58 protein-coding genes (2 of these 58 only partly in view) are annotated in these 54,201 nt (G+C 69.4%); 27 read left to right on the forward strand and 31 right to left on the reverse strand.

The features are described 5' to 3' along the window. Nucleotides 1–108, reverse strand: the beginning of a protein-coding gene (locus WBA97_RS37865) for an enoyl-CoA hydratase (RefSeq protein ID WP_424235851.1). It extends 732 nt beyond the left edge of the window; 108 of the gene's 840 nt are visible here — the first part of the coding sequence; it begins with the start codon at nucleotides 106–108; the stop codon falls past the left edge of the window. A 41-nt stretch (nucleotides 109–149) separates the two neighbouring features. Here WBA97_RS37865 and WBA97_RS37870 point away from each other — a divergent pair, with 41 nt between their 5' ends. The 3 genes from WBA97_RS37870 to WBA97_RS37880 all read left to right on the forward strand — a co-directional run bounded on the left by WBA97_RS37870 (nucleotide 150) and on the right by WBA97_RS37880 (nucleotide 3,900). Further along, complete coding sequence (locus WBA97_RS37870) at nucleotides 150–1,286, forward strand: acyl-CoA dehydrogenase family protein (protein ID WP_424235852.1); 1,137 nt, start codon at nucleotides 150–152, stop codon at nucleotides 1,284–1,286. Between the two features lie 183 nt (nucleotides 1,287–1,469). Further along, nucleotides 1,470–2,270 carry an SDR family oxidoreductase gene (locus WBA97_RS37875; protein ID WP_424235853.1) on the forward strand — a complete coding sequence of 267 codons (801 nt, stop codon included), beginning with the start codon at nucleotides 1,470–1,472 and terminating at the stop codon, nucleotides 2,268–2,270. Between the two features lie 256 nt (nucleotides 2,271–2,526). Next, nucleotides 2,527–3,900, forward strand: coding sequence for a WS/DGAT/MGAT family O-acyltransferase (locus WBA97_RS37880; RefSeq protein WP_424235854.1), 1,374 nt, complete (start codon nucleotides 2,527–2,529; stop codon nucleotides 3,898–3,900). A gap of 197 nt (nucleotides 3,901–4,097) precedes the next feature. On the opposite strand, the gene WBA97_RS37885 is transcribed toward WBA97_RS37880, so the two are convergent. The 6 genes from WBA97_RS37885 to WBA97_RS37910 are packed head-to-tail and all read right to left on the reverse strand — an operon-like array spanning nucleotide 4,098 to nucleotide 8,685. Further along, entirely contained in the window at nucleotides 4,098–4,238 is a 141-nt protein-coding gene (locus WBA97_RS37885; protein WP_424235855.1) for a hypothetical protein, read from the reverse strand. A 58-nt stretch (nucleotides 4,239–4,296) separates the two neighbouring features. Beyond that, nucleotides 4,297–5,340, reverse strand: a complete 1,044-nt coding sequence (locus WBA97_RS37890; RefSeq protein WP_424235856.1) for an NAD(P)H-dependent flavin oxidoreductase — start codon at nucleotides 5,338–5,340, stop codon at nucleotides 4,297–4,299. Beyond that, a complete protein-coding gene (locus WBA97_RS37895) occupies nucleotides 5,340–6,017 on the reverse strand; it encodes a CoA-transferase subunit beta (RefSeq protein WP_424235857.1) in 678 nt (225 codons plus the stop codon). Before WBA97_RS37895 ends, WBA97_RS37890 begins: the two co-directional genes overlap by 1 nt. Further along, nucleotides 6,014–6,820, reverse strand: a complete 807-nt coding sequence (locus WBA97_RS37900) for a CoA transferase subunit A (RefSeq protein ID WP_424235858.1) — start codon at nucleotides 6,818–6,820, stop codon at nucleotides 6,014–6,016. The genes WBA97_RS37895 and WBA97_RS37900 overlap by 4 nt, the downstream gene beginning before the upstream one ends. Then, entirely contained in the window at nucleotides 6,810–7,565 is a 756-nt protein-coding gene (locus WBA97_RS37905; protein WP_424235859.1) for an enoyl-CoA hydratase family protein, read from the reverse strand. Before WBA97_RS37905 ends, WBA97_RS37900 begins: the two co-directional genes overlap by 11 nt. 1 nt (nucleotide 7,566) lies before the next feature. Further along, a complete protein-coding gene (locus WBA97_RS37910) occupies nucleotides 7,567–8,685 on the reverse strand; it encodes a steroid 3-ketoacyl-CoA thiolase (RefSeq protein ID WP_424235860.1) in 1,119 nt (372 codons plus the stop codon). Between the two features lie 106 nt (nucleotides 8,686–8,791). Here WBA97_RS37910 and WBA97_RS37915 point away from each other — a divergent pair, with 106 nt between their 5' ends. Together WBA97_RS37915 and WBA97_RS37920 are read left to right on the forward strand one after the other, a co-directional pair. Next, complete coding sequence (locus tag WBA97_RS37915; RefSeq protein ID WP_424235861.1) at nucleotides 8,792–10,009, forward strand: cytochrome P450; 1,218 nt, start codon at nucleotides 8,792–8,794, stop codon at nucleotides 10,007–10,009. Between the two features lie 220 nt (nucleotides 10,010–10,229). Next, nucleotides 10,230–11,129: an endonuclease domain-containing protein gene (locus WBA97_RS37920; protein ID WP_424235862.1), complete on the forward strand. Its 900-nt coding sequence runs from the start codon at nucleotides 10,230–10,232 to the stop codon at nucleotides 11,127–11,129. 151 nt (nucleotides 11,130–11,280) lie between these two features. Here the strand turns inward: WBA97_RS37920 and WBA97_RS37925 are convergent, their stop codons facing one another. Then, the gene (locus WBA97_RS37925) at nucleotides 11,281–11,691 is read right to left on the reverse strand and encodes a MarR family transcriptional regulator (RefSeq protein ID WP_424235863.1); all 411 of its coding nucleotides are present in this window, start codon (nucleotides 11,689–11,691) and stop codon (nucleotides 11,281–11,283) included. Between the two features lie 126 nt (nucleotides 11,692–11,817). On the opposite strand from WBA97_RS37925, the gene WBA97_RS37930 reads away from it, so the two are divergent. Beyond that, nucleotides 11,818–12,441: an NAD(P)-dependent oxidoreductase gene (locus WBA97_RS37930; RefSeq protein ID WP_424235864.1), complete on the forward strand. Its 624-nt coding sequence runs from the start codon at nucleotides 11,818–11,820 to the stop codon at nucleotides 12,439–12,441. Nucleotides 12,442–12,526: 85 nt separating this feature from the next. Continuing rightward, a complete protein-coding gene (locus tag WBA97_RS37935) occupies nucleotides 12,527–12,907 on the forward strand; it encodes a hypothetical protein (RefSeq protein ID WP_424235865.1) in 381 nt (126 codons plus the stop codon). Here the strand turns inward: WBA97_RS37935 and WBA97_RS37940 are convergent. The 7 genes from WBA97_RS37940 to WBA97_RS37970 all read right to left on the reverse strand — a co-directional run bounded on the left by WBA97_RS37940 (nucleotide 12,888) and on the right by WBA97_RS37970 (nucleotide 18,019). Next, the gene (locus WBA97_RS37940) at nucleotides 12,888–13,325 is read right to left on the reverse strand and encodes a nuclear transport factor 2 family protein (RefSeq protein WP_424235866.1); all 438 of its coding nucleotides are present in this window, start codon (nucleotides 13,323–13,325) and stop codon (nucleotides 12,888–12,890) included. The two genes, WBA97_RS37935 and WBA97_RS37940, sit on opposite strands and share 20 nt — an antisense overlap. Beyond that, complete coding sequence (locus WBA97_RS37945; RefSeq protein ID WP_424235921.1) at nucleotides 13,322–14,188, reverse strand: TIGR03619 family F420-dependent LLM class oxidoreductase; 867 nt, start codon at nucleotides 14,186–14,188, stop codon at nucleotides 13,322–13,324. Before WBA97_RS37945 ends, WBA97_RS37940 begins: the two co-directional genes overlap by 4 nt. 8 nt (nucleotides 14,189–14,196) lie before the next feature. Next, on the reverse strand, nucleotides 14,197–15,351 hold the full coding sequence (locus WBA97_RS37950) for a thiolase domain-containing protein (protein ID WP_424235867.1): 1,155 nt from the start codon (nucleotides 15,349–15,351) through the stop codon (nucleotides 14,197–14,199). Further along, on the reverse strand, nucleotides 15,351–16,376 hold the full coding sequence (locus WBA97_RS37955; protein WP_424235868.1) for a thiolase domain-containing protein: 1,026 nt from the start codon (nucleotides 16,374–16,376) through the stop codon (nucleotides 15,351–15,353). Before WBA97_RS37955 ends, WBA97_RS37950 begins: the two co-directional genes overlap by 1 nt. Then, nucleotides 16,373–17,314 carry a Zn-ribbon domain-containing OB-fold protein gene (locus tag WBA97_RS37960; protein WP_424235869.1) on the reverse strand — a complete coding sequence of 314 codons (942 nt, stop codon included), beginning with the start codon at nucleotides 17,312–17,314 and terminating at the stop codon, nucleotides 16,373–16,375. Before WBA97_RS37960 ends, WBA97_RS37955 begins: the two co-directional genes overlap by 4 nt. A 45-nt stretch (nucleotides 17,315–17,359) precedes the next feature. Next, nucleotides 17,360–17,533, reverse strand: coding sequence for a hypothetical protein (locus WBA97_RS37965; protein WP_424235870.1), 174 nt, complete (start codon nucleotides 17,531–17,533; stop codon nucleotides 17,360–17,362). Nucleotides 17,534–17,656: 123 nt separating this feature from the next. Beyond that, the gene (locus tag WBA97_RS37970; protein WP_424235922.1) at nucleotides 17,657–18,019 is read right to left on the reverse strand and encodes a DUF6247 family protein; all 363 of its coding nucleotides are present in this window, start codon (nucleotides 18,017–18,019) and stop codon (nucleotides 17,657–17,659) included. A 33-nt stretch (nucleotides 18,020–18,052) separates the two neighbouring features. Between WBA97_RS37970 and WBA97_RS37975 the strand changes: the two genes are divergently transcribed. Both WBA97_RS37975 and WBA97_RS37980 read left to right on the forward strand, forming a co-directional pair. Further along, entirely contained in the window at nucleotides 18,053–19,093 is a 1,041-nt protein-coding gene (locus WBA97_RS37975; protein WP_424235871.1) for an LLM class F420-dependent oxidoreductase, read from the forward strand. A 21-nt stretch (nucleotides 19,094–19,114) separates the two neighbouring features. Then, the gene (locus WBA97_RS37980; RefSeq protein WP_424235872.1) at nucleotides 19,115–20,653 is read left to right on the forward strand and encodes an acyl-CoA synthetase; all 1,539 of its coding nucleotides are present in this window, start codon (nucleotides 19,115–19,117) and stop codon (nucleotides 20,651–20,653) included. Nucleotides 20,654–20,803: 150 nt separating this feature from the next. Here the strand turns inward: WBA97_RS37980 and WBA97_RS37985 are convergent, their stop codons facing one another. Further along, a complete protein-coding gene (locus tag WBA97_RS37985) occupies nucleotides 20,804–21,574 on the reverse strand; it encodes a crotonase/enoyl-CoA hydratase family protein (RefSeq protein WP_424235873.1) in 771 nt (256 codons plus the stop codon). A 58-nt stretch (nucleotides 21,575–21,632) separates the two neighbouring features. Here WBA97_RS37985 and WBA97_RS37990 point away from each other — a divergent pair, with 58 nt between their 5' ends. Genes WBA97_RS37990 through WBA97_RS38005 form a run of 4 tightly spaced genes read left to right on the forward strand, consistent with a single transcriptional unit; the run spans nucleotide 21,633 to nucleotide 25,381 of the window. Then, a complete protein-coding gene (locus WBA97_RS37990; protein WP_424235874.1) occupies nucleotides 21,633–23,249 on the forward strand; it encodes an acyl-CoA synthetase in 1,617 nt (538 codons plus the stop codon). Next, nucleotides 23,236–24,333: an NAD(P)H-dependent flavin oxidoreductase gene (locus WBA97_RS37995; protein ID WP_424235875.1), complete on the forward strand. Its 1,098-nt coding sequence runs from the start codon at nucleotides 23,236–23,238 to the stop codon at nucleotides 24,331–24,333. Before WBA97_RS37990 ends, WBA97_RS37995 begins: the two co-directional genes overlap by 14 nt. Continuing rightward, nucleotides 24,330–24,860, forward strand: a complete 531-nt coding sequence (locus WBA97_RS38000) for an NUDIX domain-containing protein (RefSeq protein ID WP_424235876.1) — start codon at nucleotides 24,330–24,332, stop codon at nucleotides 24,858–24,860. Before WBA97_RS37995 ends, WBA97_RS38000 begins: the two co-directional genes overlap by 4 nt. Further along, nucleotides 24,857–25,381 (forward strand): NUDIX domain-containing protein, encoded by a 525-nt coding sequence (locus WBA97_RS38005; RefSeq protein WP_424235877.1) that lies wholly within the window; start codon nucleotides 24,857–24,859, stop codon nucleotides 25,379–25,381. The genes WBA97_RS38000 and WBA97_RS38005 overlap by 4 nt, the downstream gene beginning before the upstream one ends. Nucleotides 25,382–25,444: 63 nt before the next feature. Here the strand turns inward: WBA97_RS38005 and WBA97_RS38010 are convergent, their stop codons facing one another. Genes WBA97_RS38010 through WBA97_RS38025 form a run of 4 tightly spaced genes read right to left on the reverse strand, consistent with a single transcriptional unit; the run spans nucleotide 25,445 to nucleotide 29,590 of the window. Continuing rightward, complete coding sequence (locus WBA97_RS38010) at nucleotides 25,445–25,654, reverse strand: DUF5302 domain-containing protein (RefSeq protein WP_424235878.1); 210 nt, start codon at nucleotides 25,652–25,654, stop codon at nucleotides 25,445–25,447. A 4-nt stretch (nucleotides 25,655–25,658) separates the two neighbouring features. Then, on the reverse strand, nucleotides 25,659–27,254 hold the full coding sequence (locus WBA97_RS38015; protein ID WP_424235879.1) for a long-chain-fatty-acid--CoA ligase: 1,596 nt from the start codon (nucleotides 27,252–27,254) through the stop codon (nucleotides 25,659–25,661). 11 nt (nucleotides 27,255–27,265) lie between these two features. Beyond that, nucleotides 27,266–28,393, reverse strand: coding sequence for an acyl-CoA dehydrogenase family protein (locus tag WBA97_RS38020; RefSeq protein ID WP_424235880.1), 1,128 nt, complete (start codon nucleotides 28,391–28,393; stop codon nucleotides 27,266–27,268). Nucleotides 28,394–28,399: 6 nt separating this feature from the next. Continuing rightward, on the reverse strand, nucleotides 28,400–29,590 hold the full coding sequence (locus WBA97_RS38025) for an acyl-CoA dehydrogenase family protein (protein WP_424235881.1): 1,191 nt from the start codon (nucleotides 29,588–29,590) through the stop codon (nucleotides 28,400–28,402). A gap of 125 nt (nucleotides 29,591–29,715) precedes the next feature. On the opposite strand from WBA97_RS38025, the gene WBA97_RS38030 reads away from it, so the two are divergent. The 10 genes from WBA97_RS38030 (at nucleotide 29,716) to WBA97_RS38075 (ending at nucleotide 40,135) form a co-directional block, all read left to right on the forward strand. Then, nucleotides 29,716–30,609, forward strand: a complete 894-nt coding sequence (locus WBA97_RS38030) for a 3-oxoacyl-ACP reductase (protein ID WP_424235882.1) — start codon at nucleotides 29,716–29,718, stop codon at nucleotides 30,607–30,609. 14 nt (nucleotides 30,610–30,623) lie between these two features. Further along, nucleotides 30,624–31,385, forward strand: coding sequence for a glucose 1-dehydrogenase (locus WBA97_RS38035; protein WP_424235883.1), 762 nt, complete (start codon nucleotides 30,624–30,626; stop codon nucleotides 31,383–31,385). A 178-nt stretch (nucleotides 31,386–31,563) separates the two neighbouring features. Continuing rightward, complete coding sequence (locus tag WBA97_RS38040; protein WP_424235923.1) at nucleotides 31,564–32,295, forward strand: MlaE family ABC transporter permease; 732 nt, start codon at nucleotides 31,564–31,566, stop codon at nucleotides 32,293–32,295. After that, nucleotides 32,295–33,152: an MlaE family ABC transporter permease gene (locus tag WBA97_RS38045; RefSeq protein ID WP_424235884.1), complete on the forward strand. Its 858-nt coding sequence runs from the start codon at nucleotides 32,295–32,297 to the stop codon at nucleotides 33,150–33,152. The genes WBA97_RS38040 and WBA97_RS38045 overlap by 1 nt, the downstream gene beginning before the upstream one ends. 25 nt (nucleotides 33,153–33,177) lie before the next feature. Then, complete coding sequence (locus WBA97_RS38050) at nucleotides 33,178–34,494, forward strand: MCE family protein (RefSeq protein ID WP_424235924.1); 1,317 nt, start codon at nucleotides 33,178–33,180, stop codon at nucleotides 34,492–34,494. Further along, on the forward strand, nucleotides 34,491–35,528 hold the full coding sequence (locus tag WBA97_RS38055) for an MCE family protein (protein ID WP_424235885.1): 1,038 nt from the start codon (nucleotides 34,491–34,493) through the stop codon (nucleotides 35,526–35,528). Before WBA97_RS38050 ends, WBA97_RS38055 begins: the two co-directional genes overlap by 4 nt. Then, nucleotides 35,525–36,550, forward strand: coding sequence for an MCE family protein (locus WBA97_RS38060; RefSeq protein ID WP_424235886.1), 1,026 nt, complete (start codon nucleotides 35,525–35,527; stop codon nucleotides 36,548–36,550). The genes WBA97_RS38055 and WBA97_RS38060 overlap by 4 nt, the downstream gene beginning before the upstream one ends. An 11-nt stretch (nucleotides 36,551–36,561) precedes the next feature. Further along, complete coding sequence (locus WBA97_RS38065; protein ID WP_424235925.1) at nucleotides 36,562–37,758, forward strand: MCE family protein; 1,197 nt, start codon at nucleotides 36,562–36,564, stop codon at nucleotides 37,756–37,758. Next, on the forward strand, nucleotides 37,755–38,906 hold the full coding sequence (locus WBA97_RS38070) for an MCE family protein (protein ID WP_424235887.1): 1,152 nt from the start codon (nucleotides 37,755–37,757) through the stop codon (nucleotides 38,904–38,906). The genes WBA97_RS38065 and WBA97_RS38070 overlap by 4 nt, the downstream gene beginning before the upstream one ends. Beyond that, complete coding sequence (locus WBA97_RS38075; protein ID WP_424235888.1) at nucleotides 38,906–40,135, forward strand: MCE family protein; 1,230 nt, start codon at nucleotides 38,906–38,908, stop codon at nucleotides 40,133–40,135. Before WBA97_RS38070 ends, WBA97_RS38075 begins: the two co-directional genes overlap by 1 nt. A 23-nt stretch (nucleotides 40,136–40,158) precedes the next feature. On the opposite strand, the gene WBA97_RS38080 is transcribed toward WBA97_RS38075, so the two are convergent. From WBA97_RS38080 to WBA97_RS38090, 3 genes are read right to left on the reverse strand one after another with little or no spacing between them, the layout of a single operon-like run. Beyond that, on the reverse strand, nucleotides 40,159–40,803 hold the full coding sequence (locus tag WBA97_RS38080; RefSeq protein WP_424235889.1) for a TetR/AcrR family transcriptional regulator: 645 nt from the start codon (nucleotides 40,801–40,803) through the stop codon (nucleotides 40,159–40,161). Nucleotides 40,804–40,849: 46 nt separating this feature from the next. Continuing rightward, nucleotides 40,850–41,641 (reverse strand): DUF1700 domain-containing protein, encoded by a 792-nt coding sequence (locus tag WBA97_RS38085; protein ID WP_424235890.1) that lies wholly within the window; start codon nucleotides 41,639–41,641, stop codon nucleotides 40,850–40,852. After that, nucleotides 41,638–41,964 (reverse strand): PadR family transcriptional regulator, encoded by a 327-nt coding sequence (locus tag WBA97_RS38090; protein ID WP_424235891.1) that lies wholly within the window; start codon nucleotides 41,962–41,964, stop codon nucleotides 41,638–41,640. Before WBA97_RS38090 ends, WBA97_RS38085 begins: the two co-directional genes overlap by 4 nt. A 257-nt stretch (nucleotides 41,965–42,221) precedes the next feature. Between WBA97_RS38090 and WBA97_RS38095 the strand changes: the two genes are divergently transcribed. Continuing rightward, a complete protein-coding gene (locus WBA97_RS38095; protein ID WP_424235892.1) occupies nucleotides 42,222–43,463 on the forward strand; it encodes a hypothetical protein in 1,242 nt (413 codons plus the stop codon). Between the two features lie 24 nt (nucleotides 43,464–43,487). Here WBA97_RS38095 and WBA97_RS38100 read toward each other — a convergent pair whose 3' ends face one another. Further along, complete coding sequence (locus WBA97_RS38100; protein ID WP_424235893.1) at nucleotides 43,488–44,549, reverse strand: dihydrofolate reductase family protein; 1,062 nt, start codon at nucleotides 44,547–44,549, stop codon at nucleotides 43,488–43,490. Here WBA97_RS38100 and WBA97_RS38105 point away from each other — a divergent pair. Further along, the gene (locus WBA97_RS38105; protein ID WP_424235894.1) at nucleotides 44,548–45,012 is read left to right on the forward strand and encodes a cupin domain-containing protein; all 465 of its coding nucleotides are present in this window, start codon (nucleotides 44,548–44,550) and stop codon (nucleotides 45,010–45,012) included. The two genes, WBA97_RS38100 and WBA97_RS38105, sit on opposite strands and share 2 nt — an antisense overlap. Before the next feature lie 16 nt (nucleotides 45,013–45,028). Here the strand turns inward: WBA97_RS38105 and WBA97_RS38110 are convergent, their stop codons facing one another. The 3 genes from WBA97_RS38110 to WBA97_RS38120 all read right to left on the reverse strand — a co-directional run bounded on the left by WBA97_RS38110 (nucleotide 45,029) and on the right by WBA97_RS38120 (nucleotide 46,973). Further along, the gene (locus WBA97_RS38110; RefSeq protein WP_424235895.1) at nucleotides 45,029–45,775 is read right to left on the reverse strand and encodes a sugar isomerase domain-containing protein; all 747 of its coding nucleotides are present in this window, start codon (nucleotides 45,773–45,775) and stop codon (nucleotides 45,029–45,031) included. Then, a complete protein-coding gene (locus WBA97_RS38115; protein WP_424235896.1) occupies nucleotides 45,772–46,407 on the reverse strand; it encodes a TetR/AcrR family transcriptional regulator in 636 nt (211 codons plus the stop codon). Before WBA97_RS38115 ends, WBA97_RS38110 begins: the two co-directional genes overlap by 4 nt. A gap of 131 nt (nucleotides 46,408–46,538) precedes the next feature. After that, entirely contained in the window at nucleotides 46,539–46,973 is a 435-nt protein-coding gene (locus WBA97_RS38120; protein WP_424235897.1) for a MarR family winged helix-turn-helix transcriptional regulator, read from the reverse strand. 79 nt (nucleotides 46,974–47,052) lie between these two features. On the opposite strand from WBA97_RS38120, the gene WBA97_RS38125 reads away from it, so the two are divergent. Then, entirely contained in the window at nucleotides 47,053–48,444 is a 1,392-nt protein-coding gene (locus tag WBA97_RS38125) for an MFS transporter (protein ID WP_424235898.1), read from the forward strand. Nucleotides 48,445–48,525: 81 nt separating this feature from the next. Next, a complete protein-coding gene (locus WBA97_RS38130) occupies nucleotides 48,526–49,149 on the forward strand; it encodes a nucleotidyltransferase domain-containing protein (RefSeq protein WP_424235899.1) in 624 nt (207 codons plus the stop codon). 227 nt (nucleotides 49,150–49,376) lie between these two features. Here WBA97_RS38130 and WBA97_RS38135 read toward each other — a convergent pair whose 3' ends face one another. From WBA97_RS38135 to WBA97_RS38150, 4 genes are all read right to left on the reverse strand, one after another. Further along, nucleotides 49,377–51,098 carry a glycosyltransferase family 39 protein gene (locus tag WBA97_RS38135; protein ID WP_424235926.1) on the reverse strand — a complete coding sequence of 574 codons (1,722 nt, stop codon included), beginning with the start codon at nucleotides 51,096–51,098 and terminating at the stop codon, nucleotides 49,377–49,379. 65 nt (nucleotides 51,099–51,163) lie between these two features. Then, nucleotides 51,164–52,417, reverse strand: coding sequence for a glycosyltransferase (locus tag WBA97_RS38140; RefSeq protein WP_424235900.1), 1,254 nt, complete (start codon nucleotides 52,415–52,417; stop codon nucleotides 51,164–51,166). Nucleotides 52,418–52,456: 39 nt separating this feature from the next. Next, the gene (locus WBA97_RS38145) at nucleotides 52,457–53,926 is read right to left on the reverse strand and encodes a sensor histidine kinase (protein WP_424235901.1); all 1,470 of its coding nucleotides are present in this window, start codon (nucleotides 53,924–53,926) and stop codon (nucleotides 52,457–52,459) included. Then, nucleotides 53,904–54,201 carry the 3' portion of a response regulator transcription factor gene (locus tag WBA97_RS38150; protein WP_424235902.1) on the reverse strand. 419 nt of this gene lie beyond the right edge of the window, so only the last 298 of its 717 coding nucleotides appear in the window; its start codon lies beyond the right edge, outside the window; the stop codon is at nucleotides 53,904–53,906. The genes WBA97_RS38145 and WBA97_RS38150 overlap by 23 nt, the downstream gene beginning before the upstream one ends.

Below are 54,201 nucleotides of genomic sequence, written 5' to 3' on the forward strand. Positions count from 1 at the left end.
GTCGAGCGCGTAGGTCATCGCGGAGTTCTGCGCGTTGCGGTACTCGGGTCGGTTCATGGTCACGATCGCCACGGGCCCGGCGACCTCGTAACGAACAACCTCGGTCACGTTGCCTCCTACCAAAGCAATTGCTTGGTAGGCTAACACCCGTGACGCCGCTGGAGGAGTTCCGCGCGACGGTGCGCGAATGGCTGGCCGACAACCTGTCCGGCGACTTCGCCGCGCTGCGCGGGCTTGGCGGGCCCGGCCGCGAACACGAGGCGCACGACGAGCGCATCGAGTGGGACCGGCACCTGGCGGCGGCGGGCTGGACCTGCCTCGGCTGGCCGGTCGAGCACGGCGGCCGCGGCGCGTCGATCGACGAGCGGGTCGTCTTCCACGAGGAGTACGCCAGGACCGCCGCGCCCGCGCGGGTGAGCCACTTCGGTGAGGAACTGCTCGGCCCGACGCTGATCGCGCTCGGCACCGCTGAGCAGCGGAAACGCTTCCTGCCGCCGATCAAGCAGGTCACGGAGCTGTGGTGCCAGGGCTACTCGGAGCCCGGCGCCGGGTCGGACCTCGCGTCCGTGTCGACCTCGGCGGTGCGCGACGGTGACGAGTGGGTGATCACCGGGCAGAAGGTGTGGACCTCGCTCGCGCACCTGGCCCAGTGGTGCTTCGCGGTGGTCCGGACCGAACCCGGCTCGACGCGGCACGCCGGCCTGTCGTACCTGCTCGTGCCGATGGACCAGCCCGGCGTCGAGGTGCGGCCCATCGAGCAGCTGACCGGCGGGTCGGAGTTCAACGAGGTGTTCTTCACGGGTGCGCGCACGGCCGAGGACCTGGTGGTCGGCGAGGTCGGCGACGGCTGGCGGGTCGCGATGACGACCCTCGGCTTCGAACGCGGCGCCGCCACCCTCGGCCAGCAGGTCGGGTTCCGGCGTGAGCTGGACGCTCTCGTCGCGCTCGCCCGCGACACGGGCGTCCTCGACGATCCGGTCATGCGCGAGAAGCTGACCAGGGCCCGCATCGGCCTCGACGTCATGCGCTGGCACGCGCTGCGCACGATTGACGGACAAGGTGCGTCGGTCACCAAGCTCGTGTGGGCGACCTGGCACCGCGGCCTGGGGGAGCTGGCGATGGAGGTGCTCGGCGCGGCGGGCATGGCCACCGACGGCGAGCTTTCCGAGTGGCAGCGACTGTTCCTGTTCACCCGCGCGGACACGATCTACGGCGGCGCCAACGAGATCCAGCGCAACATCATCGCCGAGCGGGTGCTCGGCCTACCGAGAGAGGCACGCGGGTGACCGACCACGACCTGCCGACGGAGGCACGCGGGTGACCGGCCACGACCCTTTTGCGGGAGAAACGCGGGTGACCGACCATGACCCTTTTGCGGGAGGCACGCGGTGACTGGCCATGACCTGCCGAGGGAGGCACGCGGGTGACCGACCATGACCCTTTTGCGGGAGAAACGCGGGTGACTGACCATGACCTGCCGAGGGAGGCAGGCGGGTGACTGGCCACGACCTGCCGAGGGAGGCACGCGGGTGACCGGCCACGATCTGTTGCGGGACAAGGTCGTGGTGGTCACGGCCGCCGCGGGCACCGGCATCGGCTCCGCCGTCGCGCGCCGGTGCGTCGAGGAGGGCGCGCGGGTCGTGGTGAGCGACTGGCACAAGCGCAGGCTGGAGAAGACCGCGGCGGAGCTGGGCACGCACGCGATCCCGTGCGACGTGACCGACGAGGAGCAGGTCCAGGCCCTGATCAACGGCACGGTGGCGGAGTTCGGCCGCCTGGACGTGATGATCAACAACGCGGGCCTCGGCGGCACCAGCTCGATCCTGGACATGACCGACGACGAGTGGTCCCGGGTGCTGGACGTGACGCTGAACGGCACGTTCCGGTGCACCCGCGCGGCACTGAAGCAGATGGTGGCGCAGGGCAGCGGCGCGGTGGTGAACAACGCGTCGGTGGTGGGCTGGCGCGCACAGGAGGGCCAGGCGCACTACGCGGCGGCGAAGGCGGGCGTCATGGCCCTCACCCGCTGCGCGGCGATGGACGTCGCGGCACACGGCATCCGCGTGAACGCGGTCGCCCCAAGCCTGGCCACACACCCATTCCTCGCAAAGGTGACAAGCGAGGACCTACTGGCCGAACTGACCTCAAAGGAAGCCTTCGGCCGAGCAGCAGAACCACAGGAGGTAGCCAACGTAATGATCTTCCTAGCCAGCGACTACGCCTCCTACCTAACCGGCGAAGTAATCTCAGTAAGCAGCCAACACCCCTAACCCCCAAACCCCCAAACCCCGCGAGTCCACGGTTCGGAACCCGCGAGTCTTCGGTTCAGGACCGCCGAGTTGGCCGTTCGTGGCGTGGCCTCGCAATCGTGAAACGCCAACTCGCGGGTCCTGAACCCGAGACTCGCGGGTCCTGAACCCGAGACTCGCGGGTTCTGAACCGTGGACTCGCGGGTTTTGGGCTGGGGGCTTGTGGGTTCTGAGTGGGGGGTTGGGAGAGGCTAGGGTTTCGGCAGGAGGTGTCTCGATGGCCATCATGCCGGTGACGGATTCGATGTTCCTGCTCGCCGAGTCACGTGAGCACCCGATGCACGTCGGCGGGCTGCAGTTGTTCGAGTTGCCGGACGGTGCGGGGCCCGACTACGTCAGCGAGTTCCACCGGCAACTGTTGTCGCTTGTGGACGTCAGCCCGTTGTTCCGCCGTCGCCCTCGCGGCCCGGTCGGCAGCGTCGGCCAGTTCGCGTGGATGGGCGACGACCAGCTCGACCTCGAGTACCACGTGCGGTTGTCCGGGCTGCCCAAGCCGGGCCGGGTGCGTGAGCTGCTGGAGTTGACGTCGCGACTGCATGGCTACCTGCTCGACCGTCACCGTCCCATGTGGGAGTTCACGGTGATGGAAGGCTTGCAGGGCAACCGTTTCGCCACCTACACCAAGGCACACCACGCGCTGCTCGACGGGGTGTCGGCGCTGCGGCTGCTGCAGAGCTCCCTGTCCGAGGACCCGTCGGACATGACGGTCCGCCCACCGTGGTCACCGCGCGTACGCACCGACGTGTTCGGCTCGTCGTCCCGCGACCGCGACCGCGACTCGGCGTTCGACCCGATCCGCGCGATCACCGAGTTCGGCAGGGAGGTCCGCGGCTTCGGCTCGGCGACGGCGAAGCTCGTCAACGAGGCGTTCCGCGAACAGTCGGCGACACTGTCGTTCCAGGCGCCGAGGTCGATGTTCAACGTGCCCATCACCGGCGCGCGCCGCTTCGCCGCACAGGGCTGGCCACTGGACCGCATCAAGGCGGTCGGCAAGGCCGCTGGCGCGACGATGAACGACGTCATGCTGGCCATGTGCTCCGGCGCGCTGCGCCGGTACATGCTGGACCTGGGCACACTGCCGGAGAAGCCACTGGTCGCGGCGATCCCGATGTCACTGCGCACGGACCGGTCCGTCGGCGGCAACGCCATCGGGCTCATCCTGTGCGACCTGGCCACGAACCAGGCGGAGCCCATGGACCGCCTCGTCACCATCCACGAGTCGATGCTCAAGGGCAAGGCCGTGTACCACGGGATGAGCCGCCTGCAGATCACCGCGCTGTCGGCGCTCCCGCTGATCCCGCTGGCCGTGGGCACGATCCCGGGCATGACCAGGATTACGCCCCCGGCGTTCAACGTGCTGATCTCGAACGTCCCCGGCCCGAGGAAGCCGCTGTACTGGAACGGCGCTCGCATGCAGGGCGTCTACCCGCTGTCGATCCCGTACGAGGGCCAGGCCCTGAACATCACGGTGACCAGCTACGCGGGCAGCCTGGAGTTCGGCCTGACCGGCTGCCGCCGCACCGTCCCCCACCTGCAGCGCCTGCTTGGCCTGCTGGAGGAGTCCCTCGAGGAACTGGAGAAGACGGCCTAGTCGCTCGCCAGCGTCGGGACCGAGCCGCCGTCGGTCCACGCCACGGTCACGCCCGGCAGGCCGGTGCGCCACGGAGCGACGAGCGCGGCCAACTCCGCCGCGGTCGGCGGGTTCGTGCCAAGGCCGACCGCGTACCGACCGGCGCGACGGCGAACGGCGTCGGCCGGGTGGGATCGATACGAGGCTCTGCAACGACTTCACCCACGCACGCGACGGGTGGTGGGCCGAGTCGAGCGTGCGTGCAGCCCGTCGTGGTACAGGGTGGTGTTCTCGTCGTCGAGCTTCTCGGCGACCACGACCTCGCGCCCGGCGAGCCCGGCCAGGCCCTCTGCTCGCACGTCGTCCGCCGACGCACCCGGTGACCACGGCAGGTGCGGCGTACGGGCAGGCCAGCCATTAACGCGGCAGGCGGGCGATCACGTCCTCGGCGTCGGTGACGATGCGGGTGATCAGGTCCGCACACGTCGGCAGGTCGGTCAGCGCGCCGACCACCTGCCCGGACGCCAGCACCCCGGCGTCCGTGTTGCCCTTCACCAGCCCCTCGCGCAGCAACATCGGTGTGTTCGCCGCCATCACGAGTTGTGACCACGTCAGCGTGCGGTTGCGCCGCATGGCGCGGCCCTCGCGTACCACCGACGACCACGACAGCCCGGTCAGCCTGCGGAAACGGTTCGCGTTGCGTACCGCGCGCAGCAGGCCGGTCGCCCGGTTCGCCTTTTCCAGCCCCGCCACCAGGTCCGTGCGCAGCACCCGGTGCGGTACACCGTCGACCCTGGTCGTCACGACGGTGTCCGACAGGCCGCGTGACAGGTAGGCCTCCTTGACCGCCCTCGGCACCGTGCTTTCCTCGGTCAGCAGGAACCGCGTGCCCATCGCGACCCCGGCCGCGCCGTACGCGAGCGCCGCCGCCAGCCCGCGCCCGTCGTAGAAGCCACCCGCCGCGATCACCGGGATGCCGACCGCGTCTACAACGGACGGAAGCAACAGCGTCGTCGCCACCTGCCCGGTGTGGCCGCCGCCCTCGGCGCCCTGCACCACCACGGCATCCGCGCCCCACGCGGCCACCTTCTCCGCGTGCCGCACCGCGCCAACCGACGGGATCACCAGCACGCCAGCGTCCTTCAACGTCTCGATCAGCGCCTGCGACGGGGCCAGCGCGAACGACGCGACGCGCACGCCGGTGTCGATCAAGAGCCGGGCCCGGTCGGTCGCGTCCACCGCGTCGGCACGCAGGTTCACGCCGAACGGCCGGTCCGTCCGCGCCCTGACCTCGTCGATGGCGGCACGCAGCTCGTCGAACGTCATGGTCGCCGACGCCAGGATGCCGAGGCCGCCCGCGTTCGCGACCGCCGACACCAGCCTCGGCCCCGCGACCCAGCCCATCCCGGTCTGCACCACCGGGTGCCGTACCCCGGTGAGCCTGGTCAACGCGGTCTCCATCACCGCGCCGGGTTCAGCTCGTCGATGATCGCCAGCTCCTCGGCCGCGGGCTCGCGGGTCACCGGCGGATCGTCGATGATCAGCGGAAACCCGGTCTGCTCAACGACTTCGTCGACCGTCACGTCCGGATGCACGGACACGACCCGCATCGCGTGCCCTGGGCCGCCGAAGTCCAGCACGCACAGGTTCGTCACGACCCGGTACACGTCGTGGAACCGTCCGCCGTCCCGGTCGTAACCCACACCCGACACGACGTCGACGGCGGGCACGAAGACGCGGGGCGAGTGCTTGGGCACCCAGTAGCTCGTGCGGTGGTTGACGGTGTTGCCCGGCGCGCCACGCACGCCCAGCAGCTGCCGCTTCGGTGCCGCGTGTGGGCCGATGCACGAGATGTTCTGGTTCCCGTACCGGTCGATCTGGTTCGCGCCCATCACCACGTGCCGCCGCCCGTGCGCGACCACGTCGAACACCGCGCGGTAGGGCAGCCAGCCCTCCGGCGTGCCGTCGGCGGTCAGCAGCGTGGCCTCGCCGTCGGACAGCACGAGGTCCGGTTCGAACGTCCGCCGCGCGAGCCGGGCGCCCAGTGACGGAACCGGGCCCATCGGGCTCGCCAGGATTTCGCCGTCGCCGCGGAACAGCTCGGCGCACGCGACCACGCAGACGTCCATGCGGCTCATACGATTGCCTTCTGATAGGCGGCTTCGTCGCCGCTCAGGTACCGGTCCGCGAACGGTTCCCACTCGGTGGCGGCGTAGGTCTCCTGGAACTTCTCGTCCCGGCCGTAGTCGGGCACGCAGCTCGTGAAGTGTGCGCCGCGCGGGGTCTCCACCACGCCGTCGACCATCATCCTGTTCAGTAGCAACGCCTGCGGCGGTCCGTCCGCGCCGATCTCGTCCACAATGGACTCGCACGAGACGTAGCTCTTCTTCGCCGCCAGGCAGAACAGGTCGTCGAAGTACGGGTCCGGCCCGAGATAGCGTGCGTTGCCTCGGCGGTCGGCCCGGTTGAGGTGCACGAGCGCGACGTCCAGGTGCAGCGCGGGCATCGCGACCAGCTCCTCGCCGTCCTCGTAGGGTGACCGCACGGTCTTCAGCGACGGGTCCAGCGTGAGCACGTCGGATCCGAGCCCCGCGCGGATCGGCAGGAACGGCAACCGGTGGGCGGCCGCACGGAGTCCACATTGGAGCATGCCCTCGTCGAACTCCCGCACCTCGATCGCCCCGGCCTCGCGGGCCTTGCGGAAGTGCGGGTCGTAGGCGATCGAGTCCAGCGACACGAACCCGTAGACCGCCTTGCGTACCTTCCCGGCGGCGCACAGTAAGCCCAGATCGGGCCCGCCGTAGGTGACGATCGTCAGATCCTTCAAGCGGGACCGCAGGATCGCCCGCACCAGTGCCATCGGCTTGCGCCGCGATCCCCAGCCGCCGATGCCGATGGTCATCCCGTCGGTCAGCGTCGACACCACCTCGTCAGCGGTCATCCGCTTGTCCATGTACCCACCCCCGATTCCGCACCTCGTCCGCGACGCCGGACAGGTTCAGCTCGAAGGTGAACCCCTGTTCGTAGCGGTAGCTGCGGTGCACGTCCTGCGGATCGATGCCGTTGAGCGCCTGCTTCGCGGCCCTGATCACCCTCGGGTCCTTCGCCGCGATCTGCTTCGCGACCTCCAGTGCCGCGCCGTCCAGGTCGTCCGGCGGCACCACCCGGTACACCGAACCGAAGTCGTGCAGCTGGGCCGCGGTCACCGTGGTGGCCGTGTAGTACATGGCCCGCATCAGGTGCTGCGGCACCAGCCGCGCCAGGTGGGTCGCCGCGCCGAGCGCGCCTCTGTCCACTTCGGGCAGTCCGAACGTCGCGTCGTCGGCTGCTACCACGACATCCGCGTTGCCGACCAGCCCGACGCCGCCGCCGAGGCAGAACCCCCGCACGGCCGCGATCACCGGCACCTCGCAGTCGTACACCGCGCCGAACGCCGCGTGGCAGCCTTGGTTCGCACCCACCAGCGCCTCGTGCCCCTCGCGCTGGATCTCCTTGATGTCCACGCCCGCGCAGAACCCGCGCCCGGCCGCCCGCAGCACCACGACGTGCGTGGCCGGATCGCGACCCGCCGCGGTGACCGCGTCCGCGAGCGCGAACCAGCCCGCGACCGGTAACGCGTTGACCGGCGGGTGGTCGATCGTCACCACGACCACACCCGGCTCGGCGATCTCGGTGGAGACGCTCACGTCAGATCCGCTCGATGATCGTGCCCGTGGACAGCGCGCCACCCGCGCACATCGTGATCAGCGCGGTCGCGGCGTCGCGGCGTTCCAACTCGTGCAGCGCGGTGGTGACGAGCCGCGCGCCGGTGCTGCCGACGGGGTGGCCGAGCGCGATCGCGCCGCCGTTGACGTTCACCAGGTCCGGGTCGGGGTCGTGCACCGACTGCCAGGACAGCACGACCGACGCGAACGCCTCGTTGACCTCGAACAGGTCCAGGTCGCCGATCTTCATGCCGCTCCGCGCGAGCAGCCGGTCGGTGGCGTCGACCGGCCCGTCGAGGTGGTAGTACGGCTCGGTGCCGACCAGGCACTGGGTGACGATCCGCGCCCGTGGCGTGACGCCCAATGCATGCGCCTTCTCCGCGTCCATCAGCAATACGGCCGCGGCGCCGTCGGAGATCTGCGACGAGGAGCCCGCGGTGTGCAGCCCGTCCTCGAGCACGGGCTTCAGTTTCGCCAGTGCTTCCATGCTGGTCTCGCGCAGGCCCTGGTCGCGCATGACATCGCCGACCGCCACCACCTCGCGGTCGAAGTGCCCGGCGTCCCACGCCTTGCGTGCCTTCTGCTGCGACCGCGCGCCGAACCGGTCGAGATCCTCGCGGGACAGTCCTCTCCGGACCGCGATCCGCTCGGCCGCGCCGAACTGGTTGGGCAGGTCGATCGCCCAGTCGCCGGGCCGAGGCGTGCCGACGTCCACGCCGACGTTCGACCGCAGCGGCACCCGGCTCATGGCCTCGACCCCGCAGGCGATGCCGACGTCGATGGCGCCCGCCGAGATCTGCGCGGCGATCAGGTGCATGGCCTGCTGAGCCGAGCCGCACTGCGAGTCCAGCGTCAGGCAGCCTGCCTGGTGGGGGAGGCCCGCGTACAGCCACGCGGTGCGGGTGACGTTGTTGGACTGCTCGCCGGCCTGCGTGACGCAGCCGCCGAACACCTGCTCGACGAGGGCGGGGTCGATGCCCGCGCGGTCGATCACCGCACGCTGGGCGACGCCGAGGAGGTCGGCCGCATGCCTGCCGGACAGGTCGCCGCCGCGTTTGCCGATGGGGGTCCGCGCTGCCGCCACGATCACCGGGTTGCCCATGAACACAAACTAGAACGCGTTTCTCGTGCAGGCAAGCAGGCGCTTGGTTTGTTGAGGTCGGGTGTGCTTCAATCGGCTAGAACGTGTTCCATATCTGCGGGAGGCAATGGTGATCCCGGACGGCTTCGACTTCACCGACCCCGACCTGTACGAGCAGCGGATACCGGTCCAGGAGTTCGCCGAGCTGCGGCGCACCGCGCCCGTGTGGTGGAACGCGCAGCCGCACAACCTCGCGGGCTTCGAGGACGACGGGTACTGGGTGGTGACCCGGCACGCGGAGGTCAAGGAGGTCTCGCGGAACAGCGAGGTCTTCTCGTCGGCGGAGAACACGGCGATCATCCGGTTCAACCCGGACATGACGCGCGAGAAGATCGAGGCGCAGCGGCTGATCATGCTGAACATCGACCCGCCGCAGCACTCGAAGGTTCGCGGCATCGTGTCGCGTGGCTTCACCCCGAAGGCCGTCGGCCGGCTGAAGGACACGCTGGCCAGCCGAGCGGAACGCATCGTGGCGGCGGCGAAGGCCCACGGCGGCGGCGACTTCGTCACCCAGGTCGCGTGCGAGCTGCCACTGCAGGCAATCGCGGAGCTTCTGGGCATCCCGCAGACCGACCGTCACAAGGTCTTCGACTGGTCGAACCAGATGGTGGCCTACGACGACCCGGAGTACTCGGTCAACCCGGAGGCCGCGTCGGCGGAGCTGCTCGGCTACGCGTGGGCGATGTCGGAGGAACGCAAGAAGTGCCCGATGGACGACATCGCGACCACGCTGGTGAACGCCAACGTCGATGGTGAGGCACTCCGCTCGGACGAGTTCGGCTTCTTCGTGCTGCTGCTGGCGGTGGCGGGCAACGAGACGACCCGCAACGCCATCTCGCACGGCATGCACGCGTTCCTGAACAACCCCGACCAGTGGGACCTGTACAAGAAGGAACGCCCGGCGACGGCGGCGGACGAGATAGTCCGCTACTCGACCCCGGTGATGTCCTTCCAGCGCACGGCCACGTCCGACACGGAACTGGGCGGCGTGAAGATCAAAAAGGGCGACCGGGTAGGCATGTTCTACAGCTCGGCCAACTTCGACCCAGAGGTGTTCGAGTCCCCGGACCACTTCGACATCCTCCGCGACCCCAACCCCCACCTGGGCTTCGGCGGCACGGGCGCCCACTACTGCGTAGGCGCGAACCTGGCGAGACTGGAGATCGACCTGATCTTCAACGCAATCGCCGACCACATGCCCAACATCCAACAAGCCCAACCCCCAAGACGCCTACGCTCAGGCTGGCTAAACGGCATAAAAGAACTACAGGTCACCTACACCTAACCCCGCGAGTCCACGGCCCAGAACCCGCGAGTCCACGGTTCAGGACCCGCGAGTCCACGGTTCAGGACCCGCGAGTCCACGGTTCAGGACCCGCGAGTCCACGGTTCAGGACCCGCGAGTTGGTGATTCGGGACCGCGAGTTGTCCACAGGTCATCCAGTTATCCACAGAACCTGGTCCGTCAGCGGAGGAACGCTCTCTGAGCAGGCACTGTTGTCCGCATGTTCGAACTACCTGCTGGCCTGCACGGCGCGCATCGCCGGGACGATCTGCGTCGCGAGTTTGGCGCGATCCACCTACGGAAGATCATTCGAGAAGGCCGACTCATGCCCTTCTCTCGGAAAGTCCTGGTCGAGCGTGCCCGACAACTTGCTCTGCCCACACGTGCGGCGGCCACCTTGTTGCTTGCTGGACCACGCGCCGTGCTCACCAGTCACACCGCCGCGTCCCTTCTCGGCTGCACCGCGGCGGACACGGGGCGAACGCACGTACTGGTCGACTACCAACTGAACCTTCCGCGCGTGCCCGGAGTGGCCATCCACCAGGGACTCTTCGACGAGCAAGATGTGCTCACACTCGACGGGCTCAGGGTGTTCGCGCTCGAGTACGCGATCACCGAAATGCTGTGCCGAGAGCCGCGCCGGGTCGCGCTGGCATGCGCGGACCAGGCTCTCGCGCTGCTGCCGTTCGAGCAGCGGGCCGAGTTCCGGGCGGAGATCCTTCACCGGATCGGTGTCCGGCGTGACCCCCGCGGACGGCGTCGATCGCAGATCCTGCTGGACCTCGCGAGCGGGAAGGCTGAGTCGCCCGCCGAGAGCTGGTTGTTGCTCAGCTTCTTCGATGCCGGGTTCTCGGTCCCTGAACAGCAGTTTCCCGTGTCAAACCTCAGCGGGCGGGAGATCTACCGGCTCGATTTCGCCTGGCCGGAACCGATGGTCGCGGTCGAGTACGACGGCTACGCGGCCCACGTGGACCGCATGGTGCGCGACGCGGCACGGGATGAGGACCTGCGACGTCGTGGCTGGTTGGTCCTGCGTGCTGACGCCACTGACCTGAGTGATCCGTCTCGACTCCACGCCGAAGTCCGGCAGGCCTTCTGGCGGCGAAGGTTTGCTGCCTAGCTGACGGCGTGTTCCGAAACGCCAACTCGCGGGTCCTGAACCGAAGACTCGCGGGTTCTGAACCGAAGACTCGCGGGTTCTGAACCGAAGACTCGCGGGTTCTCAACCGTGGACTCGCGGGTTCTCAACCGTGGACTCGCGGGGTTTGGGGTTATGGGGATTCGTCTAGGGTGCGGATTGCTTTGTGGCCTGCGGTGGCGGCTTGGTTCAGGAATTTGGTGATTGTTGTCAGTTCGGCTTCTGTTAAGTCTGCGCAGATTTCTTCCAGGGCTGTGTTCATGCCGCTGTACAGTGCGAATATCTCGCCCACTCGCTCCGGTCGCATTCGCAGTACGACGCTGCGCCGGTCGCCTGGGTCGCGGTCGCGGGCCAGCCAGCCGCCCTTCTCCAAGCGGTCCAGTACGCCGGTCATCGTCGCCGGGTGGACGCCTGCCGCGCGGGCCAGCGCCGACGGGCCGAGCGGGCCCAGCCGTGCCACCAGCTCCAGGCAGTCCAGGTCGCCGTCCCGCAGGTCGAGGCGTGCGCTGATCCGCCGGTTGAGCAGCGCCAGCTCACTGCGCATGCCGCGCACGGAGTCCTTCAAGGAGTTCGTGAGCCTGCGTCGGTCCCGCGCGTCTGGTGGTACCTTGGTCATATAATATGGTTCCCGTATCGTATGCTGTGCGTACTCAATATAGCGGAGGCGACCGTGAAGCTCACGATCTTCGGCGCGACCGGCGGGATCGGCCGCCAGCTCGTCCGCCAAGCCCTTGACCAGGGTCACACCGTGACCGCCGTCGTGCGGCGCGAGTTCGACGCGGCCGGCGCGCAGATCGTCACGGTGCCCGACTTCGCCGACGTCGATCGGATCCAGGAGGCCGTCGCGGGCAGTGACGCCGCGCTCTCCAGCGTCGGCCCGCGCACCCGCGCGGACGGCGCCGTCGCCTCCGGCGTCACGAAGCACATCCTTGCCGCGCTGAAGAGCGCGGGCGTGCCTCGGTTCGAGGCCGTGTCCGCCGCACCCGTCGGGCCCCGGCCGTCGGGCGAAGGGTTCCTCGACCTGCGCGTGCTACACCCGATCGCGAGCCGGGTCTTCGCCGCCAACTACGCCGACCTCGAGGTGATGGAGCGCGACATCGCGGCCAGCGGTCTCACGTGGACGGTCGTGCGCCCGCCACGGCTCACCGACGGCCCGCGCGGTGAGTACCGGATCGCGATCGGCGGCAACCTGACGCGTTCCCGGGTCGTCTCCCGCGCCGACGTCGCGCACCTGATGCTCAGCCTCCTCACCGACGACCGCGCGAACGACACCGTCGTCGGCGTCGCTCGCTGAGCCGCCCGATCGGGCAGCCGCCCCTGCCCGTTCTGCCGTCCGCCCGAGGCAGAGGCCAACGCCCCCGCGAGAGTACCCTGAGCGGATGTTACGTCGTCTCGCCGCCACCGTCGTTCTGCTGGGCGGCGCGCTCACGGCGTGCGCCGGCGACAATCCGGCCGAGCACTTCTGCGACGACTACGGCGACGCGGTCGGCAAGCTCTACGCCGCCGCGGGCGACTACGCGGCCGCGCCCGCCCAGTTCTCCACGGTCGCCACCTCCGCAATGGATGAACTGTCGCGGGTGCGTGCCGGTGCGCCGAACGACGAGCTGCGCCGCGCGTTCGACTCCGCCTACTTCGCGATGACCGTGTTCAGCCAGGACGAAGGGCTCGCGGACTTCCTGGTACGCACCGACTTCGCGCAGGACGACGTGGTGAAGGCGTGCGCCGAGTTCGGCGTCGAGCTCAAACCTGACGCAGCGTAGCCATCGCGCGCTCGGTCTCCCAGAACGCCCGAAGCGACACGATGAACCCCTCGTCGTTCACCCTGTACACGAACACACCCTCGGCATCCAGCGTGGAGCCACCGGGCAGGAACGTGGAGATCGTGCCGACGTTCGCGACCTCGTCGCCCGCCGCGAACGAGTCCCGGATCTCGAACTCGATCCGCTCGGCGTTCCCGATCGTCATGTCCCAGAACGCGGAGATCGCGGCCCGTCCTCGGTGCCCGTCGCCGGTCGGATCGAACATCGACACGCCGACCGGGTCCTCGACCACCGCGTCGTCGGCGAACAGCGCCAGCCAGTCCTCCTTGGCGCCGCGGGACACCGCGTCCATCGACCGGCGAGACGCGGTGCGGGCCGGGTGCGTGGTCTCCGGGCCCTTCCAGGACACGGCCGTCATAACTGCCCCATGATCTCGTCGGCGAACCGTTTCATCCCGTCCTTCTTGGCTGCCAGCGGCCCGTCGAGGCCGACGCCGTAGAACACCCACGGCACGACGATCGCGTCGGTGACCCCGGCCTCGGCCTGCTGCCGGTAGCCGTCGAGCCCGAACCGGTCGACGCACACGGCCTGGATCTCGAACGGTCCATCGCGGCCGTACTCCGCGCGGAGTTCACCCAGCCGGGTGATCACGGCCCGCAGGTCGTCGATCTTGATCATCGCCGAGGTCCAGCCGTCGCCGACGCGGGCCGCGCGCCGCAGCGCCGCCTCGGTGTGCCCGCCGACGTACACCGGTACCGGCTCGGTCGGCGCGGGCGACATCCGCAGCTTGCCGAATTCGTAGTATTTCCCCTGGTAGGACACCATGCCGCCGCCGAGGATCAGCTTGAGCACGTCGATCGCCTCGTCGGCGCGGGCACCGCGGTGGTCGAAATGCCCGCCGCACCACTGGGACTCCTCCGGCGACCAGCCGAGCCCGACGCCGAGCCCGAACCGGTTGCCGGTCATCACCGCGACCGAACCGATCTGCCGAGCCAGCAGCACGGGGTTACGCGGGTTGAGCTTCAGAACCTGTGTGTAGAAACGGATCCGGGACGTCACCGCGCCCATCGCGGCCGCCGCGACGAACGGGTCGACCCACGGCGTCTCCTCGTCCCAGAACCGGCTGCCGTCCGGGGTGTACGGATAGGACGCCGACACCTCTTCGGAGAAGAACAGCGAGTCCGGCAGCGCGATCGACGAGTAACCGCACTCCTCCGCCGTCTTCGCCAGCTCCGGCAGCTGGTCCAGCGGGCTCAACGCGACACCGACCGTGAACTTCATGGCCCCGCTCATGGCTTGTCAGCTCCCACGACCCACATCGAGAAGTACTGCGAGCCGCCGCCGTAGGCGTGGCCGAGCGCGATCCGCGCGCCATCGACCTGGTGCTCGCCCGCGCGGCCCATCACCTGCATCGCCGCCTCACCGAACCGCAACATCCCCGAAGCGCCGATGGGGTTCGACGACAGCACACCACCCGACGGGTTGATCGGCAGCCGCCCGCCAAGCTCGGTCTCGCCCGCCTCGGTGAGCTTCCAGCCCTGGCCTTCTTCGGTGAAACCGAGGTTCTCCAGCCACATCGGCTCGAACCACGAGAACGGCACGTAGATCTCGGCGGCGTCCACCTGCGACAGCGGATCGTCGATGCCCGCCTCCCGCCACAACGCGGCGGCGGCTACCCGACCTGCCTGCGGGTTGACCTGGTCACGGCCCGCGAACGTGGTCGGCTCGGTGCGCATCGCCGTGGCGTGGAGCCACGCGGCGGCGCGGCCCTGCGCGGCGGACTCGTCGCCGAGCACGATCGCGCACGCCCCGTCCGACGACGGGCACGTCTCGTCGTAGCGGATCGGGTCCCACAGCATCGCCGACGCCTGCACCGACTCGAGCGTGATGTCGGCCTGGCGCAGGTGCGCGTACTGGTTCTTCGCGCCGTTGCGCCGGTCCTTCACCGCGACGAGCGCGCCGATGTGCGACGGGGCGCCCGAGCGGCGGATGTAGGAGCGGACATGCGGCGCGAAGTAGCCACCCGCGCCCGCGCCGACCGGCATGTGGAACGGCACCGTGATCGACAGCGCCCACATGGCGTTGGACTCGGACTGCTTCTCGAACGCCACCGCCAGCACCCGCGAGTGCTCGCCGCCCTGCACGAGGCTCGCCGCGACGTTGGCGGTCGACCCGCCGACCGAGCCCGCGGTGTGCACGCGCAGCAACGGCTTGCCGGTCGCGCCGAGTGCGTCGGCGAGCATCAGCTCGGGCATCATGACGCCCTCGAACAGGTCCGGTGCCTTGCCGAGCACGACCGCGTCGATGTCGGCGAAGGTCAGGTCAGCGTCGGTGAGCGCGCGGTCGATGGCCTCGCGGCACAGCCCGGCCATGGTCACGTCGAGGCGTTTGCTGCGGTGGTGGGTCTGGCCGACGCCCAGTACCGCGGCGCGTCGCTTCGCCATCAGTGAGCCTCCAGTACGCACACAAGGTTCTGCTGGAGCGCGGGTCCGCTGGTGGCGTGGGCGAGCGCGCGCTCACCGGGCCGGATCCGCGTGGCCGCCTCGCCGATGCGGGCGAGACCGGCCGCGAACATGGGGTTGCCTGCCAGCGGTCCGCCCGACGGGTTGACGACGACCTCGTCGCCGAGACCGAGTGCCTGGCGCAGCAGGATCTCCTGGTGGGTGAACGGCGTGTGCAGCTCGGCGAGCGTGATGCCGTCGGCACCGGCGGCCTTCGCGGCGGCGACCGTGGACGGGGAGGTGGTGAGATCACGGGCGCCGAGGTGCGGGGTTTCGACGCGGTGCTGGATGCTCGTGATCCGCGCGGGCCGGTCGGTGAGGTCGCGGGCCCGGTCGTCGCGGGCGAGGATGACGACCGCCGCGCCGTCGGTGACCGGTGCGCAGTCGTGCTTGCGGAGCGGGTCGGCGAAGTACGGTCGCCGGAGCAGTTCGTCGGCGTCGCCGCCACGGCAGCGGGCGGCCACCTCGGCCATGTCCCGTTCGGTCCACAGTCCGGCGTCGAGCCCGAACCTGGCCTGCAGTCCCGCGATGCTGACCGCGTCCGGCCACAGTGGGCCGACGGTGTACGGGTCGAGCTGCATGGCGAGCACACGGCGCAGCTGCCCGGCGGAGGACTTCCCGAAGCCGTACACGAGCGCCGTGTCGACCTCGCCGGTGCGGATCTTCACCCACGCCTCGTAGAGCGCCCATGCGGCGTCCGCCTCGACGTGCGACTCGTTGATCGGCGGGAACGCGCCGATGGCGTCGACCGCGGCGATGAACGAGAACGCGCGTCCCGCCAGGTAGTCCGATGAGCCGGAGCACCAGAACCCGATGTCCTTCTTGGACAGACCGACGTTGTCCAGTGCCTCTTTCAGGATTGGCACTAGCATCTCGACGCCGTTGGTGGTGCCGTGCGTCTCACGCACGTTCGGCGCCTGTGCGAAGGAGACGACGCTGACGGTGTCGTTGGTGGCGGTGCTGCTCATAGGTGTCCCGAATAGGAGTCGTAGGGTGCGTCGGGTTCGCCGGTGGGCTGGAAGTGGTCGATGTTCTCGAGTGTCGTGCCCCATTCGTCGCGGGGTTTCCATACGGCTTCGACCTGCATGCCCATGCGGACTTCGTCGGCGGCGCAGCCGAGGACGAGGTGAAGGAACGCGATGTCGGCGCCGTCGAGGAGGATGTAGGCGGCCACGTAGGGAGGTTTGATGCGCTGGCCGAGAAACGGGACGTTGACGATGCAGAACGTGGTGACGATGCCGCGGTCCGGTAGCTCGATCTCCTCCTCGGTCGGCACCCCGTCGGTGGGGCAGGCGCCGCGTGGCGGGATGTAGACCTTGCCGCACGCCGGGCAACGCTGACCGAGCAGCTTGCCCTCGGCCAGCCCTCGCAGGTACCGGCTCTCCTCCGGCGACGCCGAATGCCGGTAGCTCAGGTGGATCGGCGTCGTGATCATGGTGATCTCGTCGGCGTCCCTCGGCTCGACAGCCGGTTCGGCTTCCTCGGATGCGAAGCATTCGATGTCACGGATGCCGTTGCCGCCGGTGTCGGCCCAGCGAGCACGAACCCGCATCCCGGTGTGCACGCTGTCCGAGTCGACGGCGTGCAACATCGGCGTGTCGGCCCCGTCGAGTTTGACGAACGCCCACGTGAAGGAGTGCTGGAGTGGTTGTCCGGCAAGGGGTTCCGGCTGCCTGCACCACGACATGACGGTGCCGGTGTGCGCCACTTCGACCAGGGCGGTGAGCGGTTCGCCGGTCCCCGGGTCGTACTCGGGTGGTGGCACGTGGACGCGACCGTCAGCGCCACGCGCCCCGAGAATCCGTCGCTGGGCAAGCCCGGTGACGAACCGACTCAGGGTCGGACCGAGTGACCGGGTGTAGTCGAACCCGATGTCAAGCGGCGCGGACAGCGGTGCCTGGGTCACGCCTTGAGTGAAACACGTTCTACTTTTCCGAGCAAGGCCTCCTGCTCACTCGATCCACATCACCTCGAGTACGTCCACATACAGTTGATCCTCCGGAATCAGGTCGATCACGAGTCCTTCTTTGTCGGGTCCGAAGAGGAGCTGTCGAAGTGCGCCATTCGGATTGTCGATCTGGTGGGGATAGCCGTGCCAGGGAACGAGTTCGAGCATGCTGAGCACAGGGGCGTAGTGCACCAGTGGGCTGTTGGGTAGCGCCGCTATTTGCTCCCGGGCCCGACGGTCAGTCCGGATGCGGTACAAGCTATCGGGCCAGCCGTTCTGAGATGAGTTTCTTGATCTCGCTCAGCGGGACCGAGTCTGTCGGCGGCTTGCCGGTTCGGAGGGCCACTTCCGCTCGAGCGAGCATGCTTCGGTAGCCGGTGTGGCCGAGGTGCGTGTGGCCATGGCGTGTCGTCGCCAGCTGTCCAGGACACGGAACACGTCGGCCAGGTCTAAGGAGTCGGCGGCCTCCGCCATGGCCTTGCGCCACTGGCGGTCGAAGTCCGGCTGCTCCTCGGGAATCAGAGCGGCCCTGATTTCCCAGGGGGAGGCGTCCTTGAAGGACCTCGCCCCGGGTGGCTCCATGGGTTCCGCTGACATGGCACAAACGATAGCCGACGTGCGAGGAAATGCCACGGTATCGAACGGGTGATCTATTGGCGGCATTGATCGGGTGAGCCCGCGTTCTACGATCACCGCATGAAACTTGGACTGCAGCTCGGGTACTGGGGTGCGGGGATGCCGCCCAACGCCGCCGAGATGGTCGTCGCCGCCGATGAGGCCGGGTACGACGCCGTGTTCACGGCCGAGTCGTGGGGTTCGGACGTGTTCACGCCGCTGGCATGGTGGGGGTCGGCGACGCGGCACGTTCGGCTCGGGACGGCGGTCGCGCAACTGTCGGCCCGGACGCCGACCGCGGCGGCGATGGCGGCGCTCACCCTCGACCACCTGTCGGGCGGGCGGGCCATCCTCGGGCTCGGGGTGTCGGGGCCGCAGGTCGTGGAGGGCTGGTACGGCGCGCCGTTCGGCAAGCCGCTCGCGCGCACCCGCGAGTACGTGGACATCGTGCGCAAGGTGCTCGCCAGGGAAGCGCCCGTGACCAGCGCCGGGCCGCACTACCCGCTGCCGTACGCGGGCGCGGGCGCGGATGGGCTGGGCAAACCCCTGCGGCCGATCACCCATCCGCTGCGCGCGGACCTGCCCATCTGGCTCGGTGCGGAAGGGCCGAAGAACGTCGCGCTGGCCGCCGAGATCGCCGACGGCTGGCTCGCCGTGTACTACTCGGAGAAGCTCGCCGACCAGTACAACTCCTGGCTGGACGAGGGGTTCGCCCGACCTGGCGCGCGGCGTTCGCGGGCCGACTTCGAGGTCGCGGCGAACGCGAGCATCACGGTCACCGACGACCCGGCCGCCGCGTACGACCGGCACCGGCCGGTGATCGCCTTGTACGCGGGCGGCATGGGGGCGGAGCAGAAGAACTTCCACGCCGACCTGTTCCGCCGCATGGGGTACGGCGAGGTCGTCGAGGAGGTCACGGCGCTGTTCCGTGCGGGCCGCAAGGCGGACGCGGCCGCCGCGGTGCCCGACGAGCTGGTCGCCGAGACCGCGATCATCGGCACCCCGGAGCAGGTGCGTGCGCAGGTCAAGAAGTGGGCCGACCGTGGCGTCACCATGCTGACGGTCGGTTGCTCGGACGCTGCGCAGGTGCGGTCGGTGGCGGCGGTCCTTGCCGAGAACTGAAACACGTTCTAGATTGGCGGGGTGGCCTCGACCGGACTGTGGAACATCGCCCGTGAGCAGCCTGACCTGACCGCTGTGGTCGACCCGGACGGCAGGCAGGTGACCTACGCCGAGCTGGCCGCCGCGGCCGACCGCTACGGCCGCGGCTTCCAGGCCATGGGGCTGTCGCAGGGTGACAGCGTGGTTCTGTTGCTGCCCAACGGTATCGACCTGGTATCCGCGTACTTCGGCGCGTTCCAGACCGGCTTGTACGTGGTGATGGCGAACTGGCACCTGGTCGGCGCCGAGGTCGCCTACCTCATCGAGGACAGCGGCGCGAAGGCGTTCGTCGCGCACTCGCGGTTCGCCGACACGGCGGCGGATGCGTTGTCGCGCACCGGAGTCGCCGGGTTCGCGGTCGGGGAGGTGCCCGGTTTCGAGCCGCTCTCCGCCCTCGGCGCGGGTGAGACGGGCAGGCCGGACGTGCGGACTGCGGGGTCGCCGATGCTGTACACGTCGGGGACGACCGGGCGGCCCAAGGGTGTACGGCGGCCGCTGACCGGCGCCGACCCGGACGTCGTGCCGCCGGCCGCGTCGTGGTTCTTCGGGATCTTCGGACTCGGCCCGTTCGACGGGCACGTGCACATCTGCGGTTCGCCGCTGTACCACACGGCGGTGCTGAACTTCGTGGCCAACTCCGTCCAGTTAGGACACACGGCGGTGCTGATGGACCGCTGGCGGCCGGAGGAGATGCTGCGGCTCATCGACAGGTATCGGGTGACACACAGTCACATGGTCCCAACACAGTTCCACCGATTGCTGGAACTTCCTGAGGAAGTCCGGTCACGCTACGACGTCTCTTCGCTGCGGTGCATGATCCACGGCGCCGCGCCGTGCCCGCAGGAGGTCAAGCGGCGGATGCTGGACTGGTGGGGTCCGGTAGTGACGGAGTACTACGCGGCGACCGAGGGTGGGGGGACGGCCATCTCCGCGGCGGAGTGGCTGAAGAAGCCCGGCTCGGTCGGCCGCGCGTGGCCGGGCTCGGTGGTGGCGGTGCTCGACGACGATGGCGAGCCGGTGCCGACGGGGACGCCAGGACTGGTGTACATGCGAATGGGTGAGTCCACGTTCGAGTACCACAAGGACGTCGACAAGACGCGTGCCGCGCGGGTGGGGAACCTGTTCACGTTGGGGGACATCGGATACCTCGACGAGGACGGGTACCTGTACCTGTGCGACCGGAAGGCCGACCTGATCATCTCCGGCGGCGTGAACATCTACCCGGCGGAGATCGAGAACGAGCTGGCGGTGCACCCGAAGGTCGCCGACGTGGCGGTGTTCGGCGTGCCCAACGACGACTGGGGCGAGGAGATCAAGGCCGTCGTGCGGCCTGCGGCGGGAGTCGTGGCGGGGCAGGAGCTGACGGACGAGCTGCAGGCGTTCGCGGCCGGGCGACTGGCGAAGTTCAAGCTGCCGAGGACCATCGACTACGCGGACGAACTGCCACGCGACCCGAACGGCAAGCTGTACAAGCGAAAGCTGCGTGACCCCTACTGGGCGGACCGCGAGCGGGCGATCTGAGGCCGGCCTCCGGCCCCCGGTTGTCAGCCTACGGGCTTGGGGTGACATTTCCGGGTGGTGAGCGCCGCACCTGTGGACAACCTGTCGGCGGTGGGCCGTCGTTGTCGGTGCTTGTCGTTACGCTGGATTTCGGGGGGCGGCGGCCGCTCGTCACTTGCCCTGGAAGCGTGGCGGGCGCTTCTCCGCGAACGCCTTCGGGCCTTCCTTGGCGTCCTCGCTCGCGAAGACACCAAGTCCGATCTCGGCGTCGAGGGTGAACGCGTCGTTCTCGTGCATGCCTTCCGTTTCGCGGATCGTGCGCAGGATCGCCTGTACCGCGAGCGGGCCGTTCTCCGCGATCGCGGCGGCGATCTCCATCGCCTTCCTGAGGGCCTCGCCGTCCGGGACGACGTGACCGATCAAGCCGATCCGTTGTGCCTCGGCCGCGCGGATGTGCCTGCCGGTCAGCAGCAGGTCCGCCGCCACCGTGTACGGGAGCTGCCTCGGCAACCGCACCGCCGAACCGCCGAGTGGGTACAGGCCCCACCTCGGTTCCGACACCCCGAAGCGGGCGCTTTCCCCCGCCACCCGGATGTCCGTCGCCTGCAGGATCTCCGTGCCGCCCGCGATCGCGGGGCCTTCCACGGCCGCGATGAGTGGCTTGGTCAGGCGGCGGCCCTTCAGCAGCGGTTCGATGACCGCCGCGTCGAAGGAACTGTCGCCCGGGTGGTTGGCGGTCATCGCCTTCAGGTCGGCGCCGGCACAGAACGCGCCGCCCGCGCCGGTCAGTACACAGGCGCGCACCGTCGGGTCCTCGTCGACGCGGTCCCACGCCTCGCGCATGATCTTCAGCATCTCCGAGGAGAGTGCGTTGCGGGCCTCGGGGCGGTTCATCGTCACGACCAGTACGTGGTCGGTCAGCTCGACGAGGCAGTCCGCCATGGAAACGCACCTCCAACTGGGCATTGCCAGGAACGATAACACGTTCTAGTTTAAGCACGTGGCCCTCAACATCGCGGACCTCTTCGAGCATGCAGTCGACGCCTTTCCCGACCGGATCGCGATCGCGTGCGGCGACCGCGCGGCGACGTTCGCCGAACTGGAGGGGCGTGCCAACCAACTGGCCCATCACCTGGCGGAACAGGGCATCGGGCGCGGTGACCACATCGGTCTATACAGCCGCAACTCCATCGAGGCGATCGAAACCCTGCTCGCGGCGTACAAGCTGCGCGCGGTGACGGTCAACGTCAACTACCGCTACGTCGATAACGAGTTGCGATATCTGTTCGACAACGCGGACCTCGTCGCCGTCGTCCACGAGCGGCGCTACGCCGACCGGATGGCCGCGGTCCTGCCGGACACCCCACGGGTGCGGCACACGATCGTCGTCGACGACGACACCGATCTCCCCAGCGACAGCACGGCGTACGAGTCCGCGCTCGCGGGCAGGAGCACCGAGCGTGACTTCGGCGAACGCAGCCCGGACGACCTCTACATCCTGTTCACCGGCGGGACCACCGGGTACCCGAAGGGCGTGATGTGGCGCCACGAGGACGTGTGGCGCACGCTCGGCGGCGGCATCGACTTCTACACCGGCGAGGCCCTCGCCGACGAATGGGCGCAGTCGCAGCGCGGTCGCGAGTCCGGCGGCATGACGCGGCTGCCGTGCGCGCCGCTGATCCACGGCGCCGCGCAGTGGGCGACGCTGCCCGCGTTGTTCTCCGGCGACACCGTGGTGCTGCTGCCGCAGTTCGAACCGCACGACGTGTGGCGGGCGATCGACCGGCACCAGGTCAGGGTGGTCACCATCGTCGGCGACGCGATGGCGCGGCCGCTGCTCGCCGCGTTCCAGGAGGGCGACTACCAGGCGACGTCGGTGATCGCGTTCTCCAGCCACGCGGCGCTGTTCTCGCCGTCGGTGAAGGAGCAGATCCTCGATGCGCTGCCGAACGCGGTCATCACCGATGCCATCGGTTCGTCGGAGTCCGGGTTCCAGGGCATGGGCATCATCATGAAGGGCGCCAAGCAGGGCAGCGGCGGCCCGAGGGTCAACGGCGGCCCGAGCACCATCGTGATCGACGAGGACAACCGCAGGGTCGCGCCTGGTGAGACCGGCAGGCTCGCCAGAGGCGGGCACGTGCCGCTCGGCTACTACAAGGACCAGGAGAAGAGCGCGTCGATCTTCGTTGAGGTCGACGGCGAGCGGTTCGTGGTCGCGGGCGACTACGCGCGGCTCGAGGAGGACGGCACGATCACGCTGCTCGGCCGAGGGAACGTCTCGATCAACACCGGCGGGGAGAAGGTCTTCCCGGAAGAGGTCGAGGCGGCACTGAAGTCCCACGCGGACGTGTTCGACGCGCTCGTCGTCGGGGTGCCGGACGAGCGGCTCGGGCAGCGGGTCGCGGCGCTCGTGCAGCTGTGGGATGGCCGGGAGCTCGACTTCGCCGCGCTCGGCGCGCACGTGCGGGAGCAACTCGCCGGTTACAAGGTGCCACGCAGTGTCTGGGTCGTCGAGCAGGTCGGCCGCGCGCCGAGCGGCAAACCCGACTACCGCTGGGCGAAGACCTACACCGAGGAACACGAACCCATGTGGAAGGCGGCAAATGTCGGTGTCTGAAGGGCTGTGCGAACGGCTGGGGATCCAGCACCCGATCTTCGGGTTCACCCCGTCCGAGCACGTGGCCGCGGCGATCAGCCGCGCGGGCGGGCTCGGGGTGCTCGGCTGCGTGCGGTACAACGACCCGGCCGACCTCGACGCCGCGCTGTCCTTCATGGACGAGAACACCGACGGTCGCCCGTACGGCGTGGACATCGTGATGCCCGCGACGATCCCGGCCGAGGGCACGCCGAAAGACCTGTCCGAACTGGTTCCCCAGGGGCACAAGGACTTCGTCGAACGGACGCTGCTCAAGCTCGGCGTGCCGCCGCTGTCCGGCGAGTCTGCCGGTGACGCGGGGGTGCTCGGCTGGCTGCACTCCGTCGCGCGGTCCCATGTGGACATCGCGCTGAGGCATCCGATCTCCTTGATAGCCAACGCGCTGGGCTCGCCGCCGCCGGATGTCATCGAGCGCGCGCACGACGCCGGGGTGCCGGTCGCGGCGCTCGCGGGCACCGCGGCGCACGCAAGGCGACATGTCGACAATGGGGTCGACATCGTGGTGGCGCAGGGCTACGAGGCGGGCGGGCACACCGGCGAGATCGCGTCGATGGTGCTGGTCCCCGAGGTCGTCGACGCGGTCGGCGCCCGGGTGCCGGTGCTGGCCGCGGGCGGTATCGGCAGCGGACGGCAGGTGCTCGCCGCACACGCGCTCGGCGCGTCCGGTGTGTGGATGGGCTCGTACTGGCTGACCACCTCGGAGTACCAGCTGGGCGGCAGTCCGATCCAGACGGCGCTGGTGCGTGCCACCTCCAGCGACACGGTCCGGTCGCGGATCTACACCGGCAAACCCGCGCGGCTGCTGAAGAACAGGTGGACGCAGGCGTGGGCGGAGCCGGACGCGCCGGAGCCGCTGCCGATGCCGCTCCAGAACATGCTCGTCGGCGAGGCGCACCTGCGGATGAGCAGGGGCGGCGACCCGGACACGGTCGCCATGCCCGTCGGGCAGATCGTGGGCCGGATGAACGAGGTTCGCCCGGTCGCGGAGGTCATGGCGAGCCTCCTGGCCGAGATCGAGGAGGCGCGGGCCAGACTGAAGGCGTGAGCATCAGGACCATTTCTTCCCGGATCGTGTACGAGAACCCGTGGCTGACGCTGCGTGAGGACGAGATCGAGCGCGAGGACGGGTCGCGCGGCATCTACTCGGTGATCGACAAACCGGACTTCGCGCTGGTCGTCCCGTTCGAGAACGACGGCTTCCACCTGGTGGAGGAGTACCGGTATCCGCTCGGCCTGCGGCGCTGGTGCTTCCCGCAGGGCGCGTTCCCGCAGGGTGTCACCGGCACGCCGGAGGAGCTGGCCGCCGCCGAGCTGGGTGAGGAGACCGGGCTGACGGCAGGCCGGTTCGAGCGGCTCGGGTACCTCAACGGCGCGCACGGCATCACCGGGCAGAGCTACCACGTGTTCCTCGCGACCGATCTGACCCCGGGGGAGCCGAGGCGGGAGGCCACCGAGCAGGACATGCGTCAGGAGTGGTTCCCGCGCGGCGAGGTGGAGCGGATGCTGCGTGACGGGGTGATCACCGACGACTCGACGCTCGCCGCGTACCTGCTGTTCACGATGCGCTCATGAAGCGGTTGTCGTCGCGACTGGTGTACGAGAACCCGTGGCTGTCGCTGCGTGAGGACCGGGTCGAGCGGGCGGACGGGTCGAGCGGCATCTACTCGGTGGTCGACGCCGAGGACTTCGCGCTGGTCATCCCGTTCGAGAACGACGGGTTTCACCTGGTCGAGCAGTACCGGTACCCGGTGGGCGCGCGGTCGTGGGAGTTCCCGTCCGGGTCGTTCCCGGCCGGGGTGACGGGCACGACGACGGAGCTGGCGGCCGCCGAGCTGGGTGAGGAGACCGGGTTCACGGCGGGCAGGCTGACGAGGATCGGGTACCTCAACCCGTCGAACGCGATGTCGGGGGTGGGGTGCCACGTGTTCCTGGCGAGGGAGCTGACGCCGGGGGAGGCGCGGCGGGAGGTCACCGAGCAGGACATGCGTCAGGAGTGGTTCCCGCGTGGCGAGGTGGAGCGGATGCTCCGCGAGGGGGTGATCACCGACGGGCCGTCGATCGCGGCATATCTGCTGCTCAGGCTCGTCAGCTGACACGGCTGCCGGTGGAAGAAAAAGAGGGCCGGCGCGAACGCCGGCCCTCCTGTGCTCGTCACCTCAGCCGCTCTTGCGGCGGAAGGTGCGCTTGGCGGCCGCGGGGCCGTGGGCATTGTCCACCTTGGAGCGGGCGTCCGCGTGTTCCTGGCCCTTGCGGTTCTGCGCCTGCTTGCGCTCCAAAGCCGCGCGGAACGCGGCCTTCACATCCTCCTGCGGGGGCTCTGCCTCGGCGGGCTCTGGAGTGGATGCGGGTTCGGGTGTGTCAGGCATGACCTCAGGGTCGCACGGACCGGGCACCCCAGTCGAGCCGGATTGGGTCGCACGACGGGGTCAACGGCCCGAACTCCAGTTTGGGGCCCTGGCGCCACCACACGGTGTCCGGCGTGCGCCAGCGCTGCGCCGACAGCGTCCGCTTCAGCACCTTGTACGTGGCGGTTCTGGGGAGTCTCGCCGTGATCCGGATGAACCTCGGCACCTGCTTGGGGCCCAGGTCGGACTGGTCGGCCAGGAACGCGGCGAACTCGTCGGGGTCGAACTCGCCGCGTACCACGAGTGCCGCCATCACCTGGTCGCCCGTCGACGGGTCCGGCACCGCGTACACGGCGGCCTCGGCGACCAGCGGGTGGCGCAGCAGGATTCGCTCGATCGGCGCGGTGCCCAGGTTCTCGCCGTCGACGCGCAACCACTCGGACGTGCGGCCGACGAAGTAGAGGTAGTCGTGCTCGTCGCGGTAGGCGAGGTCCCCGCTCCAGAACCTGCCGTTGCGCAGCCGGTCGGCGTCCGCGGCCGAGTCCCTGTAGTAGCCGGCGAACTGGCCTGCGCCCCTCGTGTTCACCAGTTCGCCCACCTCGCCGGGTGGGCACGGCGAACCCGCCGGGTCGAGCACCGCCAGGTTGCCTTCCATGCGGCCGATCGAGCCCGCCGGTGTCCCGGGTGGACGGGGCACCACGATGCCGCCCTCCGTTGAGCCGTACGCGTCGACGACCTCGCAGCCGAACCGCGTCGCGAACGCCTCGACGTCGCGCGGGTTGGCCTCGTTGCCGAACATCACCTTCAGCGGGTTGTCCGCGTCGTCGGGCTGTTCTGGGGTGGAGAGAATGAAGGACAGCGGTTTCCCAACGTAGTTGGCGTACGTGGCGCCGTAGCCCCGCACGTCCGGGAGGAAGCCCGACGCCGAGAACCGCCGCCGCAGCGCGATGCGGGCGCCCGCGGCCAGGCCGACCGCCCACCCGGCGATGATCGCGTTGGAGTGGAACATCGGCATCGAAACGTACGTGGTGTCGCCGGGGCCCAGTTCGTACCGCGCCGCCAGCATCGCGCCCGGTCCGGCGATCTTGGCGTGCGTGCAGCGCACCGCCTTCGGCTCGCCGCTGGTGCCGGAGGTGAAGATCAGCATCAGCAGGTCGTCCGGTTCGGCGGGCACCGCCGCCAGCTGCGAGTACTGGTGGCGGAACGCGGTCACGTGCCACGCGGCCGAGTCGATGTCCAGCACGCGGGCGCCGGTGTTGAGGCCCTGCAACAGTTCCACGTACCTGCTGTCGGTCAGCACGACCTGGCAGTCGGTGAGCTGGATGTCGCGGACGAGCGCCTCGCCGCGTCTGCTGGTGTTGAGCCCGACGAGCACCGCGCCAGCGAGTGCCGCGCCGCCGAGCAGGAACGAAAGTTCCGGCACGTTGTCCAGCAGCACGCCGACGTGGAACGGGCCTGGGCGCCGCAGCGATCGCAGCAGGGCGGCGCGGTCCGCGCATTCCCGCACGTGGTCGGCCCACGACCACTGCCGGTCCTCGAACACGAGACCGGGATTCGCATCATCCGCGCGGGCGAGCAACAGCTCGGTGACGGTGGGGACCTGATCCCCCTGCGCGGTCATGCGCAACCTCCTCAGGCCGGCTCCGCGGCCAGTGCGATACCGATGCGGCGCAGCTGCGTGGTGGCGCCGCCAAGACTGAACTCGATGCGTTTCGTGGCCACAAAATATCGATGCAACGGGTAGTCCACGTCAATACCCACTCCGCCGTGAATGTGAACCGCGGCATGGGCAATCCGGTGCCCGCCATCGGCGGCCCAGAACTTCGCCGTCGCGATCTCGTTGTGGGCAGCGAAATTTTTGGACAGTCGCCAAGCGGCCTGCCACAGCGTCAGGCGGATCGCCTCGGCGTCGATGTAGCAGTCGGCCAACCGCTGTCCCACCGCCTGAAATGTCGCAATTGGTCGGTCAAATTGCACTCTACCAGTTGCATATTTGGCCGTCAGCTGCAGAGATTCCGAGGAGACGCCTGCCTGGAGCGCGCAGAGTCCGACCGTGCCGCGGGTTGTGAGCCAGTCGACGACGGCCGCTCCGCCGCCCGGTTCGCCGAGCACGCGGTCGTCGCCGAGGGCCACATCGTCGAGCTCCAGCAATGCCTCGGAGTCGCCGTCGACGATCTGCTGGCGCCGCACGGTAACGCCGGAATCGCCTGGGGTGATAAGGAACACAGTCAGCCCCAGCGGGGTTTCCGCGGGTACCAGGAACAGCTTCGCGACCGGCCCGGCCTGCACGGCGACCTTTGTCCCGTGTACGTGCCATTGCGCGGGTGCTCCCGCACGCTCGGCCCTCGTCGTGGGTCGTGCGGGATCGTCGCCGACCTCTTCGGACAGTGCGGCGGTGAGCACCACGTCCCCCGCCGCCGCTGGGGCCGCCCACGTGGTGCGCTGCGTGTCGGTGCCGAACTCGGCGATGGCCGACGCCGCCTGGACGATCGAGCACAGGTACGGCACGGGCGCGACCGCGCGGCCCAGCTCCACGAGCACGGCGCACTGTTCGAGCAGGCCAAGCCCGCTGCCGCCGACGGACTCCGGCAGCGCGGCGGCCAGCACGCCCGCCATGGCCAGGTCTGTCCACAGTGCACGGTCGAACCGGTCGCCGGTCGCCTCGACCTCGGCGAGCCGCGCGGGGCTCGTGTGGTCGGCGAGAATCGTGCTGGTCAGCTCCGCGAGGTCGGAGAACTCATCACTGAACGAGAAGTCCATGCCGGATCACCTCTTCGCCGGGGGCAGGCCGAGTCCGACCGCTGCCACGATGTCGCGTTGTACCTCGTTGGTGCCGCCGCCGAAGGTCAGGATCAGCGACGCGCGGTGCATGCGTTCGACCCGGCCGCGCAGCAGCGCGCCGGGTGAGCCCGCCCGCACGTACGCCTGCGGTCCGAGCACTTCCATCAGGAGCCGGTAGGCCTCGGTCGCGAACTCGGTGCCGAACACCTTGGTCGCGGACGCGTCGGCGGGGCTGAGCCCCTTGCCGGAGTCGTTGTCGGCACCCCACGCGATCTTCCAGTTCACGAGCTTCAGGAACTCGGCCTTGGCGTGCACGCGTGCCAGGTGAATCTGTACCCACTCCTGGTCGATCACCCGCCGTCCGTCCGGAAGTTTCGTGGCCTGCGCCCATTGCCGCACCTCGCGCAGCGCCTCGCGGACCGGCGCCGACGACGTCAGCGCGACGCGTTCGTGGTTGAGCTGGTTGGTGATCAGCGGCCAGCCGCGGTTCTCCTCGCCGACGAGCGCGTCGGCGGGCACCCGCACGCCGGAGTAGTACGTCGCGCTGGAGGTCGGGCCGGACATCGTGTGGACCGGGGTCCACGAGAAGCCATCGGCGTCGGTCGGGACGATCAGGATGGACAGGCCCTTGTGCTTGGGCGCGCCGGGGTCGGTGCGGCACGCGAGCCACACGTAGTCGGCGTAGGAGATCAGCGAGGTCCACATCTTCTGGCCGTTGACCACCCACTCGTCCCCGTCGCGGACGGCTCTGGTCCGCAGCGACGCGAGGTCCGTGCCCGCCTCCGGTTCGGAGTAGCCGATCGCGAAGTGGAGCTCGCCAGCCGCGATGCGTGGCAGGTAGAACCGCTTCTGTTTCTCGGTCCCGAACCGCATGATCGTCGGGCCGACCGTGTTGATCGTCAGGAACGGCACGGGTGCCCCGGCGACGGCCGCCTCGTCGGTGAAGACGAGCTGGTCGATCATGGGCCTGGCCTGCCCGCCGTACTCCTCCGGCCAGCCGAGTGCGAGCCAGCCGTCGGCGCCCATCTGCCGTACGACCTCCTTGTACACCTCGCCGTCCCCGTAGTCGCCGCCGGCGGCGAGCGCCTCGCGCCGCCGCGGGGTCATCAGCGCGGCGAAGTACGCCCTGAGCTCGCGCCGCAGCGCCTCCTGCTCCGGCGTGTACGCGATGTGCATGCGCCCCTCCCTGGCTACTAGAACACGTTCTAAGAATGTACTAGAGTCCGTGGCAACCGAGGAGGTCCGGCGATGAAGGCGGCGCTCAACCAGGTCGATGTCATCCGGCAGATCGTCGGCTGCCGATGACTCTGGCGGGGAAGGTCGCGATCGTCACCGGCGCGGGTGCCGGGCTGGGCAGGGCCGAGGCGCTCGCCCTCGCCAGCGCGGGTGCCGACCTGGTGGTCAACGACGTCGCCGACACCGACGTGGTCGACGAGATCGCGGCACTGGGTGGCAACGCGGTGCTCGTGCGCGGCGACGTGTCCGACGCGGACACCGCGAAGGCGCTGACGGCCGAGGCGGTCGACCGGTTCGGCGGGCTGCACGTGGTCGTGAACAACGCGGGTGTGCTGCGCGACCGGATGCTGTTCAACATGACCGACGACGAGTGGGACCTCGTCGTCCGCGTGCACCTGCGCGGGCACTTCCTGGTGTCCCGCAACGCGGCCGCGTACTGGCGCGGGCAGGCGAAGGCGAACGGCGGGACCACCTACGGGCGCGTGGTGAACACCGCGTCCGAGGCGTTCCTTTTCGGTTCCGAGGGGCAGCCGAACTACGCCGCCGCCAAGGCGGGCATCACCGCGCTCACCCTCGCGACCGCGCGCGGGCTCGCCAGGTACGGCGTGCGCGCCAACGCGATCTGCCCTCGGGCCAGGACCGCGATGACGGCGGCGGTGTTCGGTGCGGCCCCGGCGGGGGTGGATCCCTTGTCCCCGGAACACGTCGCACCGCTCGTCGCCTACCTGGCCTCGCCGGCCGCGGACAGGATCAGCGGGCAGGTGTTCGTCGTGTACGGCGGCATGGTCGCGCTGCTCGCGCCGCCGACGGTCGAGGCGAGGTTCGACAGTACGCAATGGACTCAAGAGGCGCTGGACACCGCGGTCGGTGCCTACTTCGCCGACCGCGACCCGAAGAGGACCTTCGCCGCCACGGAGCTGATGACGCTCGGGGAAGACGGTCCTGATGCCACTCGCTGAGGAGTTGATGTGACATGGGCCGGCTGACCGGGAAGATCGCGCTGATCACCGGCGCGGCCGGTGGGCAGGGCGCGGCCGCCGCGCGGCGGTTCGTCGAGGAGGACGCGCGGGTCGTCGTCACGGACGTCAACGACGAGGCAGGCAAGGAGTTCGCCGCCGGGATCGGCGCGCACTACCTGCACCTCGACGTGTCGCGGGAGGACGAGTGGACGGCCGCGGTCGCCGAGGCGGTCGAGGTGTACGGGCCGCCGAACGTGCTCGTCAACAACGCGGGCATCCTGCACTTCGCACTGCTCACCGAGACCGCGCTCGACGACTACATGCGGGTCATCCAGGTCAACCAGGTCGGCTGTTTCCTCGGCATGCGGGCCGTCGCGCCGCTGATGGTCGAGGCCGGTGGCGGCTCCATCGTCAACGTGTCCTCTGTGGAGGGTCTGGCGGCGACGCCGGCACTGACCGCCTACACCGCCAGCAAGTTCGCCGTCCGGGGCATGACGAAGGTGGCGGCGCTGGAACTGGCGCGCAAAGGGGTGCGGGTGAACTCCATCCACCCCGGCGCGATCGAGACAGGTCTGCTGCCGACCGCGCTCGGCGGGCAGCCCGTCGATCTGACCTACGTCGGCAAACGGGTGCCGCTGAAAAGGGTCGGCCAGCCACCCGAGATCGCCGAGCTGGTGCTGTTCCTCGCGAGCGACGAGAGCTCCTACTGCACGGGTGCCGAGTTCGTGGCGGACGGAGGTGTGACCGCGGCCCATTCTTTGTCGAGTTTCGGGTAACCGCAACGGTTCTGGGTCGTTGTACACGTCGGGTGATGTACATGAGCGGAGCTTGCGGAGCGAATCAAACGTCACAGGGCGACCGCGAGCGGCTCCCCGGAGCCTGCGAGGGGGAGTCGTGACCGATAAGGCACAGGTGCGTCCCGCGCCGGTGCGCGGACTCGCGCAGGTCGGGCGCATGTCGACGCTCGCGTGGGAGGTCGCCAGGTACACGCCCCGGCGGCCGTTCCAGTGGCGTGAGCTGATCCAGCAGTGCTGGTTCTTCGCGAGCGTCACGATCCTGCCGACCGCGCTCGTGTCGATCCCGTTCGGCGCGGTCATCGCGTTGCAGCTCGGATCGCTGACACAACAGATCGGCGCGCAGTCGTTCACCGGTGCGGCCAGCGCGCTCGCGATCGTCCAGCAGGCGTCGCCGTTGATCACCGCGCTGCTGGTCGCGGGTGCCGGTGGGTCGGCCATGTGCGCGGACATCGGTTCCCGCACGATCCGCGAGGAGATCGACGCGCTCGAAGTCCTTGGCGTGTCGCCGGTCCAGCGGCTCATCGTGCCGCGCGTGCTCGGCATGACGATCGTCGCGGTACTGCTCAACGGGCTCGTCAGCGTGGTCGGCGTCGCGGGTGGCTACTTCTTCAACGTCGTCATGCAGGGCGGCACGCCCGGCGCGTACCTGGCGTCGTTCAACGCGCTCGCGCAGCTGCCGGACCTGTGGATCAGCGAGATCAAGGCCGTGCTGTACGGGTTCGTGGCGGGGATCGTCGCCGCCTACCGAGGGCTCAACCCCGGGCGCGGGCCCAAGGGTGTCGGTGATGCCGTGAACCAGACGGTCGTGATCACGTTCCTGCTCCTGTTCCTCATCAACGTGGTCCTGACGGGCATCTATCTGCAGATCGTTCCCCCGAAGGGCATGTAATGGCCACAGTGGACATTCCGCCGAAGGTGCCGCGACGGCTGGTCGTCGTCGCGTCGCAGCCCGCGGACGGGCTCGCCACACTGGGTCAGCAGCTCGCGTTCTACGCGCGGGTCCTCGCCTGGGTGCCGCGCACGCTCGCGCACTACCCGCGCGAGATCCTGCGCATCCTGTCGGACGTGTTCTTCGGCTCCGGCGCGCTCGCGGTCATCGGCGGCACGCTCGGCGTGATGATCGGCATGACCGTGTTCACCGGGCTCATCGTCGGCCTTCAGGGGTACTCGGCGCTCAACCAGCTCGGCACGTCCGCGCTGACCGGGTTCATCGCCGCGTACTTCGACACCCGCGAGGTCGCGCCGCTCGCGGCCGGGCTCGCGTTGTCGGCGACCGTGGGCTGCGGGTTCACCGCGCAGCTCGGCGCGATGCGGATCTCCGAGGAGATCGACGCGCTCGAGGTGATGGCCGTGCCGTCGCTGCCCTACCTCGTGACCACGCGGGTGATCGCGGCGGTCGCGGCCGTGATCCCGCTGTACCTGGTGGGCCTGCTGTCGTCCTATGTGGCGTCGCGGCAGGTGACCGTGTGGTTCTACGGGCAGTCCGCCGGCACGTACGACCACTACTTCCATCTCTTCCTACCGCCGGAGGACGTGCTGTGGTCGTTCCTCAAGGTGATCGTGTTCAGCATCGTCGTGATCCTCGTCCACTGCTACTACGGCTACACCGCGTCCGGCGGCCCTGCCGGGGTCGGGGTGGCCGTGGGCAGGGCGGTGCGCGCGGCGATCGTGGTGCAGATGCTCCTCGACTTCTTCCTGTCGCTCGCCATCTGGGGTGCGACCACGACAGTGCGGATCGCGGGGTGAGCGGAGCTTGCGAAGCGAGAAGACGATGATGAACGAACGCCGCCGGTACCAGATCTACGGGCTGATCTTCCTGGTCATCGCCGGGATGTTCGTCGTGGCATCGGTTGCCTTCTACCGCAAGACGTTCACCGAGGTCGTGCCGGTGACGCTGGAGACCGACCACGTCGGCAACCAGCTCCGCACCGGTGCGGACGTGAAGCTGCGCGGGATGGTCGTCGGCGAGGTGCGGGACATCCGGCCAGACGGCGACCACGCGGTCCTCGACCTCGCACTCGACCCGGACCACGTCGGCGACATCCCCGGCAACGTGTCCGCGCGGCTGCTGCCGAAGACCCTGTTCGGCGAACGCTACGTCGCGTTGCAGACGCCAGAGGCGCCGAACGGAACCCTGCGGGAGGGCTCGGTCATCGGGCAGGACCGCACCAGCTCCGCGATCGAGATCGAGCAGGTGCTCGACAACCTGATGCCGGTCCTGCGGGCGGTGCAGCCGGAGAAGCTCGCGTCCACGTTGAACGCGATGGCGACCGCGCTCGACGGCCGGGGCAAGCAGTTCGGCGACACACTCGTCCAGCTCGGCGACTACCTGGGGAAGATCACGCCGTCGCTGCCGGACCTGCGGGCGAACATCCAGCGGCTCTCGACGGTCGCGGACACCTACGCGCAGGCGGGGCCGGAGCTGCTGACCGCGTTGCGGGATCTGACCGTCACCACGCAGACGGTCGTCGAACAACGCGGCCAGCTCAGCAACCTCTACAGCTCGCTGACGAACGCGTCCATCGACCTCGGCGGGTTCCTTGCCGCCAACAAGGACAACATCATCAACCTGGCGAGCACGTCGACGTCCACCCTCGCGGTGCTCGCGAAGTACGCGCCGGAGTACCCGTGCCTGCTCAAGCAGCTCGTGGACGCGATCCCGTCTGCCGACAAGGCCTTCGGCAAGGGCACGGCCACCCCGAACGTCACGAAGGTGACCATCGAGATCACCGCCAGCCGCGGCAAGTACGTCCCGGGTGTCGACACCCCGAGGTACGACGACAAGCGGGGGCCCCGGTGCTACCCGGTCGCGAAGCCGCCAGCGCGGTTCCCGCAGTACCCGGAGGGCGGGCCGCTCGACGACGGGTCGTCGAAACCACCGCCACCGAACTCGGACCGGCCGGCGGACTTCCCGGACACGCTGCCGCAGGCGGCCATGGACGCGCAGGTCGCGAACACCCCGGCCGAGCGGGAACTCATCGCGGCACTCGTCGCGCCGGGGCTCGGCGTGTCCCCGATGGACGTGCCGCAGTGGTCGTCGCTGCTGCTCGGTCCGCTGTTCCGCGGTGCGGAGGTGACGGTCGAATGAGGCACTTCGTCGGACCGCTGGTCAAGATGGTCGTGTTCGCGGTCGTCACCGTCACGCTGACCGCGTTGCTCGGCCTCACGATCGCCAACACCACGCTCGGCCCGACCAGCGGGTACGTCGCGAGGTTCACCGACGCCACCGGACTCAACGATGGCGACGACATCCGCATGTCCGGTGTCCGGATAGGACAGATCACCGACATCTCGGTGGTGGACGACAAGTGGGCGGACGTGCGGTTCGACGTCGAGGCGTCGCGGCGGCTGCCCCGGTCGGTGACGGCGACCATCAAGTACCGCAACCTGATCGGCCAGCGGTATGTCGCCATCGGCGTCGGGTCCGGCGACCCCAACGCGGTGCTGAAACCCGGTGACCTGATCCCGCTGGACCGCACGCAGCCCGCGCTGAACCTGACGCAGCTGTTCAACGGGTTCCAGCCGCTGTTCCAGGCGCTGCGACCCGAGCAGGTCAACAAGCTCGCCGGTGAGCTGATCCAGGTGCTGCAGGGCGAGGGCGGCACGATCGACAGCGTGCTCGCGCACACCGCGTCGCTCGCGAGCACGATCGCGAGCAAGGACAAGGTGATCGGGCAGGTCATCGACAATCTCAACACCGTGCTGACCACGGTCAACGACCGCGCGACCGAGGTGTCGGGGCTGATCGACCAGCTGCAGCAGCTCGCGTCCGGGCTCGCCGCGCAGCGGCAGCCGATCGGTGACGCGATCAGCGCGCTCGGCGACCTGACCCAGTCGACGGCCGGGCTGCTGTCGTCGGTGCGGCCGCCGCTCAAGGAGGACATCGCCGCGCTCGGCAGGCTCGCCGGGAACCTGGCCGACCACGGGGACACGGTCGACAAGTTCCTCGCCGGGCTGCCGCACAAGGTCCAGACGATCAGCCGGGTGTCGAGCTACGGCGGTTGGTACAACTACTACCTCTGCAGCATGTCCGGCCGGATCGGGGTGTCGGACCTCGGCATCTCCGTCGACCTGCCGCTGCTGCCCATTCCTGGCACACCGCCCGCGGAGAGGTGCCGATGAAACCATTGAAGGAGCGGGACCAGGCGGCCGTCGGCACGGTGACGATCGTGTTGCTGTTGCTGGGGTTGCTCGTCGCGTTCAACTCCGACGACCTGCCGATCATCGGCGGCGGCACCACCTACACGGCCGAGTTCCGCGAGTCCGCCGGGCTGCGGCCGGGCAACGAGGTGCGGCTCGCGGGGGTGAAGGTCGGTGACGTGCGCGGGGTCGAACTGGTTCGCGACAAGGTGGTCGTGGACTTCCGCGTCGACGACGTGAGCCTCGGCGACCGCAGCACGATCTCGATCCAGATCAAGACGTTGCTCGGCGACAAGTTCCTGGCGGTCGAGTCGTCGGGGAGGACCCCGCAGAGCGCCAACGACCCGATCCCGGTCAGCCGCACACAGACCCCGTTCGACATCGTTCCCGCCGTCGGGAAGCTGTCGCAGACCGTGGACCGGATCGACACGAAACAGCTCGCGCAGAGCTTCCAGGTCATCTCCGACACGTTCGCGAACAGCCCACAGCACATGAAGGACACGCTGACCGGCCTGTCGCGGCTGTCCGCGACACTGTCCACACGGGACGAACAGCTGAAGACGCTGCTCGCGAACACCGCCGGGTTCTCGCAAACCGTGGCCGATCGCGACGAACAGCTCAAGCAGCTGTTCGCCGACGCGTCACTGCTGCTCGGCGAACTGCGGCTGCGCCGCGACGCCGTGCATCTCCTGCTCACCGGCACCACCACGCTGGCAGGTGAGCTGCGCGGGCTGGTCGCGGACAACCAGGCGCAGCTCAAGCCCGCGCTCGACGAGCTGGACCGGGTCACGACCATCCTCGCGAAGAACCAGACGAACCTCTCGGAGAGCCTGCGTTCGCTCGCACCGTACGTGCGGACGTTCAACAACGTCGTCGGCAACGGCCGCTGGTTCGAGGGCTATATCTGCGGTTTGCTGCCGCCGCCGACCGATCTCGGCGTCCTCACGATCAACCCGGAGGGCTGCACGCCGCCGCTCGCCTACACCGAGGAGGGTGGGCGATGAACGCCAGGGCGATGCTGTCGGAGAGCCAGGCGAGCCGCCGCGCCGCGCTGGTCGTGATCTACGCGCTGGCGCTGATGCTGATGATCAGCGCGGCGCTGTGGTGGATCACGATGGCGCCGTCGGGCACCAGGATCACCGCGTACTTCGCGAAGACTGTCGGCGTGTACCCGGACTCCGAGGTGAAGGTGCTCGGCGTCGGCGTCGGCCGGATCACGTCGGTGACGCCGCAGGGCGACCGGGTGAAGGTCGAGATGGCCGTCGACGACGGCATCGAGGTCCCCGCCGATGCGCAGGCGGTCGTGGTCGCGCCGTCGCTGGTCAGTGACCGGTACGTGCAGCTGACCCCGGCGTACGATTCGGGGCCGCTGATGGCCGACGGCACGGTGATCCCGCTGGCGCGCACCGCGACGCCGGTCGAGCTGGACGACCTGACCGCCAGCGTCAACGACCTCACGACCGCGCTGGGCCCGAACGGTGCCAACGAGAACGGCGCGTTGTCCGGCGTGCTCGACACGGCCGCCGCGAACCTGTCCGGCAACGGTGAGCTGTTCAACCAGACCATCCAGCAGCTCTCGGCCGCGTCCGCCGCGCTGGCGGACTCGAGCGGGGACCTGTTCACCACCGTCGACAACCTCGCCACGTTCACCGAGGCCCTCGCGGAGAGCGACGCGCAGGTCACGTCGTTCAACGACAAGCTCGCCGACGTCAGTGGCTACCTCGCCGAAGACCGCGACGAGCTGGGCACCGCGCTCAGCTCGCTCGGCACGGCGCTCACCGACGTGCACGGCTTCATCGCGACGAACAAGGACGCCATCAGCTCCAACGTCGGCAAGCTGACCGGCGTCACGCAGGCACTCGTCGACCAGCGGGCCGCGGTCGCGGAGATCCTTGACGTGGCGCCGCTCGCCATGTCGAACTTCCTCAACACCTACGACGCCGCGTCCGCGTCGTTCGCGATCCGGGGCAACCTGAACGAGCTGACCTACCCGCCGGTCCTCATGTTGTGCCGCACGCTCCGCGCCGCCACCCCGGTGGAGCTGCCGAAGACGATCAGCGACATCTGCACCCAGCTCGCCCCGTACCTCGACGGCACGCTCAACCTGCCCTCCCTGGCGGAGGTGCTCGGCGCGTTGTCGGCGGGAGAGCTGCCGCCGCTGCCGATCCCGATCCTCGACCTGTCGACCGCGGCCACGGGCGGTGGCCGGTGAAGAAGTCATTGCTGTGCTTGGTGTTCCTGCTCGCGGGCTGTGCCACGGGCGGGTTCTCCGGGATGTACCAGCTGCCGCTCCCCGGCGGCGCGGACCTCGGCGAGCACCCGTACCGGGTCGTCGCGCACTTCGGGGACGTCCTCGACCTCGTCCCGCAGGCGGGGGTGAAGGTCCACGACGTCGCGGTCGGCCGGGTCGACCGGATCGAGCTGGCGAAGGACAACAGGACCGCCGTGGTGACGATGCTGGTCAACGGTGACGTGCACCTGCCGGCCAACGCGGCCGCCGAGCTGCGGCAGTCGTCGCTACTGGGTGAGAAGTTCGTGGAGCTGCGCGCACCCGAGAGCCCGGCCGGGGCACTGCGGGACGGCGCGGTGATCCCGATCGACCGCACCAACCGTAACCCGGAGATCGAAGAGGTCCTCGGCGCGCTGTCGCTGCTGCTCAACGGCGGCGGCATCAGCCAGCTCTCGACGATCGTCGACGAGGTGAACCAGGCACTCGACGGCAACGAGCCAGAGCTGCGCGCCACGCTGGCCAACATCGACACCGTGGTCAAGGTCCTGGACGGCGAGAAGAACAACATCACGAAGGCCATCGACGCCCTCGGCCGCCTGTCCGGCAGGCTCGCCGCGCAGACCGGCGACATCAAGGTCGCGCTCGACCGGCTCGGGCCGGGACTCGCGGTCGTCAACGAGCAGCGGGACGCGCTCGTCACCATGCTGGGCGCGCTGGAGAACCTGTCGACCGTCGCCGTCGACACGGTCGAGCGCAGCCGCGACGACCTCGTCGACGACCTGTCACTCCTCGCGCCGACGCTGAACAAGCTCGCGGAGGCGGGTGCGAACCTGCCGAACTCGTTGCAGTTCCTCGTGACCTACCCGTTCACCGACTACTTCCTCAACGCCGTCAAGGGCGACTACGTCAACGTGGACGTCAAGTTCGACCTGGACCTGTCGGTGCTGCTGGAGAACCTGTCGAACGCGAGCACGCCGATCATCCCGATCCCCGGCCTGTCCCCGTCGCCCGGCCCGGCACCGTCGCAGGAGCCGCTGCTGCCCGTGCCGACGCTTCCGCAGGTGCCGAGGGGTGAGGTACCCGGCGGGCTGACCGGCCTGCTCGGCTCGCTACTGGGGGTGGGGCGCTGATGTTGTTGCGTGGCACCAAGGTCCGGCTGTTCCTGTTCGCGATGATCGCGGTCGTCGGCATCGGGTACGTCGGCGGCACCTACGCGGGTCTCGACCGGCTGTTCGGCACGCGGGGCTACCGGGTGACGGTGCAGCTCGCCGACTCCGGCGGCATCTTCGCGAACGCCGAGGTCACCTACCGAGGGGTGACCGTCGGCCGGGTCGAACGGCTGCGACTGTCCGACGACGGCGTCGACGTGGTGCTGGACATCGAGGACGACGCGCCGCCGATCCCCGCCGACACCCGTGCCGTGGTGGCGAACCGGTCCGCGATCGGCGAGCAGTACGTCGACCTGCAGCCGGCACACGACCGCGGCCCGTTCCTCGCGGACGGCTCGGTCGTGCCCCGCGACCGCACCTCGACCCCGTCGAGCCCGGAGACGTTGCTGTCCAACCTGGACACGTTCGTCGACAGCGTGCCTGCGGATTCGTTGCGCACCACGGTCGACGAGCTGTACCTCGCCTTCCAGAACGCGGGCCCGGCACTGCGGGTGCTGCTCGACAGCGCGGGCACGCTGACCGGCGCCGCGACCGAACATCTGCCGCAGACCACGTCGCTGCTGTCCAACGGCCGGGTCGTGCTGGAGACGCAGGCGGCGCAGACCCGGCAGATCCTCGACTACAGCGGCAATCTGCGGCTCCTCGCGGAGCAGCTGAAGACGTCGAACCCGGACCTCCGCAAGCTGATCGCCGAGGTGCCGGTCGTCGCCGTACAGGTCAACGACATCCTCCGCGACTCCGGTCAGGACCTCGGCGTGGTCATCGCGAACCTGCTGACCACCATGCAGGTCACGACCACCCGCACGGATGGGCTTGAGCAGCTGCTGGTGGCGTTCCCGATGATCACGGCGACCGCGCCGGGTGCGAACCCCGACGGCACCGGGCACCTCGGGCTCGTGCTGACGTTCAACGATCCGATGTCGTGCACCCGAGGCTACGAGGGCACGAAACAGCGGCCGGGCAACGACGTCACCCCCGCGCCGCCGAACGACCAGGCGTACTGCGCGGAACCGCCGGGCAGCCCGATCGGCGTGCGTGGTTCGCAGAACGCCCCGTTCGGCGGGAAACCCGTCGAGGTGCCCACCCCGGCGGCGGCGCCGAGGACCACGGTGCCGGGCCTGCCCGGCGCGCTGTCGTTCCCTGGCGGTCCGCCGACCACGCTGGGCGGGCTGCTCGCTCTTCCCACCTGATCGTCATGCCTCGACGGTGTGGACTACCGTCCCAGCATTTCGTCCACTTCGGACTGGAAGAACCGCGCGGTGTCGAAGCCCATGTCGGTGAAGTGGCCCGCGATCTCCAGGCTGATCACGCCGTGCAGCCGGGCCCACAGGCTCAGTGCCGTGTGGAGGGTGCCCGCCGGGGCCGCGCTCCTCGCCCAGTCGCGGTGGCCGTCGAGATGCTCGTCGAAGGCCGTTGCGCGACCACCGGCCGGGCCCGGCCGGTGGTCACGCAACGCGTCGAGCAGCATGCCCATCAGTTCCGCCGCGATGTCCGTGGTGGTCTGCGGCGCGTGGTAGCCGGGGATCGGGGTGCCGTAGATCAGGAAGTACCGCTGCGGGTACGCCAGTGCCCAGTCCCGCATGGCGTGCGCGATCACCGCCGGGTCGGACCCCCGCTCCTCGACCGCGGCGCGGAACGCGTCGGCCAACTGCCGGTACGCGTCGGTGACCAGGTCGGTGATCAGCTCGTCCCGGTTGGCGAAGTAGCGGTACAGTGCGGGCCCGCTCAGGCCCATCGCCTTGGCGATCGCGTTGAGGGACAACGCGGACGCGCCCGCCTCCGCGATCTGGGTCCAGGCGTGTGCCTTGATCTCGGTCCGCACCTGGGTCCGGTACCGCTCGCGAGGAGTCGTGCTCATCCACTGACTGTAACAGCTAATTGCGTGAGTGATAACTTGTAACAACTCACCAGGCTGGCGCGCCGAAGGTCAGGATCGGCAGGAGTTCCACCGCCTTGATGGCGACGCCGACCGCCCACCCGCTGAGCGGGAGGCTGAGCCACAGCCACCGCCGGTCGTGTGCCGTGCGGCGGGCCACCACCATCGTGAGTACGGCGCCCGCCACCGCCAGCACGCTCGGGACTGGTTCGTACCAGCCGAACCAGTGCCACAGCCACACCATGCCGAGCCATACCAGCCCGGCCCGGACGAGGAACCACGCCGGCCGCAGGGACCTCAGGTAGGCGGCGACGGGCAGGAAGTGCTCGGCCGCCGACAGTCGCGCGGCCACCAGGCGCAGTTCGGGCAGTGCGGCGATCTCGCTCGCGATCGTCCTGCGCACGCCGATCGCGAGCCAGGACGCGAACAGCGCGAAGGCGAGGAACACCAGCGCGGGCCGGGGATCGTTCGAGTAGATGCGCGCGACGAGGTAGCCCGCCACGCTCGCGGCGACCGTGGTCACCACGAGCACCGCCAACGCGGTGCGTGTCAGCCACAGCGGCCGCTCCGCCGAGGGCTTGTCGGGTACACCCATGGCGCTGCGGAGCTCCCTGGCGTACTCGGCGGGGTCGCCGAGCAGGTCGGCCAGCGTGGTCCCGGACGATTCCGCTGGCTCCGCGTCGAGGCCCGCCGCGATCGCCGCGACCTGCGGTTCGAGGTCCTGGACGATCTCCTCGATCTCGGCGGCCGGGAGGCCCGCCAGCTCACGCCGCAACCGGTCCAGATAAGCCTGGACCTCGGTGTCCGTCCTGGTGTTCACGCCGTCTCCCCTTCCAGCAGATCCGTCATGGTGTTCGCGAACCCGCGCCACGTCTTGGCTCCGTCGGCGAGGCGGGCCCTGCCGACGTCGTTGAGCGCGTAGTACTTGCGGTGCGGGCCCTCCTCGCTCGCACGCACGTAGGAGGTGAGCGCGCCCGCGTTGTACAGGCGGCGCAGCGTGCCGTAGACCGACGCGTCGCCGACCTCGTCCAGCCCTGCCACGCGGAGTCGCCGGACCACGTCGTACCCGTAGCCGTCCTCTGTGCTCAGTACCGCGAGCACGGCGAGGTCGAGCACGCCCTTGAGTAGTTGGCTGATCTCCATCGGTGTGTCCAGACGTGTCGCGAGTAATGCGGGTTGGACACTACCACGCAATGCGCGGTAGTGGCACGCATGATCGTGGAGCACGCAATTTCTGGGCAGTTCAGGGCAATTCCATTGGTCGCCCTCCGTCACTCGGATAGGCTCGCGATCGCCCATTCGGGGGCGGGGCGGTTCACTGGGGGACACGGTGAGTTGTATGCGCCTGCTCCAGTCAACGGCTCCACGCACTACCTGAGTTGACGATGAGGGGTTTCTTGATGCGTAGTCGAAGATTTGTGGCCGTGGCCGCGGCGGTGGCGGCCGCCCTGGTGGCGGGGATGCCCGCCGCGAGCGCCGAGCCCGAGGACGGCGCAGGGGTGAAGGTCGACCGGGCGCAGGGGGCGGGCATGCGTGCCGCCGCCGTCGACCCGATCCCGTCCGAGTTCGTCTCGGTGGCACCCGTCCGGGTGCTGGACACGCGGATCAGCGGGATCCCGGTCGGCCCCGGCCGCTCGGTCACCGTGGACCTGTCGGCGCAGACGCCCGACACCGCGACGTCGGTCGTGCTGAACGTGACCGGGGTGACGCCGACCGCCTCGACGTTCGTGACCGTCTACCCGGCGGGCGAGGCGCGGCCGACGGCGTCGAACCTGAACCTGGCCGCCAGGAACACGCGCGCCAACTCGGTCGTCGTGGCGCTGAGCCCGGACCGGCGCGTGACCCTGTACAACAACTCCGGCAACACGCACCTGGTCGCGGACCTCTCCGGCTACTACAAGGCGGAGCCCGCGAACCGGTACGACACCATGAACCCGCGGCGGGTGCTCGACACCCGGTCCGGCGCGCCGCTCGGCCCTCGTGGCGTCGGTTACCTGAACCTGTCGTCGTTCGTGCCCGCCGGGGCCACCGCGGTGACCTTCAACATGACCGGTGTCGGTGCCACGGCGTCGACGTTCCTCACCGCGTACCCGAACGGGCAGACGCGGCCGACGGCGTCGAACATCAACCTGGCGCCGGGTGAGGTCGTGCCGAACCAGGTCACGGTGCAGATCGGGACCAACCGGTCCATCGCGCTCTACAACAACTCCGGCAACACCGACGTGATCATCGACCTCGTCGGCTACTACTCGCCCAGCGGGACCTACGAGTTCATCGCCATCTCCCCGACGCGGTCGTGGGACTCCCGCCAGGACGACGGCCTCCGGCCGAACTACTTCGTCGGGCTGACCGGGTGGGGCGGCGAGAGCGACCCCGTGGCGCTCTGGGCGGTCGCGGGCAACGTGACCGGTGTCAACGCGACGGCACCCGGGTTCGTCACGCTGTGGCCGGGTGGCCAGCAGAAGCCGAACGCGTCGACACTGAACGTGGTGCCCGGTCAGGTCGTGGCGAACGCCGTGACCGTGGGGATCGGCTACGAGCCCGACCCCGGCATCGCGGACCGGTCGGTGAACTTCGCCAACAGTGCGGGCTACGTCGACGTGATCTTCGACGTCGCCGGGTTCTTCGTCGTACTCAACTGACGACCACTCGCGTCGCCCGGGTGTTCACTGCCCTGGCGACGCGAGCTGTCGCCGGTTCACCTCGCGGACCTCGTCCGCCAGTTCCGGTCGTTCGACGACCGTCACCCCGGCGCCCGCGAGTTGTTCCGCGCCATCGCCGACCACGAACGTCGACGGCTCCCGGTAGGCGAAGACCACGCGCGGGATGCCGGCGTCGAGGATCAGCCTCGCGCACGGGCGCGGCCGGGACCTGCGGGTGCCGCACGGTTCCATGGAGCTGTAGATGGTCGCACCGGCCAGGCGCGGGTCGTCGTCGGCGAGCTTGGCGAGCGCGGACTCCTCGGCGTGCACGGTGTCGTCGGTCTCGCGCGAGTAGCCCCACGCGATCTCCTCACCCGCCGCGTCGACCACCACCGCGCCGACGCTGAACGCGGTCATCGACGGCGGGCACCGCCGCGACAGCCCGACCGCACGGGCGAGCCAGTGATCGTCCACAGCGGACTCGCTGAGCAGGTACCTGTGCAGCACGACGTTCCCGATGGGCGCGACGGCCGCGAGCGTCGCTCGGTGGTCCTTCGACCACGGGAACCGTCCGTCGTGGACAAAACGGGGCGCGGCGCTGTCCCCGACGAAGAACGGTGCGATCACCAGCTGCAACTCGTCGACCCGGCCAGAGGCGAGGAAGCCGGTCAGCACCCGGCCGCCACCCTCGACCATGAGCCGCTCGACCCCGCGTGCGGTCAGCTGTCCGAGGACGTCCTCGACGGACCCGTTGGTGACGAGCGTGTCGCCGTCGGCGCGGAACGCCGCGTCGGCGGGCAGCTCCCCGTTCGACAGCACGACCTTCAACGGCGTCGCGGGTTTCCCGGCCGCCTCCCGCGCGGCCCGCCGGGCGGGAGAGCGCACCGAGAGCCGGGGGTTGTCGTTGCGGACCGTGCCCGCGCCGACGAGGATCGCGTCGACCCCCGCGCGTTCGGCGTCCACCCGGTCGAGGTCGGCGGCGTTGGACAGCACGAGCCGCTCACCGGAGTTGTCGTCGAGGTACCCGTCGAGCGAGATCGCGCAGCTGAGCAGCACATACATGGTGTCGCCTATCATCCCAGACATGTCGTTCACGGGTGAGGTCAGCGCGACGTACCGGCCGGTGGACACCCCGCCGGAGCTGTCGGGTCCCCAGACCACCGCGCGGTTCCTGGCCACCGGTGCGTTGACAGGCGGCCACTTCGGACTCTTCCAGTGGGACATGGCACCGAGGGCAGGCGGCCCTGCCGCGCACTACCACAGGACGTTCTCGGAGAGCTTCTACGTGCTGGACGGCACGGTCCGCCTCTACGACGGCGACCGCTGGGTCGACGCCGTGAAGGGCGACTACCTGTACGTCCCGGAGAACGGCATCCACGCGTTCCGCAACGAGACCGACGAGCCAGCGTCGATGCTCATCCTGTTCGCGCCGGGCCCGTCGCGCGAGGAGTACTTCCTCGAGATGGCCGAGATCGCCCGCACCGGCAGGCAGCTCACGCCCGAGGAGCGCACGGAGTTCCTCGCGCGCCACGACCAGTACATGGTGTAGGTCGTGGCGCCGCCGCTCAGCTCGCGGTGCGGCGGAGGCGGCCCTCGTACCGCGCTTCGAGCTTGACGTTGCGCTCGTAGCCGCCCGGCACGTTGTTCGACACGTACACCGGCGGCTCGACACCCCACTCGAGCAGCAGCCGCACCGTGTCCGCCACCAGCATCTGCGCCAGCAGGCCCGCGGTCAGCGACGACACGCCACCGACGGACGTGCCGTCCGGCAACGGAAGCAGCGTGTCGCCGAAGGGTGCGCCGTTGTCCAGCGTCACGTCCGCGAAGTCCGAGAGTCGCTTGCCGGACTCGTGTTTGGCCGGGACCTGGCTGCTGTGCCGCAACGACGTGATCACGACGAGCTTGTGGCCCTTCGAGGTCACGATGTGCGCCATCTCAACGACCGACGAGTTGACCCCGGAGCTGGACGCGATCACGAACACGTCCTGCGGTTGCGGCGCCGCCATCTCGTAGAGGCGCGATGCGACGTCGCCCCGGCGCTCGAGCATCGGGTCGGCCAGCACCGAGGGGTCCTCGCCGCCGAACTGCACGAGGTCCGACAGCGAGAGGCGGTTCGAGGGGATGAGCCCGCCCGCGCGGCCCGCGATCTCCAGCGCCGTGCCCTGCGAGTGGCCGGTGCCGAACGCCTGGATCACCCCGTTGTCCCGCACCGAGCCGGCCAGCAGCTCGGCGGCGGGTGTCACGTCGGTCTTCGCCACCTCGCCAAGGCGCGCCAGCAGGGCGGCGGCGGAAGCGGAAGCGGAAACAGTCATGCCGTCACCGCCGCGACCGCGAACCGCACTACTTCCGTGATGACCTCGTCCAACGTGATCCTTCCCCGGTTGACCGAGTAGTGGTGCACCAGTTCGTTGACCGAGGCGATCACCGCGAGCGCGGGCAGCGTGAAGTCACGCGCCTTCGCCTCGCCACGCAGCACCGCGCGGTCCGCCTCGGCGACCATGAAGTCCCACCACCGCTTGCGCCAGGCCATGCGGTGCGTCTCGACCTTGTCGCTGACGCCGATCATCTCGACGTACGCGAGCCGCGCCCAGCGGGGATCACTGGCCATGTTGTTGAGGAACGTGCGCACGGCCAGTTCGAACCGCTCCGCGAGTGCCGCGTCCGTCGCCTCGGCGAACGCGGCGTTGACGGCCAGGTACGACTGCTCGTTCGCGCGCGAGTGCAGCGCGATCAGCAGGTCCTCACGGGAGGTGAACTCCTCGTAGAAGTTGCGCGTGGACACCCCGGCGTGGGTGCACAACTTCTCGATCGACGACGTCGCGTAGCCCTCGGTGCCGAATAACTGCAGCCCGGCCTCCAGCAACCGCTCGCGTCGCTCGGCCCGCCGGTCGGCGGCTGTCCGGCCACCATAGGTGCGCCGTGCCACCGCCTCGGTACGCGGCATCCGGTTCCCCTCGCCCTTAGACCATCAGTGCCATCGGTCAGGCTACTGGCTGTGCTGGCGCCGGGACAACGAGGCAGCATCAAGCCGTGCATATCGGGCAAAAGAGTGTAAAACGTGCAATCGGGCCGGAATCACTGTTTCTTGGTTCTGAGCCCCTCGGCCAGTGCTTCCAGCGCGGGGAGCGCGTCGAGCAGGGCGTCCGTGGCGTCGGGGGACAGACCGTCCAGGATCCTGACCACCGTCTCGGTGCGCGACTCGATGATCCGCAGGTGCACGTCGCGGCCCGGATCGGTGGCCTCGAGCTGCACCGCGCGCTGGTCGGCTGGGTTCGGCAGCCGGGTGACGAGCCCGTCGTCGACGAGCCTCGCGACCACACGGGACAGCATCGTCGGGTTGAGACCCTCGATGTCGGCCAGCTCGGTCATGCCGATCGGGCCGCGGTGCGCGACGATGGCCAGCACGGAGGCCTGCGTGGGCGTCAGGTTCTCGCTGACCGGCGCGGCGTTGAGCAAACGCGCCAGCCGGCCGATGACCCGGCGCAGGCGGATCACGTTCTCGGCATCCACTAACCGACTCCCGGTGGGTCTGGTTGGTCACAACACTTGGTTGCTTGCCAGCAGGCAAGTATTCTCTGCTCTCGTGGGGATGCGAAGCATAGAAGTAACGAAACCGGTCGCCATCCCCGCCGAGGCTCTGCCGCGCCGCCACGTGGTCTTCGCCGTGGTGGCGATCGCCCTGTTCATGGCCTCGATGGACCAGACCATCGTCGCGACCGGACTGAACGCGATCCAGTCCGACCTGGGCGCCGAGCTCACGTGGAGCGGCTGGACCATCACCATCTACTCGCTCGGCCAGATCATCGCGATGCCGATGGCGGGCAAGCTCGGTGACCACTTCGGCCGCAAGAAGGTCTTCCTCATCGCCGTCGTCATCTTCACGACGGCGTCGCTGGCCTGCGGGTTCGCGAACAACATCTACGTGCTGGTCGCCCTGCGCGCCGTGCAGGCCATCGGCGGTGGCGCGTTCCTGCCGTCCGCGACCGGCATCATCGCCGACCACTACGGCCCCGCCCGCGACCGCGCGGTCGGCATGTTCACGTCCATCTTCCCCATCGGCGGCATACTGGGCCCGATCCTCGGCGGCGTGTTCGTGACGTACTCATCGTGGCGGACCATCTTCTTCGTCAACGTCCCCATGGGTTTGGTGTTGCTGTTCCTTGGCTGGCGGCTGATCGGCGAGACCACCGACCGCAAACCGGCGGAACGCATGGACGTGCGCGGGCTCCTGCTGCTGGCGTTGCTGATGCTGACCACGATGTACGGCCTGACGAACCTCGACCTCGGCGTGACCAGCCCGTGGTTCCTGGTGCCGGTCGGGTGCGGGGCGTTGCTGTCGTACCTGTTCGTGCGGCACACCGCGCGTGCCAGTGCCCCGTTCATCCCGATGAGGCTGCTGCGCGGCAAGGGTTTCGGCGCGATGAACGTGCTGAACCTCCTGTTCGGCGGCGCCGCCATCGGCTTCGGGGCGCTGGTGCCGCTGTACGCAGAGGAGCGGTTCCACATGGACCCGCTGGCGGCCGGGACGGTGCTGACCGCGAGGGGCGCCGGGGTGATCTGCGTGGCGGCACTGGCCGTGCTCACCCTGCGCAGGCTGGGGTGCCGCATCCCGATGGTGGTCGGCTTCGTGTTGATCATGACGGGGTTCACGCTGATGGCGTTCCCGCCGCCGGACACCAACGGCTACCTGTGGCTGATGATGGCGGCGGGCATCACCGGCGTGGGGATGGGCGTGTCGGTGCCCGCGTCGAACAACGCGGGACTACAGCTGGCACCGGACCAGATCGCGTCGATCGCGGGACTGCGCGGCATGTTCCGGCAGAGCGGCTCGATCATCGCGGTGTCGGTGATGACCGCCGTGGCGGCGAACAGCGGCAACCCGGGGATGGCGCAGGCGCACGGGTTCGTGGTCCTGTCCGTACTGATGCTGGCGGCCGTGCCACTGATCTTCACCATCCCCGACCCCAGAGGCAGCTGGTGACGACAGCCAACTATAGTACGGGTAAGTCTACTTTTGTGCGTGAACACGTACTATAGTTGTGTCGCGCTCGGGAGGTGCCTGGTGGAGTTGAGTCGGCCGCTGGCAACGATCACGCCCACTTTGGATGGTGATGTCCTCACGGTTCTCGCAAGACACGATGCCACGTTCACGACAGGGCAAGTGCACAGGATCCTGGTGCAACCTTCAGAGGAAGGAATCCGCAAAGTACTACGACGCCTGACCGGTCAAGGAATCGTACTGTCCGAAAGGGTGGGCAACGCCTTCGCCTACCGATTCAATCGCGACCATCTCGCTGCGCAGTACATCGTGGGACTAGCTCGAATGCAGGAGACCTTCTTGGCAAGGCTTGAAGACCTCCTGGAGTCGTGGCGAATTCCGCCTGTGTATGCAGCGGTGTTCGGATCCGCCGCACGCGGACAGATGACAACGTCCAGCGACGTGGATCTACTGCTGGTTCGCCCGCGTGCTGCGGCAGAACCGGACTGGGAAGGTCAAGTAAACGACTTGGCGACGACGGTGACTCGATGGCTCGGCAATGACACTCGTGTGCTGGAGTTCGCTGAGGACGAAATCGTCATGAGAGGACGCGAAGAACCCGTCCTGAATGACGTACTTCAGGAAGGTCTCACCGTGGCGGGAAGGCGATCATGGTTGGCAAAGCAGTTGCGGAGCGGAAAGAACTGACATGCGAACAAAACCATGCTCAGCGCCGATCGCCCAGGGGTGAATGAACAAGGCGAACCAATTCATCGCCGCGGCGGAGACGATTCGTGACTTCGCAGGCGAAGACGACGATGTCTCCGACGCCTATGTCACGCTCTGTGTACGTCGTGTCCACATGTCCACGAAGGACCGATAGACCCGTCATGGTGTATCCGGGTTGAGTGGCCCGCCCGCGAAACCACCTCACCTCACCCCCGCAGGTCGTACACCGTCTGTCCGTCGACCGTCCGCGACTCGAAGTTGGTCGACACCCATCCGTCGATTTCCGAGCCGCCGCCGGGCCGCGTCCCACCGCCGCCGACGTAGTACCCGATCTCCCCGGCCTCGACGTACTGCTGGAACTCGGCGAGCGTCGGTGCCGGATCGCCGCCGCTCCACCCGCCGATCGCGATTACCGGCCGCCCGCTGGCGAGCGAGAGGTCCGCCGCGAAAGTGCCGCCGGTCGTGGCCGCCGCCCACTTCGTGTCCGTGTCAGACAGGAGCGCGGCCACTTCCGACGACATCGACGGCCCGCCGCCCATGTCGTCGACCTGCGAGGTCGCCGGGCCCGACAACGGGATCGAGCCGGCATGGGTCTCCGCCGCCGTTGCCACGGTGAAGGCGCCGGTGCCCAGCAACGCCGTCATCACCGCGGCCACGCCGAGTGCACGCGCACGGATCCCCGCGGCCAGTGCGGTCGCCACCGCGACCGTCGCCGCGAGCGCCGTCCATCGCAGCCACGGCAGCCACTCCGGCGTCCTGTCCAGCAGGATGAACGTCCACACGCCGGTCACCGCGACCATCCCCGCCAGCACGAACCGGACCGGCGGATGCGCCCGCCCTCGCCACAGCTCCCGGCCCGCGATCGCCGCCAGCGCGGCCACCCCGGGCGCCAGTGCCACCGCGTAGTACGGGTGGATGATGCCGCTCATCAGGCTGAACACCATGGCCGTCACCACCGTCCAGCCGCCCCACAACAGCAGCGCGGCGCGGGTTCGGTCCGTGCGCGGGGCCCGGCGGGTGAACCACAGGCCCGCGACCAGCCCGATCAGCGCGGCGGGCAGCAGCCAGGACACCTCGACGCCGAACGCCGCGCCGAACATGCGGCCCCATCCGCTCGCGCCGCCGAACCCGATGTTGCCGCCGCCGCCCATGCCACCGCCGGGGTTGCCGTCGCCGCCGAAGACGCGGCCCAGCCCGTTGTAGCCGAGCGCCAGCTCCAGCACGCTGTCGTCCGCCGACCCCGCGATGTAGGGCCGCGAACCCGATGGCCACACCGCCACCAACGCGACGTACCAGCCCATCGACACGATCACCGCGACCAGGCCTAGCCCAAGGTGCGCGATGCGCCGTCCCAGCGACGTCGGCGCCGCCACCAGGTACGCGAGTGCCAGCGCGGGCAGCGTCAGGAAGCCCTGCATCATCTTGGTCAGGAACGCGAACCCGACCGTCGCACCCGCCAGCATCAACCAGCCGGGACCGGCCTTCTCCACCGCGCGCACCGTGCAGTAGGCACCCGCCACCAGCAGCAGCGTCAGCAGCGCGTCCGGCTGGTCGTAGCGGAACATCAGCGCCGCCACCGGGGTCAGCGCGAGACCGGCGCCCGCGAGCAGGCCCGCTGCGGTCCCGGACGTCCTGCGGACCGCCGCGTACAGCAGCCACACCGATGCCACGCCCATGAGCGCCTGCGGCACCAGCACCGTCCAGGCCGAGAACCCGAAGACCCGCGCGAACAGCCCGGGTAGCCACATCGCGGCGGGCGGCTTGTCCACGGTGATCACGTTGCCTGCGTCGAGCGAGCCGAACAGCAGTGCCTGCCAGCTCTGCGAGCCCGCCTGGATCGCGGCCGCGTAGTAGCTGTTCCCCCAGCCGGTGGCGGTCAGGTTCCACAGGTACAGCACCGCGGTCCCGGCCAGCAGCGGCAACAACATCCAGTGACGCTGCTCGCGTGCTGGCCGCGCGGGTGCGGCAGCGGTGACGGGCGAAGCGGTCGCGATCACGAGGCACTCTTCTCGGTCAGGCGGCGCGGGTGGAACACCCAGCCGCGGAGCAGCAGGAACCGCAGCACGGTGGCCGCGAGGTTGGCGGCGACGAGCACGGCCAGCTCGAAACCCCGGCCGGGCACGGTGAGCCAGTGCAGTACGGCGAGTGAGGAGGAGGTCAGCGCCAGCCCGAGGCAGAACACGATCAGCCCCTCGAACTGGTGGCGCGTGACCCCGGCGCGCCCTCGGACCCCGAACGTGTACCGCCGGTTGGCGGCCGTGTTGCCGACCGCCGTGACACCCAGGGCGGCGAAGTTCGCGCCCTGTGCGCTCATCCCGTTGCGCAGCAACGAGTACAGCACCAGATAGGCCAGAGTGGACACCACGCCGACGGCCGCGAACCGGACCAGCTGTCGCAGCAGCCCTGCCGTGGGCGCGTCCCGGCCGAGCTGCTCGCGCAGCCGCGCGACCGGGATCCGCCCGGTCGCGAAACCCCGTGCCAGCCGGGCGATCCCCGTCACGTCGGCGATCGCGGTGGCGAGGATGTCGACGCGGCTGTCCTGGTCGTCCACCCAGTCGACCGGCACCTCGTGGATGCGCAGCCCGGTCCGCTCGGCCAGCACCAGCAGCTCGGTGTCGAAGAACCAGCCGGTGTCGGACACGTGCGGCAGCAGCGTGGCCGCCACGTCCGCGCGGATCGCCTTGAAGCCGCACTGCGCGTCGGAGAACCGGGTCGCGAGCGCGCCACGCAGCAGCAGGTTGTAGCCGCGGGAGATCAGCTCCCGCTTCGGCCCGCGCACCACCCGGGCGCCGCGCGCGAGCCGCGACCCGATCGCCAGGTCGGAGTGGCCCGACAGCAGCGGCGCGACCAGGGGCGGCAGCGCGTTGAGGTCGGTCGACAGGTCGACGTCGAGGTAGGCGAGGATCGCCGCGTCGCTCGCCGACCAGACCGCGTGCAGTGCCCTGCCCCGGCCCTTCTCCGCCAGGTGCACGGCGGTCACGTCGGCGAACTCCGCCGCCAGCGCGTCGGCGACGGCCGCCGTGGCGTCGGTGCTCGCGTTGTTCGCGATCGTGATCCGGAACCGGTAGGGGAACCCGGCCGACAGGTGCTCGTGCAGCCTGCGGACACCGGGCGCGAGGTCCCGTTCCTCGTTGAACGCCGGGACGACGACGTCGAGCACCAGGGTGTCGCCGTCGGTCTCGATGGCGCCCCGCTCAGTGGGGTTGGGCACCGGGTTGGGCACCGGGTTGGGCACTGTCAGCGTCATGGTGACCACGTTCGGCCGTGTGGCTGGGTGCCGCCTTGGTCAATCCTGTGTCCGCGCTGTGTCCCTGGCGCCTGGCAGACGCACCGTGAACCGGGTCCGTCCCTGGTGGCTCTCGACGGTCACGTGGCCGTGGTGTGCCTGCACGACGGCCGCGACGATCGCGAGCCCCAGCCCGGTGCTGCCCGCGGCGCGGGAGCGGGACGAGTCGCCGCGGGCGAACCGCTCGAACACCTCCGGGAGCAGGTCGGCGGGGATGCCGGGGCCGTCGTCGGTGACCGTCAGCGTCGCCGTGTCGTCCGTTGTGGACAGTCCGACGGTGACGGTCGTGCCGGGTGGGGTGTGCGTGCGTGCGTTGGACAGCAGGTTCGCGAGCACCTGGTGCAGCCGCGCGTCGTCGCCGGGCACGGTGACCGGGTCCGGTGGCACGTCGAGTCGCCACACGTGACCGCGGCCCGCGACCTGCGCGTCGCTCACCACGTCCACGACCAGCCGCGACAGGTCGACGTCGGCGTACTGGAGCGGGCGGCCGGAATCCAGGCGCGCCAACAGGAGCAGGTCCTCGACGAGCGCGGTCATGCGGGCCGACTCCGACTCGACGCGGCGGAGCGCGTGCGCGACCTCGGGTGCGACGTCGTCGTCGCGGCGGCGGATCAGCTCCGCGTACCCGCGCACGGCGGCCAGCGGGGTACGCAGCTCGTGGCTGGCGTCGGCGACGAACTGCCGGACGCGGGTCTCGCTCTCCTGCCGGGCGGTGAGCGCGTCGCGGACGTTGCCGAGCATCCGGTTGAACGCGAGGCCCACCTGGCCGACCTCGGTGTTCGGGTCGGTGTACCGCTTCGGCACCCGTTCGGCCAGCTCCACCTCGCCCCGGTCGAGCGGCAGCTCCGCGACCCGGCTCGCGGTGGCCGCCACCCGTTGCAGTGGCTCCAGCGCCCGCCGGACGATCAGCGCGCCTGCCCCCGCCGCGGCAAGCAGCCCGGCGAGGGCGACGCCGCCCATGATCAGCCCGGCGCTGAGCAGGACGTCGTTGACCTCGGACATCGGCAGCCCGGACACGAAGGTCTCACCACGCGGACCCTCCCGCGCGATGAGCCGGAACTCGCCGAGGTCGCCGATGGTCCTCGTGGAGAACCCCTCGCCGGACGGCACGCGCAGGACGTCGGCCGTCTCGGCGCTCGTCAGCGCGCGCGGGGTGTCGCCGCTGGTCTCCTGCCATGCCTGCCCGGAGCCGTCGGCGAGGATCCCGGTGATGGTGCCGGTCGCCTGGGGTGGCGCGTTGCCGGGGCCGGGCGCGGGGAGCACCCCGCCGTCCTCCCGCAGCACTCCCTTACGGCTCGCGTCCTCGACGCGGTTGTCGAGCTGGTCCACGAGGAACGCACGCAGTGCGATCTCCGAGATGGCCACGATGACCACGCACACCAGTGCCAGCAGGACGATCTGCTCGAAGATGAGCCGGCGCCGCAGCGACCAGCTCTCCACACCCCGCTCAGGCCGCCGGTTTGAGGACATAGCCCGCGCCCCGCATCGTGTGGATCATCGGCGTCCGGCCGGCGTCGATCTTCTTGCGCAGATAGGAGATGTACAGCTCGACGATGTTGACCTGGCCGCCGAAGTCGTAGTGCCACACCCGGTCGAGGATCCGCGCCTTCGACAGCACCCGGCGCGGGTTGCGCATCAGGTACCGCAGCAGCTCGAACTCGGTGGCGGTGAGGTCGACGAGGTCGCCGCCGCGGTGGACCTCGCGGCTGTCCTCGTCGAGGGTGAGGTCGCCGACGACCAGCGAC

The sequence above is a fragment of the Actinophytocola sp. genome, assembly GCF_049647105.1.
In the GTDB taxonomy this organism is placed as follows: Bacteria; Actinomycetota; Actinomycetes; order Mycobacteriales; family Pseudonocardiaceae; genus Actinophytocola.

What these genes read in the sequence shown, in the direction of transcription:
- WBA97_RS38105 (WP_424235894.1), top strand. Translation starts at nt 44,548, where the DNA reads ATGTCGTTCACGGGTGAGGTCAGCGCGACGTACCGGCCGGTGGACACC.
- WBA97_RS38020 (WP_424235880.1), bottom strand. Translation starts at nt 28,393, where the DNA reads ATGGACTTCTCGTTCAGTGATGAGTTCTCCGACCTCGCGGAGCTGACC.
- WBA97_RS38010 (WP_424235878.1), bottom strand. Translation starts at nt 25,654, where the DNA reads ATGCCTGACACACCCGAACCCGCATCCACTCCAGAGCCCGCCGAGGCA.
- WBA97_RS38065 (WP_424235925.1), top strand. Translation starts at nt 36,562, where the DNA reads ATGCTGTCGGAGAGCCAGGCGAGCCGCCGCGCCGCGCTGGTCGTGATC.
- WBA97_RS37945 (WP_424235921.1), bottom strand. Translation starts at nt 14,188, where the DNA reads ATGAAGTTCACGGTCGGTGTCGCGTTGAGCCCGCTGGACCAGCTGCCG.
- WBA97_RS38025 (WP_424235881.1), bottom strand. Translation starts at nt 29,590, where the DNA reads ATGCACATCGCGTACACGCCGGAGCAGGAGGCGCTGCGGCGCGAGCTC.
- WBA97_RS38140 (WP_424235900.1), bottom strand. Translation starts at nt 52,417, where the DNA reads ATGACGCTGACAGTGCCCAACCCGGTGCCCAACCCGGTGCCCAACCCC.
- WBA97_RS37995 (WP_424235875.1), top strand. Translation starts at nt 23,236, where the DNA reads ATGTCGGTGTCTGAAGGGCTGTGCGAACGGCTGGGGATCCAGCACCCG.
- WBA97_RS38145 (WP_424235901.1), bottom strand. Translation starts at nt 53,926, where the DNA reads ATGTCCTCAAACCGGCGGCCTGAGCGGGGTGTGGAGAGCTGGTCGCTG.
- WBA97_RS38095 (WP_424235892.1), top strand. Translation starts at nt 42,222, where the DNA reads ATGCGTAGTCGAAGATTTGTGGCCGTGGCCGCGGCGGTGGCGGCCGCC.
- WBA97_RS38080 (WP_424235889.1), bottom strand. Translation starts at nt 40,803, where the DNA reads ATGAGCACGACTCCTCGCGAGCGGTACCGGACCCAGGTGCGGACCGAG.
- WBA97_RS38050 (WP_424235924.1), top strand. Translation starts at nt 33,178, where the DNA reads ATGATGAACGAACGCCGCCGGTACCAGATCTACGGGCTGATCTTCCTG.
- WBA97_RS37890 (WP_424235856.1), bottom strand. Translation starts at nt 5,340, where the DNA reads ATGGAGACCGCGTTGACCAGGCTCACCGGGGTACGGCACCCGGTGGTG.
- WBA97_RS38005 (WP_424235877.1), top strand. Translation starts at nt 24,857, where the DNA reads ATGAAGCGGTTGTCGTCGCGACTGGTGTACGAGAACCCGTGGCTGTCG.
- WBA97_RS37910 (WP_424235860.1), bottom strand. Translation starts at nt 8,685, where the DNA reads ATGGGCAACCCGGTGATCGTGGCGGCAGCGCGGACCCCCATCGGCAAA.
- WBA97_RS38125 (WP_424235898.1), top strand. Translation starts at nt 47,053, where the DNA reads ATGCGAAGCATAGAAGTAACGAAACCGGTCGCCATCCCCGCCGAGGCT.
- WBA97_RS37950 (WP_424235867.1), bottom strand. Translation starts at nt 15,351, where the DNA reads ATGGCGAAGCGACGCGCCGCGGTACTGGGCGTCGGCCAGACCCACCAC.
- WBA97_RS37970 (WP_424235922.1), bottom strand. Translation starts at nt 18,019, where the DNA reads ATGCCGCCAATAGATCACCCGTTCGATACCGTGGCATTTCCTCGCACG.
- WBA97_RS38035 (WP_424235883.1), top strand. Translation starts at nt 30,624, where the DNA reads ATGGGCCGGCTGACCGGGAAGATCGCGCTGATCACCGGCGCGGCCGGT.
- WBA97_RS37955 (WP_424235868.1), bottom strand. Translation starts at nt 16,376, where the DNA reads ATGAGCAGCACCGCCACCAACGACACCGTCAGCGTCGTCTCCTTCGCA.
- WBA97_RS38110 (WP_424235895.1), bottom strand. Translation starts at nt 45,775, where the DNA reads ATGACTGTTTCCGCTTCCGCTTCCGCCGCCGCCCTGCTGGCGCGCCTT.
- WBA97_RS38055 (WP_424235885.1), top strand. Translation starts at nt 34,491, where the DNA reads ATGAGGCACTTCGTCGGACCGCTGGTCAAGATGGTCGTGTTCGCGGTC.
- WBA97_RS37915 (WP_424235861.1), top strand. Translation starts at nt 8,792, where the DNA reads ATGGTGATCCCGGACGGCTTCGACTTCACCGACCCCGACCTGTACGAG.
- WBA97_RS37900 (WP_424235858.1), bottom strand. Translation starts at nt 6,820, where the DNA reads ATGACCGCTGACGAGGTGGTGTCGACGCTGACCGACGGGATGACCATC.
- WBA97_RS37895 (WP_424235857.1), bottom strand. Translation starts at nt 6,017, where the DNA reads ATGAGCCGCATGGACGTCTGCGTGGTCGCGTGCGCCGAGCTGTTCCGC.
- WBA97_RS37920 (WP_424235862.1), top strand. Translation starts at nt 10,230, where the DNA reads ATGTTCGAACTACCTGCTGGCCTGCACGGCGCGCATCGCCGGGACGAT.
- WBA97_RS38135 (WP_424235926.1), bottom strand. Translation starts at nt 51,098, where the DNA reads ATGTTGTTGCCGCTGCTGGCCGGGACCGCGGTGCTGTACCTGTGGAAC.
- WBA97_RS38030 (WP_424235882.1), top strand. Translation starts at nt 29,716, where the DNA reads ATGACTCTGGCGGGGAAGGTCGCGATCGTCACCGGCGCGGGTGCCGGG.
- WBA97_RS37985 (WP_424235873.1), bottom strand. Translation starts at nt 21,574, where the DNA reads ATGGCGGACTGCCTCGTCGAGCTGACCGACCACGTACTGGTCGTGACG.
- WBA97_RS38115 (WP_424235896.1), bottom strand. Translation starts at nt 46,407, where the DNA reads ATGCCGCGTACCGAGGCGGTGGCACGGCGCACCTATGGTGGCCGGACA.
- WBA97_RS38040 (WP_424235923.1), top strand. Translation starts at nt 31,564, where the DNA reads ATGTCGACGCTCGCGTGGGAGGTCGCCAGGTACACGCCCCGGCGGCCG.
- WBA97_RS37880 (WP_424235854.1), top strand. Translation starts at nt 2,527, where the DNA reads ATGGCCATCATGCCGGTGACGGATTCGATGTTCCTGCTCGCCGAGTCA.
- WBA97_RS38075 (WP_424235888.1), top strand. Translation starts at nt 38,906, where the DNA reads ATGTTGTTGCGTGGCACCAAGGTCCGGCTGTTCCTGTTCGCGATGATC.
- WBA97_RS37935 (WP_424235865.1), top strand. Translation starts at nt 12,527, where the DNA reads ATGTTACGTCGTCTCGCCGCCACCGTCGTTCTGCTGGGCGGCGCGCTC.
- WBA97_RS37875 (WP_424235853.1), top strand. Translation starts at nt 1,470, where the DNA reads ATGACCTGCCGAGGGAGGCAGGCGGGTGACTGGCCACGACCTGCCGAG.
- WBA97_RS38090 (WP_424235891.1), bottom strand. Translation starts at nt 41,964, where the DNA reads ATGGAGATCAGCCAACTACTCAAGGGCGTGCTCGACCTCGCCGTGCTC.
- WBA97_RS38045 (WP_424235884.1), top strand. Translation starts at nt 32,295, where the DNA reads ATGGCCACAGTGGACATTCCGCCGAAGGTGCCGCGACGGCTGGTCGTC.
- WBA97_RS37925 (WP_424235863.1), bottom strand. Translation starts at nt 11,691, where the DNA reads ATGCGCAGTGAGCTGGCGCTGCTCAACCGGCGGATCAGCGCACGCCTC.
- WBA97_RS38100 (WP_424235893.1), bottom strand. Translation starts at nt 44,549, where the DNA reads ATGTCTGGGATGATAGGCGACACCATGTATGTGCTGCTCAGCTGCGCG.
- WBA97_RS37940 (WP_424235866.1), bottom strand. Translation starts at nt 13,325, where the DNA reads ATGACGGCCGTGTCCTGGAAGGGCCCGGAGACCACGCACCCGGCCCGC.
- WBA97_RS38015 (WP_424235879.1), bottom strand. Translation starts at nt 27,254, where the DNA reads ATGACCGCGCAGGGGGATCAGGTCCCCACCGTCACCGAGCTGTTGCTC.
- WBA97_RS37975 (WP_424235871.1), top strand. Translation starts at nt 18,053, where the DNA reads ATGAAACTTGGACTGCAGCTCGGGTACTGGGGTGCGGGGATGCCGCCC.
- WBA97_RS38060 (WP_424235886.1), top strand. Translation starts at nt 35,525, where the DNA reads ATGAAACCATTGAAGGAGCGGGACCAGGCGGCCGTCGGCACGGTGACG.